Origin of the sequence: Natronospira elongata (genome assembly GCF_034931365.1) — a bacterium.
Lineage (GTDB): Bacteria > Pseudomonadota > Gammaproteobacteria > Natronospirales > Natronospiraceae > Natronospira > Natronospira elongata.
Genome location: NZ_JAYGII010000009.1, coordinates 1 through 57,671 on the forward strand (window position 1 = coordinate 1; position 57,671 = coordinate 57,671).

Below are 57,671 nucleotides of genomic sequence, written 5' to 3' on the forward strand. Positions count from 1 at the left end.
CCTGAGCAAGGCCACCGGAACCTGGGCCGGAACGCACCCCCGTCACCGACTTCGAAGGGCACTATCCCAACCCACTACTCTCATCCAACCCCAAAGCCAGATTCATGTTCTGCACCGCCTGCCCGGCCATCCCCTTGATGAGATTATCCAGCGCCGCCATCACCACCACCTGACCATCCCTCACCGCCAGGCCCAGATCACAGGCATTGGTGCCGATCACCGAATGTACTCGCGGCAAGTCGTCAACTAGTCGGATAAAGCGCCGTCCCTCATAGCTGGCCTGGTAATGCCGGCGCAGGCTTTCCTCGTCCATACCCGGTAGATAGGCCTGCACGGTAATGAAGATACCCCGCACCATCGGTGCCGAATGAGGCACAAAGCCCAGCTTAAGAGCATGGCCACCCTGGGCGGCCAGGGCACGGCGGATCTCGGCCTCGTGCTGGTGTTGCAAGGGCTTGTAGGCACGGAAATCATCGGCCCGTTCCGGGTGATGGGTGGTGGCGCTGGGATGGACCCCCGAGCCGCTGGAGCCGGTCACACCCGTGATGGCCAGCCAATCGGGGCTGGCCAGTTCCAGCAGGGGCTTCAAGGCCAGCTGCACGGCGGTGGCAAAACAACCGGGGTTGGCAATGCGCCGGGCACCGCGCAGGGCCTCGGCCTGATGCTCGCTCAAACCATATACCCATTGGCCCAGTGCCTCCGGTACCGGATGGGGCTGGCCGTAAGCCACCTGGTAGGCCTGGGCATCACCGAGGCGAAAGTCACCGGACAGATCAACGACGGTCGTCCGCGACAGCAGTTCACGATCGGCCAATGCCGCCGAGAAGGCGGACCAATCGCGCGCCAGAGAACCATTGGGCTGGGCCGAGAAGATGACCGGATAGTCGCTCGCGGCCAGGGTGTCGAGATCGGGCTTGGCGAGAAACTCGCCCTCGACAAAGCCCCGCAGCCGGGGGTGGGCGGCATGCCAGGGCTGGCCGGCATGGGAGCGGGAGACCGCCTGGACCTCGCCGACCGCGGGATGGGCATGCAGAATACGCAACAGTTCCCCACCACCGTAGCCGGCCGCACCCAGGATCAGGGCCGTAATCGGCCTGTTCGCCTGCCCCGCCATCAGGCCACCTGCCGCTCAGCGGCCCGCTCGCGAAGGCGGGCGAGGATATGATCCACCAGGCCCGCGCCATCCTGGCGGGCATTGTGGGCGGCAAGCCCCAGGTGATCGTGGATGAAACGCAGGCCGACGGCATTGTCGGTGGCCGGCCCTGTCACCACATCGGTCTCGATGCCGAAAGTGGTTCGCAGGTAATCCACCCCGCCGGCGACCCCCACCGGGTCATTGGCGCAGAAGACAAAGGCCGCGGCGAGTGCGCGTAATTCCGGGTCGGCCAGAATGGATTGCACCCCGTATTCGCCCATCACGCCATCGCCGGTCTCGGCCACGATCACATCGGGCCGATATTCGCCCAGGGCCGAGAACACCCGGTGGCTCAAGTCCGCGGCATTGCCCGGATCGGTGCCGACCGCGCCGGCATCGGTGAAATCCATCACCCAGGCGGCACCATAATCCCGCATCTCGAGAATGTCGCGCAGGGCCGAGATGCCGGTGAGCTTGCAGCCGGCCACCTTCAGCCCGGTCTGGCGCAGGCCCTTGATCAGGCGGGTAGCGGCAGCGGTCTTGCCGGAGTTCATGCAGGTCCCGGCCACATAGACCACCGGGCAGTCGGGTAGCCCGCCATCGCCGCCGACCCCGTGGGCGGCGACCCGGGCCGGTACCCCGCGCCGGGACTGGAAGTCCGGATAGACCATGACCTGGCCGAGCACCTCGAGCTCGAAGGGCGGACCCACTTCCGGGTTGTGGGAAATGCAGTCGCCGATCACCCCGCCCAGGTTGAGCAGTTGCAGGTGATCGCCGGCCATGACCTGCGTCGGCATGCGGCCTTCATAGCCATGCAGGGCATTGCGATGCCCCAGGGCACCGACGATGAGGTCACCGGCGTTGACCTGGTTGAGCCGGCCGAAGACATCTTCGAGCACGTTGTAGCTGTTCTTGTCATTGAGCACCCGCGCGGCAATCACCGAGCCGGGCTCCACCACGATCTCCCGCGACAGGGTCAGGGCACGGTCCAGGCCCAGGTTGCGGGTGACGGAGGCGATCTTGTCCACTTGAATACGCATGTTGCTGACTCTGGTTGGTCTCGCGCAAAGGCGCAAAGACGCAAAGGAAAACCAATTTGGGCTTGGGACGGGGCGGCGACATGGCTCACCCCTGACCCCTCACTCCTTACCCCTAACCACACTTCAGCCCTCGCAGCGGAGACTGTGCCTCCTGTGCCTCCTGGGCCGCCTGCCCCGCCAGGCGCTGGCCCACCCCATACACCCGCGCAAAGCCGCGGGCATCGTCACCGCTCCAGAGGTGATTGGCCTCGCCGTAGGCTGCCGTGTTGGCGTCCATGAGCGAGTAGGGTGAACGCTGACCAAGCACGGTCACCGCGCGCGGATGCAGGCGCAGGCGGACCTCGCCGCTGACCCGGGCCTGGCTGTGTTCAAGAAAGGCTTCCAGATCCCCCAGCAGGGGGTCGTAGGCCTGGCCTTCATGAATGAGGCTGCCGTAGAGGTCGCCGAGCTGGGATTTCCAGAACAGCTGCTTGCCCGACAGCACCAGTTTCTCCAGCTCCCGGTGGGCGGTGATCAGCAACAGCGCGGCACCGGCCTCGAATCCCACCCGGCCCTTGATGCCGAGAATCGTGTCGCCCAGGTGCACGCCGCGACCGATGCCAAAATGCTCGGCCATGACCGCCAGCTCATCGATCAGGGCCACCGGCGCCAGGGCTTCGCCATCAAGGCTCACCGGCACGCCTTGCTCGAAGGCGATGATCAACTCCCGGCTCTCGTCCGCCCGCGCCGCGGGCGCGCCCCCCGGCCAGGCGGATTCAGGCAGTTCCGGCCAGCTGTCCAGGGTCTCGGCACCGCCCACGGTGGTGCCCCAGAGCCCGGCATTGACCGAGTAGGTCCCGGTGGCCGGCGGGACCTCGATGCCGTGGGCGGTGAGGTAATCCACCTCCTGCTGGCGAGACAGGCCCTGGTCGCGGATGGGGGTGATGATGGGCAAGTCCGGTGCCAGGGACTGGAAGGCCACATCAAAACGAATCTGGTCATTGCCGGCCCCGGTGGAGCCATGGGCCAGGGCATCGGCACCGATGGCCAGGGCATGCTCGGCCACGGCCTCGGCCTGACAGACCCGCTCGGCGGACACGCACAGGGGATAGCTGTGCCCCCGCAGCACATTGCCGTAAATGAGAAAGCGCAGGAAGCGATGGAAGAGGGCCTCGCGGGCATCAATCACCCGATGCCCGGCCACGCCGGCGCGTTTGGCCGAGGCTTCGATGGCCGCCAGTTCCTCGCGGTCGAAACCGCCGGTGTCCACGGTCACGGTATGCACCGCCCAGCCCTGCTCACGCAGCCACAGGGCGCAATAACTGGTATCCAGGCCGCCGGAGAAGGCGAGTACGATCTTGCCCTTGTTCATGAATCATCACTCCACAATGCTTGAATGGATTGCTGCTGACGCCGGCGCAGGCAGGCCAGCCACTCCCGCCGACCGGCGATTTCGACCTCGCAGGCGCTGATGCCCGGGCGGGCCACGCCGCCGGTGTGGCTGCCGCTCAGGGCGTCGCGGTCGGGCTGGAAACGCTCGGCGAGAATCTCGCCGGCGACCTCCCCGTAGGCATCCCGGAAGGCCATGCCGGCTGCCGCCCGGCGGCAGGCCTCGTGGGCGGCATAAAGACCGTCGTCGCAGGCCTCGGCCAGCGCCTGCGGATTCACGCGCAGGCCCGAGACCAGCCGGGTGAGGACCGGGAGCAGCGACCGGGCCCGGCTTACCGCCCGCAACAGAGGGGCCTTCATCAGCTGGCTGTCACGGTGATAGCTGGAAGGCAGCCCCCCGGCCAGGTGTTCCAGCTGGGCGGCCGCCCCACGCAGTTCCCGGCAGCGGCCCCGGGCCAGTTCCACCACGTCCGGATTGCGTTTCTGGGGCATGATGGAGGACCCGGTGGTAAAGGCATCCGGCAGCTGAAAGAAGCCGTATTCCTCGGTGCTGAACAGGGCCAGATCCCACAGCCCCTTCTCCAGCACCCCGGCCACCGAGCCCAGCCAGTGCAGCACTGCCAGTTCGTGGCGGCCACGACTGTTGTTGACATCAATGGGGTTACGCTGGACCTTGCGAAAGCCCAGCAGCCGGGCGGTGTATTCACGATCGATGGCCAGGGGCACTCCGAAACCGGCCGCCGCCCCCAGGGGGCAGCGATCCAGTCGTTTCCACAACCCTTCCAGGGCTTCCAGCTCCTCCACCAAGCCCTCGGCAAAGGCCAGTGACCACTGCCCCACGCTGGAGGGCATGGCCCGGCGCATATGGGTATAGCCCGGCATGGGCGTGTCCAGGTGGCGCCCGGCGAGCTCGGCAAAGGCCCCGGCCAGGGCCACCAGGGATTCCCCCATGCCGAGCAGGGCATCGCGCAGATAGAGCCGCAGCGCCAGGATCACCTGGTCATTGCGGGAACGGGCCAGATGCACCCGCCGCCCGGCTTGCCCGGCCCGCTCCACCAGGGCCTGCTCCAAGGCAGTGTGGCCGTCTTCCTGGCTGGCATGGATCGGCAGCTCCCCGGCCAGGGCCTGACCATGCAGCAACCTGAGGGCATCCAGCAGACTCCCGGCATCCTCCGCCGAGAGCAGATCCACATGGGCCAGCATGCGCACATGGGCGGCACTGCCGATCACGTCCCAGGGCAGGATCAGGGGATCGAGAACGGGATCCTCGTCCACGGTGAAATCATGAATCACCCGGTCCAGGGGCAGGCCCTTGGCCCACAACAGATCGGCGCTTTCACTTTTTTCCGGCGCTTCGCTGGTGGCGAAGGCGCCGGCCTGTTCAGCCGACATGGGCCACCTCCCCGGGGGGTACCTGGCCGGCCCCGTCGTCGGCTGCCTCGGTTTCCGTCCCGGCATCCCGGTGGATCATGGTGCCGCTGCCCTCGTTGGTGAACACCTCTTCGAGCAGGGCATCGGCGCTCAGGCCGGAGACCAGGTGGACCCGGCCGACACCGTCCGCCAGGGCCTGGAGGATGGACTCGGCCTTGGGCCGCATGCCGTCACGGATGCGGCCGTCGGCGATCATGGCCTCAAGGCCCATGGGTCCGATCTCGGTCACCAGGCTGGCCGGGTCCTGACGGTCGCGCAGCAGCCCCGGCTGCTCCAGCAGATAGAAGAGTTTTTCCGCACCCAGGGCCACCGCCAGGGCCGCGGCCAGGCTGTCGGCATTGGTGTTGAACACCTGGCCCTGCTCATCGCCGGTGAGCGAGGCCACCACGGGCAAATGACCGGCGGCCAGCAGTTCCCGCAGCAGCGCGGGATTGACCGCCTCGATGTCACCCACTTCGCCGAAATCCACCCTCTCGCCGTCAACCGTCACCGGCGGACGGCGCCGGGCCCTGACCAGGCCGGCATCGACGCCCGACAGCCCCACCGGCGACAGGCCCGCGGCCCGCAGCTCGGCGAGCAGATCGGTCTGCAAGCGGCCAAGAAAACTCATCTTGGCCGCATCCAGCACCGCCGGCGAGGTCAGGCGGCGACCGCCCCTTTTCTCCACCGCCACCCCCATGGCGCGGCACAGTCCATCCAGATCACGGCCACCGCCATGGACCACGACCAGGGGAATGGAGAAACGCCAGAGGACCGCCAGCTGCTCGGCGATGCGACGGCGATGGGCGGGACGGGCGAGCAATACCCCGCCCAGCTTGATGACAAAGACCTGGTCCCGGAACTGATCGACATAGCGGGCCGCCGAGCGCAGGACCCGCCAGGGATTGAGATGGGGATTCATGCCGCACTCCTCTCCGTCAACGCGCTTTGCCCCAGGGCCATGTCCAGCAGCACGCGCTGGACATGGAAACGGTTCTCGGCCTGATCCACCACCGCGCTGGCGGGACTGTCCAGCAGCGTGGCGGCCACTTCCACGTTCCGGCGCACGGGCAGGCAGTGGAGCAGGCTGGCATCGGTCTCGGCGCGGGCCATCTGCGCCGGGCCGACCTGCCAGTCGGGATGGGCCTGCATCATGGCGGCCGCATCGCCGGCTGCCGGCAGCACCGGGCCCCAGGCCTTGGCATAGACTGCCCGGGAGCCCGCCAGCGCGGCGGCCTGGTCATGGCCGAGCTCGACCGAACCGCCGCTTTCCGCGGCCAGGGCCTCGGCCTGGGCCATTACCGGGCCGGGCAGCTCGAAGCCCGGCGGGTGGGCGATGCGGACCTGGCAGCCGGCCGCGGCCGCGGTGAGCAGAAAGGAATTGGGCACCGCCTTGGGCAGGGGCTTGATATGCGGCGCCCAGCTCAGGGTCACCGGCAGGCCCTTCAGGCTGCCGTAGCGCTCCCGCAGGGTGAGCACATCGGCCAGGCCCTGGCAGAGATGCTCGCGGGCCGACTCCATGCTAATCACCGGTACCGTGGCATGGGCCCGAAAGGCCCGTATCAGGGCATCGCCCTCGTCGACCTGATCATCCTGCAACTGGGCAAAGGCGCGCACCGCGAGCAGGTCCACATAGCGGGAAAGGACCGGGGCGGCCTCGCGCACATGCTCGGGCCGGTCGCCGTCCATGGCGATCCCCTCGCGGTGCTCCATGGCCCAGGCACCCTTGCCGGCCTCCAGTATCAGGGCCGACCCGCCACCGCGGGCCATCACCGCCTCGAAGGAGGCACGGGTGCGCAGGGAGGGATTGAAGAACAACATGCCCAGCAGCACATCACGCAGATGGGCGCCGGGCCCGTCCGCCTTCCAGGCCAAGGCCTGCTCAATCACCCGGGGCACGCCGGCAGTCCCCAGGTCTTCCAAATGGGTCAGATGTGGCATGACCGGCTTGCCTCCTTTGCCGGCTCAAACGGGACCGCATCCTGCCGAGCATCCGCACTGAAGGCGTGCACAGCGGTAATCAGGGTGGCCACCGCCCGGGGGCTTAGAGTCAGCGGCGGCATCAGACGCAGCACGCCGGGGTCGGCGGAGCCGCCCACCAGGATGTTCCGGGACTGCAGCCAGTCCTTGAGAGAGGCGGCCTGGGTGCCGGCCACCAGTCCGAGTAGTAGCCCGTGCCCCCGCACCGCGCTGACCACACTGCCCTTGAGGCCCCGCCGAATGGCCTGCTCGGCCTGAGCCGCACTGCACATGAGATGCTCTTCGCGGATGATCTTGAGCGTGGCAAGCAAGGCGGCACAGGCCAGGGGCCCGCCACCAAAGGTGCTGCCCAGATCCCCCGGCGCGAGCGTCCCGGCCACCGCCGGCTGCATCAGCACCGCGCCCATGGGCAAGCCCGAGGCCATCCCCTTGGCCAGGGTCATGAGATCGGGGCGAATGCCATGCAGGTCGGCGGCGAAGGGGGTGCCCAGCCGGCCCATGCCGGTCTGGATTTCATCGAAGATCAAAAGACAGCCATTGGCCCGGCACTTGGCCTCGAGCGCCCGCAACCAGGCGGTGTCGGCAGCGCGGACACCGGCCATGGACTGGATCGGCTCGACAATCACGGCAGCCACATCGGAGAAATCGGCGGCCGCCAGCGCGGCGTGATCGGCAAAGGGCAGCAGGCTGGCCTCGGCCCTCAGCCCCGGGGCCTTGGCGTGCAGCCCGGGCACATCGGAAACCGACAGGGCCAATTGCGTGCGGCCATGAAAGCCGCCCTCGAAGGCGACAAAGCGGTCACGACCGGTGAGCATGGCGGCAATCCGCAAGGCGTTTTCATTGGCCTCCGCCCCGCTGTTGCAGAAAAAGACCTGATCCAGGCCATCGGGGGCAAAATCGCAGAGGGCCTCGGCGGCCTGATCGCGCACCGGCAGCGAGGCGGCCATGGAATAGAAAGCCAGCCGGGCTACCTGCTCGCTGACCGCGGCCACCACGCGGGGGTGGCCGTGGCCGGTGAGGGCCACGCAATGGCCGCCGTAAAGATCCAGCCAGGCCTCGCCATCGGCGCCGAAGACCTGCTCATCCCGGCCGGCCACCAGCGGGAAGGGAAAGCCCGAATAGGTGGCCAGCAGGGCCGTGTGGTCCGCCAGTGGCGACATGATCTACCTCGTTGCATTGCAGGCGACCCGGGACGGGCCACACTTCTGAGTGGATACCATGCAACGATAAATGCATATATGCAAGACGGATCTGGAATTAATTGGGGAAAATACGGAAAAGATCTGATATTATTCGCATATTCACCTGAATATGCGGATTACATGCAATGGACACCGACCAGCAGATCCTGGCCATCATCGAAGCCGAGCCCATCCGCGACCAGGCCAGCCTGCTGGCGCGCCTGGCCGAACAGGGCATCCAACTCACCCAGCCAACCCTCTCCCGCCACCTGCACAAGCTGTCCATCCGCAAGCAGGACGGCCGCTACCGGGTGAGCCGGGAACCGGTCACCGTGCTGCCCCGCATGGACATCAGCCTGGTCCCACCCAATCTGGTGATCCTGAAAACCGATCCCGGCCATGCCCAGATGCTGGGCCTGCACCTGGACAAGCGACAGCCCGAGGGCATGGCCGGGACCGTGGCCGGTGACGACACCATTTTCATCGCCGCCGAAGCGGGAACGTCACTTGAAGATCTGCGTGAACGGGTATTGGATGTGTTCGGGCGGGATGGCTAGGACAGTTCAAGAGCAATGAGAAAATTTCAATCGGACACGACAATCCGATTACGGCCCTGGTCCTTGGCCTGATAAAGGCGTTGGTCGGCGCGGCGAAACAGAGCCTGCAGATCCATGTCCTCATCAAGGACCGCAACACCACCGCTGATGCTGAGGGACAGACCTGCTTGAAGCCGTTCCCAGGGATGGGACTGGACCGCTTCACGACATCGCTCGATGACCTGCCGGGCGCCATCCTCGTCCGCGTTGGGCAGGGCAATCACGAATTCCTCGCCGCCATAGCGGGAAACCAGATCGGTGCTTCGGGCCTCGTGCTGCAGTATCTCGGCAACGGTCATCAAGACCTTGTCACCCAGCTGATGAGAATAACGGTCGTTGACTTCCTTGAAGTGATCAATATCCATCAAGGCAATGGCAAGCGTGCCGCCATAACGTTGTAGCCGCTCTTTCTCCTGCCGGAGAAACTCATCCATGTGACGGCGATTGCACAGACCGGTCAGCTCGTCCTCGCGGCTGAGTCGTTCCAGCTTCTCCACCAGTTCCTGCTGCCTGACCCGCGCCATTTCCAGACGCTGATTCTGCGCCTCGATCTCGGCGGTGCGCTGCTGAACCTTCTCCTCCAGTCGCTGACGGCTGTCACTCAAACGCTTCACTGTGAACATCAATGCCATCAGCACGAAGAGATAGGAGAGGGTCAGCACCCGATCAGTGTTGATGGCAATCATCACCGTCAGCAGGCCAATCAGGGCCGCCGCCGGCTCCAGGGTATTGGCAAACCAGTCCACGGGAATGCGAATACGTCCATCGGTCAGGGCTACCCGGATGCGAACAAACAAGCCGTTGACCAGCTGCATGCTGACGATGGTAGCCGCCACCGGCAGAATCAGTGCCGGCGTCAAGGCACTCACCGGGGCACTGCCCCCGGCAAGACGAAAAGCCAGGCCACCGGCCAGGATGGTAAGAATGATCATGCCCGCATTATGGAGCGCCCGCAGCAAGGCCTGAGCCCGGCTATTCCCGGTCTGAGCGCGGATATGGAAGGGAAAAATCAACGACGCCACGGCATTGAATACCGCCGAGGCCGCCGGTCCCAGCAGCCAGATCAGACCGGCCTGAGTGATGCGGTCAAAACTGACATAGCCCAGGCGGGACGAGGGAAACCCCAGCAGAAGTATTGCCGGGCAGAGTGCGAACAGGACAACGATGTCCACCAGCGCCAGGGCGACAAAGGTCTCCCGGAGCAAGGCGGAGTCTCGGGAGAGGAGCGAGACCGCCAGGAGAAACAGACCCACGGCATAGAATGGATAAACGGACTTGCCATAGATCCTGAGCCAGGCTTGTAGTCGGGACGACAATGGCAAACCGGCCTCCTTGGCCTCAACGGCGGCAGTGTCCGAGTCCCGGATTGTTACCCTTCAGCGCCTGAAAGCCAAGTCCGCCCCCTCCAAGGGCCGACACACGGTGCCGGCCACTGCCTCGGACGGGGCCCCTGGCCAGCAACGGCCAGGGGCATTTCACTCAGCGACATTCCTCGGACACCAGCTCACCGGCGATAAAGACCTTGCACACCCGGCTCACGTACTCGAAGGGCTCACCGTCAAACAGCACCAGATCCGCCTGTTTTCCGACTTCGATACTGCCCAGGTCCTCATCCAGCCCCAGAATTCGGGCCGGGTTGAGGGTAATCGCAGCCAGGGCATGATCCACCCCCAGGCCATTGGCTGCGGCGATCGCCGCCTCGAACAGTACCACTCGGGCCTTGGGCACATAGGCCTCGTAACCCCCCTGAATGGCAAAGGGAATACCCGCCTCCTGCAACTTGGCGGCGGTATCAAAGGCGGCATTCATGCTCTCGCCACCGGTGCGGGTCATGGTGGGGTGAAGCAATACCGGCACGCCGGCCTCCCGAATCCTGTCCAGCACCAGATAGGCATCCGCCGCGCCTTCCAGCACCAGATCCAGGTCAAACTCCTCCGCCAGGCGCAGGGCGGTCATGATGTCCACGGCGGTGTTGGCATGCACCAGGGCCGGCAGCTCCCCCTCCAGAACCTTGAGCAGGGCCTGATTGCCCAGATCGGAGGGACGCTCGTCTGGGTCCTGACGACCATAGGCGCGGGCATCCTCGAAAGCCTGGCGAATCATGGCCACGCTCTTTGATCGAGTGCCGGGGGACTCGAAATGACGGGAGACACCGGCGCCAAGCGTGAAACTGACACCAGCCAGGGGGCGGATGACGGCATCATCCACGGTGTCTCCGCGGGTATAAACCAGCATGGTCTGCCCCGATACCAGGGCACCGGGCGCCGGCCCGGTGTGCAGGGTCGTAACCCCCAGGGAGCGCAACCATTCCACCAGCCCCTCGGAGGGGTTGTAGGCATCCAGGGCCCGCAATCCGGGCTGGATGGGCGCTGAGGTATCAAGCTGATCCTGATCGTCCGGCACGTTATACATGCCGGCCAGGCCGACCACGCTGCGGGCGTCAATCAGGCCCGGCGTCACAACCGCTGTCTCATGCACGGCATAGTCCGCCGGAATGTCGATCTCCTCCGCCGTTCCCACGGCCTGAATACGATCCCCATCCACCAGGACGATACCGTTCGGAATCACCTCGCCGGAGACCGTATGGACCTGCTCGGCCTTGATGGCGATACCGGCATGCAGGCTGGTACCGGCGAGGCCGGCAATGAGAATCAATGCGCTAATGGCTATCCGTTTCATTGCCCACCTCCCTGACCATGGCTGTGCAGACTGTCCCCACGGAACACTTCAGGGCCACCCGTGGCCCACTGGCGTTGCTCGGGATCATCGCGATCAAAGACCCGCTGGCCTTCCACCCAGGTTTCCAGGACATGGGTATGCACCGAGAGAGGATCGCCACTGAGAATGATGAAATCCGCATCCTTGCCGGCTTCCAGTGAACCCAGTCGATCATCCAGGCCCAACATGCGGGCGCCGGCCAGCGTCAGGGCTTCGATGGCCGCTTCCCGGGACATACCGGCACGTACGCCAAGACCGGCGGAACGCATGAACAGTCGTGAGTCGGTAATGAAGTCATCGGTATGGAAGGCGGTATCCACCCCCGCCTCTTCCAGGGCCGGTGCGGTCTTCCATAGCAGGTTGACCGCCTCGTGCTTACCACCCGGCGAATCGATCATGATGATGGAGGCGGGCGCATCGGCTTCGGCAATGCGCTCGGGCACTTTCCAGCCCTCGCTGACATGGTGCAGCACCGGGGTAAAACCAAATTCATCACCCAACCGCAGGGCGGTGATGATGTCATCGTGCCTGTGAGTATGGAAATGCACCGTCCGCTCACCATCCAGAATCTGCAGCAACGCCTCCATGCCAAGGTCCACATCCGGCTGACGGTCGGGATCATCACCCGCCCGTTCCTGGCGCCGACGGTAATCCCGGGCCTGACTGAACAGAGCCCGGACCATCTCGGCGGAACGGGCCCGGGTCCCGGGGAAAGGCCCACCCTGATCCCGAATGGGATTGGTGCCATTGGCCATCTTCATGCCGCCGCAGACACCGAAGGTGGCATCCTCGCAGAAGAGCCAGTCATCCACGGTCAGCGGATTGGCGCGCAGCTTGAGGTACAAGGTCTGCCCGCTCATCAAATGACCGGAACCGGGCATGACATTCATGGTGGTGATGCCGCCGGCCAGGGCACGGCGAAAACTGTGGTCGCGTACATTGACCGAATCCAGGGCGCGCACACCCGGGTGCAGGGCACCGGAACGATCGCCACCGGCGGGCCCGCCCACATGGGAGTGGGTATCCACCAGGCCTGGAAGAATCACCTTGCCGGAGACATCGCTCACCTGGGCATTGTCGGGAATCCGTACTTGGTCTGCGCTACCAACGGCGACGATCCGGTCTCCGTCGATCAGCAGGACACCATCCTCGATCACCGGTCCCGACACCGGATAAATGGTGGCACCGGTAAAGGCATGGGGTTCTGCATGGGCACTGCAGGCCGAAACCAGCACCCCCAGCAACAACAACAGGACTCTCTGCATTGCTCTTCTCCTTGGGCAGGGTCCGAGGGAAAAGGAAGGCCTGACAATAGCAGAAGTCCGAGTTCGGACAAATTCTGGACGGCGAGCGGCGAGCGGCGAGCGGCGAGCGGCGAGCGGCGAGCGGCGAGCGGCGAGCGAGAAGATGGTAGATTAAGGCGTATCCGGAGCAAACGGGCAATGAATATGAGCAAGCGATGTCACGCCATGCCTTTCTGGCTGGTCCTGTTATTACCCCTATGGCTGCTCAGTGGCTGCGCCCGGGCGCAAGTCCAGATGCCCGGGCCGGGGGAAGTGGAACCGGAGCTGGGCGAAGACCACTTCATTGCCGCCGATGCCTACGCCATGCCGCTGACACGCTGGCTCCCGGAGGGGGAAATAAAGCAGGTGGTACTTGCCCTGCATGGTTTCAATGACTTTCGCCAATCGCACCTGCCACTGGCCCGGAAACTCAGTGCCCGGGGCAGCGCTATCTATGCCTATGACCAGCGTGGCTTCGGCGCCACTGCCCAACGAGGCATCTGGCCGGGACAGGAGCGCCTGGTGGAAGATGCCCGCACGGCCCTTGCCCTGTTGTCGCAACGATACCCGGACAAGCCCCTGTATCTGCTTGGCGAAAGCATGGGTGCGGCAGTCAGTATTCTGACAACCACCGAGACAGAGGCTGCGCTTTCAGCCGATGCCCTCACACTGGATGGCATGATCCTGATGGCGCCGGCTGTCTGGGCCCGGGAAGAACAGCCCTGGTATCAGCGGCTGGGACTCTGGCTGGGCATTCGGGTGGCGCCGGGCATGAAGGTCGACAGTGACTGGGTGGCGGTGGAGCCCACGGATGATCCGGACTGGGCCGAGTACTGGGATGAACACCCCCTGGTGCTGCAACGCAGTCGCATTGACGCCCTTGAAGGCATTTCACTGCTCATGAGTGATGCCCTGGCAGCAAGTGAGAAGCTGAACATCAATAGTCTGGTGCTGTACGGCGGGAAAGATGAAGTGGTCCCCAAGGAGGCTATCTGCGCCCTGGTGAAACGCCTGCCCGAACCTGACGACGTCCCCTGGCGCATGGCCTACTACCCGGAAGGATGGCATTTCCTGGCTCGGGACAGCCGGGCTGATGAAACCCTGGAAGATATCACCGCCTGGCTGGAAGACCACGACGGGGCACTTCCCTCTGAACGAATGATCGCTCCGGCAGACTGGCGTCAGGCGCATTGCGAGTGAGGGCCTGATTTTGGGGAAGGTGCTTTGTAGCTGAATTGGCTTCGATTGGGGTGGTGCCTTTATGTTGTCGGTGACTTGGGCCGTCCTCGCGGCGAGTTTGGTTCAGTCTCATGCCTTGCTGCCATCTGAAGGCTTTTAATCGCGGCTAAAGCCGCTCCTACGGTGCCAATAGCAGCTGCCGAAGCCGCCGTGGGAGCGGCTTTAGCCGCGAATACATCGGCCGAATAGAAGACACTTTTCTCAGAAATCAGCATACACCTTCAGTAGGCACGGCCCAGGTGACCCCACCCAAAGGTAGGCTTCGGTCCTAAGCCTTCCGCCCCCGCCCGAAAAGCCCGCGAGGCGTGCCCCGCCGGATAATGAGGCGATTACGACCCTGGTGCTTGGCCTCATAAAGAGCCGCATCCGCCCGCAGCAGACAATCCAGGGCAGAGTCACCGGAGCCGGGCACCGCAGACCACAGGCCAATGCTCACTGTCAGGAAGGTACTTTGGCCCTCGAACGCCACCGGCTCGGAAGCCACCATGAGTCGAAAACGCTCCAGCTGCGCAATGAACTGCTCGGCATGATTCTCCTCGCAGAGCACAACGAACTCCTCACCCCCATAGCGAGCCACCGTCTCCGTGGCACGCTGGAAATACTCCCGCAACAGATCGGAAACCCGTCGCAGGCATTGGTCACCGAAAGCATGGCCAAGACTGTCATTGATCTGCTTGAAGTGATCAAGATCCAGCATGGCCACCGACAGCAATGACCGGTTGCGGCGACAATGGGCCAGGGCATGGGATAGGCGCACATCCAGATAGGCCCGATTGTAGAGCCCGGTCAGACTGTCCTTTCGGGTCAGCTCAGTCAGTTTGCGATTTGCCTGCTCCAGCCCCAGATTGACCGTGCGCAGACGATAGCCCCAGAAAAGACCAGCCAGAAAGATAAGCACCATGACCGCCAGCGCCCCGGCAAACAAGGTGTAATTGCGTCCTTCCTCAAACTGCACCTGATACCAGGCATTGATGATTTCCTGCCGATCACGGGGGGACAGGCTCGCTACAGCGGCCTCAAAGACCTCCGCCAGCATTGGCTCATCCTTGCGAGTCGCCACGGAGAGACGGGAATCCCCGTCGATACGGCCACTGATTTTCACATTCGGCGCCCGCATCTGCTGAATGGCATAACCGATGCTGGCCATATTGCCGAGCATGCCAAACAGCTGCCCACTCTGGACACCCGCTACGCCATCCTCGTAGCTATCCACCTCCACCAGATTGATCCCCGGGTATTGCTCACGATAGATCTCGACAAAACTGAAATCGCGCATGATCCCCAGAGGAAGATGACTGACCTTCGAGAGATCACTGATGTGACCGCGGCTATCCAGGGTGGCAATGACCGAGGGGGTTTCCAGATAGGGTTCGGTGAAATTCAGGAACTCGGCACGGCCACTGGTTTCCATGGCCAGCGGCAGCACATCGCAATCCCCCTGCCGAGCCCGCTGCAACGTCTCGGGCCAATCTTCCGTCTCCAGCAATTCCGTCTCGATGCCGGCCCGAGCGGTCATCAGATCCATGAAGTCCGCCCCCATGCCCACATGGCGGCCACGCCGGTCAATGGCTTCGAAAGGGAGCCAGTCGGGGTCCACACAGAGCCGCAAGGGCTGGTTCTCCTCCAGCCAACGGCGTTGCTCTGCCGTCAGCGGTACCCGATCGGCTGCAGGGATCTCACCCTCTCCCCCAGATGCCGGGGAGGCCAGGGTCATCGCAGTGGCGAGGCCCGCAAGGAGACAAATTGGTCGGAGATCCATTCCGCCCTCCTCTAGCACTCTGCATGATCGTGCTACCACCCGTGTCAGCAGGGATTGAAGCGGCCCAGGCTGAACAAGGTTGATCCAGGATCGAATCAGGAATTGCCCAGTTTGTGCTTTGAGTGTAGTTGAGAAACTGTCAAAGTAAGAGGGTAATCGATATTCCCTTCCAGCCCACTGAACGGAACGCACGATGGATCATAGCCGCGTGAAGGACGACCCACTGATTGCCGGACTGCTGTTTCAGGGCGGGCTGGTCATACTGGCCCTGATATTGGCCTGGCTGTTGAGCATCAACCTTGCCGAGCATCTTGATTTCTCGACCCAGGCCCTGCTGCTGGCGATACCGGCCACTCTGGTGATTTTCCTGGCCTTCGGCCTGCTCATCCCCTTTCGCTTCCAATGGGCCCGGGAGCTGGAAGAACAGGTACTCAAATTACTGCATGGACTGTTCCGGGGACATAGCCACGGCTGGGCCCTGCCTCTGGCCCTGCTGGCCGGCGTTGGAGAGGAACTGTTGTTTCGGGGCGTGGCCCAGACCTGGCTGCAGGAACACACCGCACCCTGGCTGGCAATCCTGATTCCAGCCGTGGTCTTCGGCCTACTTCATTTCTTGAGTACCGCTTACTTCATCCTGGCCACCCTGATGGGGATCTACATGGGCCTGCTTTATTACTGGAGCGGCAATCTCCTTCTGCCCATCCTGGTCCATTTCCTTTATGACTGGGTTGCCATCAGCTACTACCTTCGAAAACCACCACCGACGGATGAAAGCCCGGATGAGCAAGAGGCAGGCGGTGAGTAAGGAAGCTGAAAAAGCGTCGGGCCTGATCCTTGATGCCTTCGAGGACTATAACGCCCGTTTTTCGGATATCACCCGTCGCGCGGCCCGGCGATTTCAGCGAGGCGATCATGCGGGCATGCAGGCAGACACGGTGGAACGTATTGCCCTTTATGACCAGTGCATCCGTGAAACCCATGACCGCCTGGAACACAAGCTGGGCGGTCGTCTGTTATCCCGACGACTGTGGCAAGCAATCCGCGGCCGTTATGCCGAGGCGATCCATTCCCAGCTTGACGCCGAGCTTTACAAGACATTCTTCAACACCCTGAGTCGGCGCCTGTTTCATACCCGGGGTGTGGCGCCTGATATCGAGTTCGTGGCCCTGGATATTGAACCCACGGATCAGATAAGTCATCCGGTGGCCAGGGACCATTTCGCAGTTTCCACCTCTCTGGAGGAGGCCTGGCAAAGGGTTCTTCTCAGCGGACCATTCCGCCTCCCCCATTGGGACAGGGATGAAGATGCCCGCCTCCTTTCAGACAGGTTGATGGAAAGGATGAAGGCCCTGGGGGAGGAGCGGGTGGTGGCCATTGAACTGCTGCAAACGGTCTTCTACCGGGATGGTCGTGCCTACCGGGTGGGGCGGATATTCGGGGAAGAACGCTATCTGCCCTGTGCCCTGGTGATGGTCAACCGACAAGGTCGTCTGCAGGTTGATGCATTACTTACCGGGCATCAGGAACTGAGCATCCTGTTCGGCTACACCCACAATTACTTCCTCGCCGATCTGCCTACCGTGGGCGATGCGGTGGTATTCCTGCGCACCATTCTGCCCCACAAGCCGCTGGATGAACTCTACACCGTTCTCGGCCGCATCAAGCAGGGCAAGACAGAACGATATCGCCACTTCTTTCGTCACCTGCAGGCAACACCCGAGGAAAAACTGGTTACCGCCGCCGGCACTGCCGGCATGGTCATGCTGGTATTCACCCTCCCTTCCTATCCCCTGGTCTTCAAGGTCATTCGTGATCACTTCGGCCCCGCCAAACCCTTTGGACGGGCTCGAGTGATTGAGCGATACCGCATGGTCTTTCGTCATGAACGGGGCGGCCGCCTGGTGGATGCCCAGAGTTATCGACACTTGCGCTTTCCTCGCGAGCGCTTCGACCCGGACTTTCTGGACCAGTTGCTTTCCGCCTGCGGGCAATCAGTCACTGAGGATAATGGGGACCTGATAATCAGCCACTGCTATGTGGAGCGCCGGGTCACGCCGCTGAACCTGTATCTGCCCGGCGCCGACCAACAGGAGCAGAAAAGGATCATCCATGATTACGGCCAGGCCCTGGTGGACCTGGCCCATGCCGACATCTTCCCCGGCGACCTGCTACTGAAAAACTTTGGTGTGACTCGCAATGGTCGGGTGATCTTTTATGACTACGATGAGATCCGGCGTATCAGTGAGTGCCGCTTTCGGCCTATCCCCAGAGCCAGGGACGAAGTGGAAGAACTGAGTGATGAAACCTGGTACACGGTCAGCGAGGGGGATGTCTTTCCGGAACAGTTCCCAAGCTTCATGGGGCTGACGGCGGAACAACTGTCATGGCTACAGGAAAGCCATCCCAGCCTGTTTGATTATCGTTGGTGGCAGACCCTGCGCGAGCAGCTCCACCAGGGATTGCCCAGGGAGTATCCGGCCTACCCCGAGCAGTCTCGCCTGTGCCGCTGAGCACACACTTTCACCAGTCATAACGCATGTTGATCCAGGCCCGGTTGCGGAAACGCAGGGGATCACCCTGGATGCGTGCCAATCCAAACTCGAGACGTGCATTACGAATTTCAGGCAGTGCCATCAAACCGGAAGGCATGCCGAAAGAGAATTCCAGACCAGTGATCTCCAGCCAGTCTCCTTCACTGGCGCTACTTTCACCAAGACGGTGCCTGCGATGAAACAGGCGCCGGGTATCCCGCCGGTCACGAAACTGCAGGGTCTGGCCCTGATATTCCCGGCCATTCGACAAGCCCAGGGGCAAGGCCGGTTCGAAAATACGCAGGGGCAAACTACGGGGTTGATGGCTTGTACTCACCAGGCCGCCTAGCTGCAGGGACTCCACTTCAGCCGAAAGGCTGCGCCGCTGCCATGCCAGCTCCAGCAAGCCTTCGGCCTGGCCTACTGCCAGAGAGGCATGCAGGCCGGAGAGGTCCCAGTCCTGCCCGTCGCTGCTACCTTCGTAATAGCTGCCGTTAACACGAAGATCCATACGCCAGTTTTCCCGCCGCGGATACCAGCGGCCACCTGCCGTAAGCCAGGCCCAGTCACGATCAAAACGGTCGCCATCCTGTTTCGCCCGGGTCATCGCCAGACCGGCTTCCGCGGACCCGGCCAGACTCTGTCCGCCCCGACCCAATCGGCTGCTGAGCAGAAAACCGGTCTGCTCCTGGGCCTGGACCAGCTCGGCCTGTTGATAGCGAATCTCGCGCAGCGCGGCCGGATCATCGGCCTGATGGAACAGGGCGCCGCGCAGGGTTGCCGGCCACCCCGCATAATGAGCGGCCAACACCGCTCCTTCCCGACTGCCCCGAGTGGAGGCGGACAGGGCGGCCAGCCAGTCGACCCGCCCCACCAGATCACCGCCCTTCACGCCCAGGTCAAAACCGGTGTCGTTACGGTCCCAGCGCAGATTGAGCATTGCGCTGGCAAACTGCGGGCCCAGGCCATAGTCACGGGACTCCACCGCTTCCACAGCCGGCGGGGCGCGCCGCTGGAGGGATTGCGGTGTCAGTGTTACCGGCGCATGCAGAGCCAGTTCAGGCAATGGCGGCGGCGCCTCGCTGTCCAGCCAGCGCAGCTTGGGCTCATGGGCATCCACTTCCAGATAGAGCAGTGCCTCACGGCCAGGTACCGGCAAAGGTGAGGTGGCGACTTTGGCGCCCAGGCGCCGCCATTGCCGCTCATCGCTGTCGATGGCAAGGCGCTCAATGCCAATCAGGCCCCGGTAACCACGAGCGTAATAAAGGTACTCACCATCTGGCGTAAAGGCGGGGCGGGAGAGATAACCGCCGGCCTCGGCCTGAAGCAGTTCCCGACTCTCTCCCCCGGGCATCATCCGCTCCATCAGCGTCCAACGGCCCTGCTGGTGGCGCAGGTAGACCAGACGGCTGCCATCCGGCGACAGCCGCGGAAAATCATGGACCTGGTCCAGCCGCGCCTCTCCCAGGGGCGATATGTCCCCGCTATCCAACGCCACCCGCACCAACTGGGAGTGGCCATTTCGCAAACGAACCGCAACGGCCCAGTCACCACTCGGCGCGGGCTCCGGCCGACGCAGATGAGCCTGCCGGGTCAATTGCTCCACCTCTCCGGTAGACAGATGCCAGCGATACAGCTCATGAATCAGGCGGCCCTGACCATCGGGTGTGGCCGCCGTGAACAGCAAACCTTCGCCATCAGGCAGCCAGCGGGGATCCCGGGGGCGGAGATTATTGGGCAGGACCAGGCGATGTTTGCTCTCACGGGGCAGGGATTCCGGCTCTACCGCGGCGACATCATCAGGGTCCCGTTCCAGTTGTTCTTCCTGCCGTCGCTGCCAATCCTCGAAGGCCGATTCATTGTCGTCCAGGGCATAGACATGCAGGGCGGGTTTGCCATTGCTCTTACTGCGCACCAGGGCCAGATAATCACCCTCCGGTGATACCGCCGGGTGCCCGAGGGAACCCGAGAAGCGCTGCCAGAGCGCATCCTCCGCCGCCGGCAGTTGTTCCTCCACTTCCAGGGCCCGGCGAGTGACCTCGGCGGTAAAGCGATGATAAAGGCGAGCGGGGGATTCACCGAAGACGCCACGAAAGTTCTCGCTGAAACTGCGGCGATTACTGGATGTCATCCGCGCCCAGAGATCACGAAAGGCCTGCTCACCCTCACGGTCTTCCAGCCATTGAAAGAAGGCAGCACCCACCAGATAGACCTGATTGCTGTCATTCCAGCCCGCCACGGGACGGCGGCTCAGGGCCCCGTAGCCGGGCAGTTCACCGGCCAGGGCCCAGGCCCGGATCCGGCTTGCGCTCCAGTCGCTATTGGGACGCCCGGTCCCGGTGAGCTGGCCCTCCAGATAAGTGGCATAACCCTCTATCACCCAGAGCGGTACTTCGGCAAGATGGGCGGTATCGAAAGGCAGCCACCAGCGGTTCATCCTCTCGCCGGCGGTGGTCCGCAGGGGCCGGGACAGATGGGCCAGATGAACATGCTCATGGATGATGAGAAGCTCGGGCCAGTCGGAATAGTGGCCCAGTAACTCATCCGACAGGGGCGGGGTCGTGAACAGGACCATGCGGCTACGGCCGGTGAGTGGAATGGCCATGCCGGCCGCGCTGTTCAGGGGATCAGCAATGAGCACATCCACCGGCCCTGCCGGCGCATGGCCCACTCGCTCATGGACCTCATCGGCAACGGCTTCCAGGCGAGCGGCAGCCCGCCTAGCCCAGGGCTCGGCCTCGGCCTCGAAATGCAGGCGAAAGCCGTCGGTTTCCAGGCTGCGCCAATCCCCCTCCGGCGTCGCCGCCAACAGCGGGCCGGAGAGGCCAAACAGGGACAGTGCAAGCGCGGCGAGCGGGCCGCTGGGGTGACTCACTGCTGCCTCAGAAGGTATAGGAGCTGGACATGAATATGGTCAGGTTCTCCGCTGTGACATCCTGAGGATCTCCGCCCGGCAAAACCCGGCCCTGACCACTGCCATGGGCATAGCCCAGCCCCAGGTCCAGGGAAGAGTTACGGGTAAAGCGGGCAATACTGGCGCTGATCCCATAAAGATTGACGTGATCATGTTCCACCACATTGGCCGGGGTATTGGCACGATTGGAGAATATGCCACCGCGCAGGGCCCAGGTATTGCTCAGGTAGTACTCGGTGCCAATGGCAAAGTTCCAGACCTCCTCCACATCCCGCCCTCCTCGGGCTGAATCCCGGAAGCTGCTGTGATAACTGACGTCTGCACTGATCATCCAGCGAGGGCTGTGAAACCAGGCAGCCCCAAGCCGCAGTTCCCAGGGATGGTCCCGGGTTTCGCTGTCGCGAAAGATACGATAGTCCACGGCGCCCTCCGGACAAAGATCCAGATCCGACTGGGAACTGCCGATACAGCTAAAACCCAGGAAATTGGAGGCAGACAAGACATGGGTATGGCGCAGGCTCGCGCCCAGGGACAGGCGCCCTTCCGGTTCCCACATGATGCCGATTACCGGTTTGACGCCCCACTCGTCATTCTGATTCTGTCGGTACCGCCATTCCAGGTCCGCATCCGGATCACCAGGCCCCGTACCTTCATCCAGCACCACGATCTGGTTAACCACTTCTTCCTGGTCACGAAAATGGAAATAGAAACTGGCGCCGATGGACCAGTCATCATTCAGTCTGATGGCGTAGCTGGGGCCCAGCTTGTAGACCCACTGGGTGTCATTAAGGTTAATGATGAAGCGATCAAGATTGGTCCCCACATCGGAAAAGACCTGGTCCTGATCTTCCTGGATGGCGTCGGTCACCACGAAGGAGAAGCCAAACACCCCGGGGCCCATTGGCTGGGTAATACCGAAAAAGTTGGGAATCAGCGTGCCGGATTCCCGCACCCAGTCCCGACCCTCGCCAAAGACATCCTTGTACGTGGTGTGCGTGCTGTGCCAGGCATTGACGCTGCCGGAGAGATTCAACTGATCGGCGTGGATAATGCCGGCGGGATTGTAATATAGCCCGGAGGGATCGTCGGACACGGCCGTGTAGGCACCCCCCATGGCGGCCGCTCGGGTACCAACCAACACATCGCGGTAGTGAAACTCATCTGCCATTGCCCCACCGGCCAGCACCATGCCCAGAAACCCGGCGATGGCCCCGGTGGCGAAAGACCCCCGCTCAGGGGCGATGTTGCTCAAACCGTGCTTGGAATCGATTCTGCTCAGGCCCACGTAGCCCCTCCTCTTGCAGTAAAACCCGAATCCGTTCAAGCCGTTCACCGGCGGCGGGATGGGTATCGCTCAACTCATCCGCGGCCCGCGCCCCCTCCAACTCACTCAAACGAGACAGAAAGCGACTGAAACCTTCCGCATCATAGCCCGTCCGGGCAGCCGTGCGCACACCAAAGCGGTCGGCCTCGAACTCGTCCTCGCGCTGAAGCCCATCCTCGAACAGCAATTCCACCACTCGGTCCACGGCCTGGGAGAAGAACACCTGGGTCGCCTCGGTGGCGCCACCAAAGAAACGGGTGAGGCCGGCCATGGGGGAGGCTTCCGGCGCCCGAATATTCAAGGCCTCCACGATATGCCGCCGGTCCACATGGGCGACTTCGTGGGCCAGCACCCCGGCCAGTTCGGCCTCGTCTTCCATTAGGGCCAGTGCCGCCGAGGTCACAAAAATGTAACCGCCCGGTGCGGCATAGGCATTTACCTGCTCACTGTCGATAACACCGAAGTAGAAATCGAGATCGGGCCGATCGCCGTGGAGGGCGACTGCCCGCCCCACCAGATTGACATAGCGCTGCAGGGCGGGATCATCCACCAGCTTGTGCCTGGCCAGAATTCGGGCGGCCACTTCACGACCCACGCGGATCTCCGCCCGCTCATTGGCTTCCGCCGCTTCCACCGGCTGAATCTGGTGCAGCCGCGCCCGGGGCGGATGTTCGGCCAGCACCGGGGCCAGAGGCATGAGGATCAAACTCAGCGCGAGCAACGGGGACAGACACCGCCAGGTCCTGCGACCCGGTTCGGCTCCGGAATCCTCCGCTTTGATCGCTGAATACTTCACTCCTCAACATCCTCCTCGGCGGCCATCAAAAACTGGATGGCATCGTCCGCGCTGACACCCATCTCTTCCAGGGCACGCAACTGCTCAATGTCCAGGTCGGGGTCATCCAGCAGACGCTCTTCCTCCTCCACCCCGCGGATGGCCCCCGCCGTGGTCACGGCAGACGCCCGTCGCCGCGGACTGGCCTCCAGCTCGGCTGCCTCATCCGCCCGGCTCTGCCGACGGCTGGGCGGGGTATCCCGCAGGACCAGATTGGGCATCCAGCCCTCAAGGTCTTCCTGCTGGACACGATACCAGCGTTCGGTGCTTTCCAGCACTTGTACTTGATCACCTTGCGCCAGCCGGCTGAGCGGATCGCCACCCAGGCCAGGCTCCTCGAACACCGCGGCATTATGCGTTTGCACATACATCAGCTTAGCGGCTTGCTCCGCAGATCCCTCGTCATCGGCCAGGGCCAGGCCGGCCCACAGTAGCAGCAGGCCCAGTCCCCATCGTTTCATATTCATTTGCAATTCCTCCCTCACGACTTCGCGATTATTTGCTGTCCAGGCGATAAACCCCATCCCAGTCGGCAGCCACACCCTCATCCTGATAACGCCGACAGCGGGCGACGAACAGCGAGCGCAACGGGTCTCCCTCCGGCAGACGTTCCCAGGCGGCGATCGCCGCCGACCAGTCCCGTTCCCGGTAGGTCTCCCAGGCCAATTGGCTGCAATGGCGCACTTCCAGGGCCTGCTCCCGCTGGGCATTGTCGGCATCGGGGCCGACCAGCGGGCGCCAGATACCAATCGCCTGCTGGCGTCCTTTCACCCGCACCCGGTCCACCAGGGCGCAGACAAAGCCCTCTCCCAGGTCGCCGGCGGTGTCCTCCGAGATCAGTACCGGGCAGCCGTAATGACTGGTAAGCCCTTCCAGTCGCGAGGCCAGGTTCACATTGTCCCCAATGACAGTGTAGTCGAGCTTGCGCTCGGAACCGATATTGCCAAGGATGACCGAACCGGTGTGCAGGCCCACGCCGGTGCGCAACGCGGGCAGCCCTTCCGAAAGCAACGCCTGATTCAGTATCTCTAGCCGCTCTTGCATGGCCAGGGCCGCCGACACCGCCCGCTCGGCATGATCCGGGACGCGAATGGGTGCTCCCCAGAAGGCCATGATGGCGTCGCCAATGAACTTGTCCAGGGTTCCCTCGTGGAAAAAAATGGCCTCGCTCAACTCCGACAGATAGCGGTTAAGCATTTCCACCACCTGCTCCGGCGAAAAGCCTTCCGAAATGGTGGTAAAACCGCGAATGTCGGAGAACAGAATGGTCATCCGCTCTTCGGTGCCCACTTCGGCCCGGACATGCTCGTCATAGCGGTCCACTACCTCGGCCAGCACCGCGGGTGATACATACTGGGACAACATGCGGCGGACCCGGCGCCGGTCCCGCCCTTCGGTGGCCGACACATAGGCCATGCAAGCCAGGCCGGTGAGCAACAAGGCGCTGCTGGGCGCCACCAGGTCCACCAAATGGTGGTATTGGAAGGCGATCATCACCAGCGCCAGGTGAGCAGCCAGCAGCAACAGGGGTGGCGTCAATTGTCGCCACACCCGACCCTGGGCAAAACTGGCCGCGGTCACCCCGGCAAAGAGGACCACCAATAGCGGAGTCAGCCATGCCGGCGAGGGACGCAGATAGTCCCCCATGAGCAGATTGCTGGCCGCCGCCATGTGAATCTCCACCCCCGGCGTGCGGCTGGATAGCGGTGTGTGCTTGATATCGTGCAGGCCCACGGCTGAACCGCCGATAAAGACGATCCGGTCTTCGAATGCATCCGGTGGCACCAGCATGGCTTCGGGCTCGCCACGCCTCAGGCTGCCCAGACTGCGAAATATCCCACCGAAGGACCAGGCGGGAATGTCACCGTAGAAATTTACCCGCATCCGGCCACTGTCATCCAGGGGGACATGGCGATCCGGCAGCAGCAGGTCGCGGCCCTGGAAACGGGCTTCGCCGAGACCGACTTGCTGCTTCAAGGCGGTGGTGGAAAGCGCCGGGAAAATCTCGTCCTGATAGGTAAACAGCGGTCTCACCCGCCGGAAAACCCCATCGGCATCGGCATCCAGACCCACGGCGCCGAGACCGGCGGAAAAGGCGCCCAGGGGTTCGAAGGGCAGCATGTAGCTGTTTCGGCCCTCGTCTTCCAGACCGGTAACACCGTTGAGGGCATGCTGCTGGCGAATCTCATCCGGCAGCGGCTGATCCAGGGCATCCTCGTCCACTTCATCCGGGCGCTCATGGATCAATTGCAGGGAATGATGGACATTGCCGGCCGCGGCGGTGGCCATCAGCAGGGCCTCGTCCTCCTCGCTGAGCTGATCACGATCCTGGCCATGCAGCCACTGGTTCTCGGTAAACAGAACATCAAAGACCACGGCCCGGGGATTGCCCTCGGCGAGAAACTCCAGCAGGTCGGCATAGACCGAGCGTGGCCAGGGGAATCGACCCAACACCGGATTGAGCAGGCTCAGGGAAGCCTCGTCGATGAGAATCAGGGCGAGATCAGGATGAATCTCCGCCTCATGGCGAAACTGGGCGCTGCGAAAGTCCTCGGTCATCCACTCCAGGCGCTGGAAACCGTCCCGGCCATCCACCACCAGGATCACCAGGGCTGCCCCGACAGCAATGACGGACAACCAGACCGCCTTTTTCCAGACACGAGAACGCTTCATGACAAACAGTCTAGTATTGGAGCAAGGGGCAAGGGCACCCCCTTGGCGGGGCATTGACAGGGTCCCCCCGTATGGGGGAGCTTGGACCCTGGCGAATGCCAAGAGATGAGGCGCAAAACAGGGGGACAGGACATGACTGAACGTATCCCAGGCCAACGATTTGAGGCCGGCACGGTCATCTTCGAACGAGGCGAGCAGGGCGACAAGGCCTATCTCATCCGGGACGGACGGGTGGAAATTTCCACTGACCAGGGCGGCAAGAAAGTGGTCATTGCCAATCTGGGCCCCGGCGAGGTGTTTGGCGAACTGGCCTTGATAAGCCACCAGGCAAGGACCGCCACCGCCACCGCGGCCACCGATACCGAGACCCTGGTGATCTCCACCGAACGGCTGCAGGCCGCCATCGATGCCGCCGACCCACTGCTGCAGACCCTGCTGCGCGGCAATCTGGGCCGATTCATCTGGACCCAGCGCTTCATGCTCCAGCACGCGGCCCCGAAAACCGCCGAGACCTCACTGGAGCATCAGGCAGAACACGACATGGCGGTGGAGGCGGACATCCAGCGAGCCATGAAGAGCCGCGAATTCGAACTCTTCTACCAACCCATTATTGATCTAAGAGACGGCCGAATCGGAGGCTTCGAGGCACTGATGCGCTGGCGTCACCCGGACCGGGGAACAGTCTCACCGGGGGAGTTCATCGGCGTGGCCGAAGCCACCGGGCAGATCGTCGCCATGGGGGCCTGGGCACTGGAAGAGGCCCTGGATGCCCTCAAGCGGTTCCAGGCCATTGTCGATGGCCCTGGCCGTCCGCCACTGTTCATGAGCGTGAATGTTTCCGGTCGCCAGCTCCTGGAGTTGGAGGAAATCGACCGTCTGGGGGCCGTACTGGCCCGTTCCGGCGTGGACCCGGAGCAGATCAAGCTGGAAATCACCGAGAGTCTGCTGGTGGATGACCCCATGCATGCCGCCGTGGCCCTGCAACAACTGCGCGAGAAAGGGGTGCGACTGGCCATTGACGACTTTGGCACCGGCTACTCCAGCCTCAGCTATCTTCACCTCTTCCCGCTGGACACTCTCAAGATCGACCGCTCCTTCGTCTCCGACATGGTCCACGATCCCCGCCGGGAACGAATCGTCCGCGCCATCTCCGGCCTGGCCCGGGACCTGGACCTCAACATCATTGCCGAAGGGGTGGAAAACGACGAGGAAATGCAGAGCCTGGATCGCTTCGAGTGCGACTACGTCCAGGGCTTCCTTCTCGCCAAACCCCAGACCGCCGGCGACATCGAAGCCCTGCTCAAACAGGACCCCCACTACGACACCCACCTAGGCAGTTAGCCAACACCGGGCAATCCCATGGAACCCCAGGAACCTCTGATTGCCCCATTCCCGCGCTCAGTTGGCCCTGAGAGCGTCTGATTCAAGGCGCATTGCGCAGCACAGTAGCAGCGCTACGGGCAAGCAATGCCACGCAGAAGCAGGCGTTCTCAGGGCCAACTGTGGGCGGGAATGGGGCAATCAGAGGTTCCCATCACCACCGAACCTGTTTCTGTTGGAGCAGGCGGCGGGCCTCGCGGAAGGAAGCGGGGCGGGACATGAGATAGCCCTGCCCGGCATCACAGCCGATTTCCCGCAGGGCGGCAAGCTGGTTATTGCGCTCAATACCCTCGGCGATGGTCTCCATGCCCAGCTCCTCGGCCAGTCCGACAATGGCACGAACGATGCGATAGCTCTTGGGATCACGGCCCATGGTGGAGACAAAACGCTGGTCGATCTTGAGGGTGTCCATGGGGAACTGATGGAGATAGCTGAGGCTGGAATAGCCGGTGCCGAAATCATCCAGGGCAATGCGCATGCCGTACTCCCGCAGCAGCTGGATGGCCGCCTGGGCATGGACCGGGTCGTCCACCAGCAGACTCTCAGTGATCTCCAGCTTGACCTGCTTGGGATCCACCCCTGAGGCCATCACCGCATCACCGATGGCGTCGATCTCCTGCAACTCGAACAACTGCCGAGCAGAGATGTTGATGCTCATGAACAGCGGCGTCCGGGAGCGAGGCGCGGGTTCAGGCGCAGCCTCGGCCAGGGCCGTCAACGGCGGTCTCGGCCCGGATCCCCGGCCCACCAGCATCTGAAAGGCCTTTAGGGCATTGAGGGCTTCACCCAATACCCAGCGGCCAATGGCCACGATCTGCCCGGTGCGCTCGGCGAGGGGAATGAACTCGGTCGGATAGACCAGCCCCCGGCGAGGATGGCGCCAGCGCAACAAGGCCTCGAAACCGATGGTCTGGCCGCCCCGCATGGAAATGATCGGCTGGTAGTGCAACTCGAACTGCTGTTCCTCGATGGCCTGCTGAATTTCCTTCTCCGTGGCCAGGTCACGGCGGGCCTTCTGTTCCAGCGGCTGGCGGGCATCAACGGTATCGGCGTGCTGCAGCATGAACTGCTGGGTCCACTGAAAGCGGCCCAGATTGACCTGAAGGAGCTTGCGCAGGAGAGGGTTGGCGGTCTTGATGGCCGCATCCAGCTGCTCGGCATTGATGCTGACCACCTCGGTGTCTTCCACCGCCACGGCCGTCGCGGAACGGGTCTGCTGATTGATCAGTGCCAGCTCGCCGAACAATTCGCCGCTGCCAAGCCGGGCGAGGACCACCTTGCGCCCGGCCTTGTCGGTGGAAATCTCCACTGCCCCCCGATCGATGAAATAGGCCCGGTCTCCCCGGTCCCCCTGGGCAAAGATCTCCTGCCCGGCGGCAAAATGCTGTCTGGGCAGTTTCTGCGCCATGCCTTTTCTCCCCTGAATGATCATTGACACCCTTCGGTGCCATTCCCCTTGAGCTTAGCAGGCCGGCGGCCGCTGGCGGGAACGCTGACCGACCCTAGCCCCCCAGGTCCACCCGAATGGCCTTGCGGGCCCGGTCGGCACGCGCAACGGCCTCTTCCACGTTTTCCCCCAGGGCCAGGGTCACACCCATGCGGCGCGCCCCCCGGACTTCCGGTTTGCCGAACAGGCGGAGATCGGTGTCCGGCTCCGCCAGGGCCCGGTCCAGGCCCGAAAAGCTGACCCGATTGGACTCGCCGCGCACCACCAGGGCGGCCGACGCGGATGGCCCGCGCTGACGAATCGCCGGAATGGGCAGACCGAGGATGGCTCGGGCATGAAGCTCGAATTCGGACAGATCCTGGGAGATCAGGGTCACCAACCCGGTGTCATGGGGGCGTGGAGAGACTTCACTGAACCAGACCTGATCACCCTTGACGAACAGTTCAACACCAAATACGCCGTAGCCACCCAGAGCGGCGGTCACCGCTTCGGCAATCTCTTGTGACCGGGCCAGGGCGGCCTCGGACATGGCCTGGGGCTGCCAGGACTCGCGATAATCCCCATCCTCCTGGCGATGACCAATGGGCGCACAAAAGCGGGTGCCATCCCGGTGACGAACGGTCAGCAGAGTGATTTCATAATCGAAATCCACAAAGCCTTCCACGATCACTCTTCCGGCACCGGCTCGGCCACCCGACTGGGCATACTCCCAGGCAGACTGAATATCCGATTCTCGCCGCACCAGACTCTGTCCCTTGCCGGACGACGACATGATCGGCTTGACCACACAGGGCAGGCCCACGGCCATGACGGCCTCGCGATAACTGTCTTCACTGTCGGCAAAACGATAGGGGGAGGTAGGAAGCCCCAGCTCCTCGGCCGCCAGCCGACGGATGCCTTCACGGTTCATGGTCAATTGGGTGGCCCGCGCGGTTGGCACCACATTGAAACCCTGGCTCTCCAGCTCCACCAGGGCCTCGGTGGCAATTGCTTCGACCTCCGGCACCACCAGATGGGGCAGTTCCTTCTGCACCAGACCACTCAAGGCATCTGCATCCAGCATATCGATGACATGATGGCGATGCGCCACCTGCATGGCCGGTGCGTCCGCATAGCGATCCACGGCAATCACCTCACAACCCAGTCGCTGCAAGGCAATCACCACTTCCTTGCCCAGCTCACCGCTGCCGAGCAGCATGACCCGCCGTGCCCCGGCCGAGCCTGGAGTACCAATCTCCGTCATGTCCACCTCGATGGATATCCACAGGGAAAGTTCTGGCACAGTATAACCATGCCGGCGCCGACCCGTGGAAATCCGCCGCCGGTAAGGCTATCCTGCGCGGGAACGAGCCGTCTTAATTCATCACGAGGACCAAGACCATGAACAAGCACATCATCGCCGGCCTGGTATTGGCCGGCAGCGTTGCCGCCGCCCCGGCCGCCAAGGCCCTGCCCCTGATCGACATCGGCGTGGGTGCCGGTGTGCTCACCATGGAGGACGACTCCGATGGCGCCGCAGCGGTCAGCGCTCTGGTGGGAGTGAACATCCCCGCCACCCCCTTTGGCGTGGAAGGCACCTTCACCCAGACCATCAGCGATGGCAGCTTCGACTTCAATGGCGGCAGCCTCGACTACAGCGGTAACCAGCTGGGCGCCTTCGTCACCGCCAACACCCCGACGCCGGGCATCAAGGTCAAGGGCAAGCTGGGCATGGTCCGTTCCGACTTCGACTTCGACGGCATGGGCAGTGCCTCCAGCACCGACTTCGCCTTTGGCGCGGCAGTCATCTTCACCAGTTGGCAACTGGAGTGGACCCGCACCAAGGTCGATGATGGCGGTGTTGATCAGGACATCGACTACATCAGCATCAGTTACGTCTGGTAAGCCGGGCGGCAACCCCTTCCACTACCCCGACCCGCCGACTCTGTCGGCGGGTTTTTTTTGCCCCCTCAACCTGACTCCGCCAGGGCTCGGCCAACGATTTCGGCCACATCGCGACTGAGATCAGCCTGCTTGATGCGGCTGAGCTCTCCATGCATGGCCTCGCGGCGCACCGCTTCCATGCGACGCCAGGGATTGAAGACGCTGACCAGGCGGGCGGCAATGGCCGGGTTGATACGATCCAGCTTCAGAACCACATCCGCGATCAGTCGATAGCCGCTGCCATCGGCGGCGTGAAAGGCACGCCGATTGCCATTGGCGAAAGCGCCGTAAAGGGCCCGAACCTTGTTGGGATTGGTCAGCTTGAAGGCCGGATGTTCTGCCAATTCACGGACACGCGCCACGGGATCGCCGTCACTGCGCTGGGCCTGGAGGGAGAACCACTTGTCCACCACCAGGGGCTGGGCCTGCCACTGCTGGTAGAAATCCGCCAGTACCGTTTCCGCCGCCGGATGCCCTTCCAGCACCATGGCCCGAAGGGCCGCCATCTGGTCGGTCATGTTATCCGCGCGACGATATTGATTCAGTGCCAGTTCCTGCATGGCCGTGTCATCCAGCACTGCCAGATAGGAAAGGGCCAGATTGCGCAGTCGGCGACGAAGGATATCCGCGGGCCGGACCTGGTAGGGCCCGCTGTCCGCCAGTGACTCGTAAAGGCTCTGCCATTGACTGGAGAAGGCCTCGGCCAACTGCCGACGCAGGGCCTGGCGGGCATCGGCAATGGCCACCGGATTGACCACCGCTACCTGCTCGGCCAGCCAAGTTTCCGCCGGCAGGGTCAGGGCCTCGACCCTCAGGCCCGGGTCCGCGTCATCGTCTGCCAGCAGGGCGGCCACGGCGGCCTGAATACTCTCCGGGAACCGGGCTGGTTCACCATCGGCGATGGATTGCTGGGCCTCGATCAAGGCCCCGGAATACAGTCGCTGGGACGCCTCCCAACGGTTGAAGGCATCCTGGTCATGGGCCATGAGCAACGACAGCGCCTCATCGCTCTGCTGGTGCTCGAGTTTGACCGGCGCGGAAAAGCCACGAAGCAGTGAAAGGACCGGGGCTTCGGCAATGGATTCAAAGACGAAGGTCTTCTCGGCCTGATCCAGGATCAGCACCGTCTCCTCTCCCCGTGCCTGCGCCTCACCCTCAAGCTTGAGTGGCAGCGCCCGGCCCTGGCTATCGAGCAGCCCGAGGGCCACCGGAATCAGGGTTGCCTGCTTGCCCTTTTGCCCCGGGGTATCGGGAATGGACTGGCGCAAGGTCAGATGCAAACGCGCGCTTTCCGGCTCATGCCGGCTCTCCACGCTGACCACCGGGGTACCGGCCTGGTCATACCAGCGCTGCATCAATGACAGATCCTGTCCATTGGCATCGGCCATGGCGGCGAGGAAGTCCTCGGTGGTTACCGCCTGCCCGTCATGGCGCTGGAAGTAGAGACGCATGCCCTTCTGTAACCCTTCCTCGCCCAGCAGACTGTGATACAGGCGCACCACCTCCGCGCCCTTGATGTAGACCGTGGCGGTGTAGAAATTGTTGATTTCCTGATACTCCGGCGGTCTCACCGGATGGGCCATGGGACCGGCATCCTCCGGAAACTGTCCCGCCCGCAGGGTCTTCACGTCCTCGATTCGCTTCACCGCCCGCGAATTGCGGTCAGCGGAAAACTCCTGATCCCGAAACACGGTCAACCCTTCCTTGAGACTGAGCTGGAACCAGTCACGGCAGGTCACCCGATTACCGGTCCAGTTATGGAAGTACTCGTGACCGATCACCGATTCGATACCCAGATAATCCTGATCGGTGGCGGTATCGGGCCGGGCCAGCACGAAGCAGGAATTGAAGATGTTCAGGCCCTTGTTTTCCATCGCCCCCATATTGAAGTCATCGGTGGCGACGATGTTGTAGACATCCAGGTCATAGCTCAGGCCGAAGCGTTCCTCGTCCCAGCGCATGGCATTGACCAGCGACTCCATGGCGAAATCGCACTGGTCCATATTGCGATGCTCGGCATAGACCCTGAGCGTCACCTTGCGGCCTTCAGCGGTGGTGAAATCACGCTCTATATGCCCAAGGTCACCCGCCACCAGGGCGAAGAGATAACTGGGCTTGGGATGGGGGTCATGCCATTCCGCAAAATGACGACCGCCTTCCAGTTCGCCGCTGTCCACGGGATTGCCGTTGGAGAGCAGCACCGGATAACGCTCCCGGTCCGCTTCCAGGCGGACCCGGAACTCGGCCATCACATCGGGACGGTCGGGGTAATAGCTGATCCGCCGAAAACCCTCGGCCTCACATTGGGTGAGCAGAAAATCGGCGGATTGGTACAGCCCTTCAAGGGCGGTATTCTTCGCGGGCTCAATACGATTGACCACGGTCACTTCCGCCTGGTCCCCGTTGATGTTCAGCGTCAGCCCTTCATCATCCAGTTCATAATCCGATGCACTGAGCTTGCACCCATCCAGATGAATGCTTTCCAGCTTCAGCTGCTCCCCGTCCAGCCGCAGCGGACCCTCTGCCACACGCCGCAGTTGCATATGGTTGTGCACCCGAGTGTCATCGGCGTCCAGCTCAAATCGCAGGGACACTGACTCTACCTGCCAGGCCGGGGGCTGGTACTCGGAAAGCCGAATGGTTCTTGCCTGTTGCTCACGCATGGGAATTCACCGAAAAAGGTTTGAGCCGGCACAGCAGGGCCGGCAACAGGAACAGGTTGCTCACCAGGGCAAAGGCCATGGCCACACCGGTCAGCAAGCCGAAATAGATCGTAGGCATGAAGTTTGACAGGGCCAGAATGGAGAAGCCCGCGATAATGATTACCGTGGTATATACCATGGCCCGACCCACCTGCACATGACTTTCCAGCATCGCCCCGTAATACTCGGCACCACCCCGGATTTCATCGCGGAAACGATGGGTGTAATGGATGGTGTCGTGGATGCCGATGCCAATGGTAATGGCGGCAATGGTCATGGTCATGATATCCAGGGGCAGGCCCACCCAGCCCATTAGGCCCATGACACCGAGCGAGGCCACCAGCGTCGGCAGGGGCCCGATCACCGCCATTCTCAGAGACCGGAACAGCAGGCCGAACATCAGCATCATGGCGGAAAAGACCACCAACAGGGTAATGAACTGGGAGCGCTGCAGGCTCTGCATGACATTGTTATAAAGCACCAGCATACCGCTGAGATTGACCTGCTCCGGCCCCAGCTCGAACTTCTCCTGGAGTTCTCCCTCAATCTGCTTCAACAGGCGATCCCGCTCCAGGTTGGGATCGGAATCAATCACTCGGATGTCATAGCGGATCTGATGACCATCCTCACTCATGAAGGGGTGCAATAGAATCTCGGCCAGGTCCTCGGGCAGACGCTCGAACAAAATGCCCAATTCAAAGGCATTGAGCTGACGCCCCTGATTCAGGTGCCGGACCACCTTGAGGGTCGTGGCCACCGACAGGACCTTACCGGTTTCCGGTCGCTCTTCCAGATAGTCATGGATGGCTTCCACGACTTCCAGCTGGTATTCATTGAACCAGTAACCACCGATGGGACCGGGCTCGTCGTCCGCGTCCATATCATCCCAGTCACCTCCCCATTCATCATCGCCCCAATCGTCATCGCCCCAATCGTCATCGCCCCACTCATCGTTCACCGCCTCGCCGGTTTCGGGGCGTTCAACATCCGCCTCGCCGGGGGCTTCGCCATTGTCTTCCAGGAAACGGGCACTGGGGTCCAGGACCACGTCCAGGGGGGTGGTCCCGCCCAGTTCCTGATCGATCAGCGCCATGCCCTGATAGATCTCGGTATCGGTCTTGAAGTAATCAATGAAACGGTTCTCAACCGTGATCCGGCTGATGCCGATCACCGAAACCACCACCAGCAGCAGAAAGACCGCAATCACCGGCCATTCCCGGCCTTGCACCAGGCCGGCGATACCGCGATTCATTCGTGCGGTCACGTCCCGGCGCAGGACCGGCACCTTGCCCGGTGCCAGCTTCGCCAAAGCCGCGGGAAAGAGGGTGAAGGTCAGCAGGAAGGCAAAGGCCACCGCACAGGCCATCATCAGACCGAAATCGATCACCGGCCGGATCTCTGCAAAGCTCATGGCACCAAAAGCGATCACGGTGGTCAGGGCGGTATAAAGTGACGGCATGAACTTGCTGCGGATGGTTTCCGCCATCAGCCAGCGGCCGTCCGCCTCCGGTCTGCCCATATACAGTTCCCGATGGCGCACGATCAGATGCACCATCAGGGACAGGGTAAGAATCAGAATCAGGGAAATGAAATTGGAGGAGACCACAGTCACCGGCCAGCTCATGAAACCGAGAAAGCCGACCATGATCAGAACCACGCCACCGCAGACCACACTGGGAACCAGGACCCAGCGTAGACGCTGGAAGGTAAAGGCCAGCAACAGCAGAATGAACAGGGCCACACCCAGGCCAAAGGTGGCAATGTCGTTGCGGACAAAATCAATCATGTCCACCGCGATCATCGGCACCCCACCCAGATGAATCCGGGCCCCGTCCCGGTGGCGGTCGAGAATCTCGCGCACCTGGGCGATGGTCTTTTCAAGCTCGGCCTGGGCCGCAGTGCTCATCGGCCCGAGTCGTTCATTGAGAGACTCAAGCTCCCCGCGCTCATCGCCATCAAGCCCGTCACGGGCACGCTGGATACGCAGCTCGTCCCGGCGCTGCAGGAGGCTCCGCAATTCCTCGTCCTGAGTCATGGTCAACAACAGCGCCGTGGTATCGGCGTCCTGATTCATGATCAGATCACGATAGATCGGGCTGGAGCGAAACTCCTCCCGCGCCAGATCCCGGTCCACACCGCCGTCTTCCAGGGTTCGCGGCCCGGCTTCGAGCTCGGCCAGGCTGACCCGCGGGCTGTCCAGCAGAGGGACATCCAGCAGACTCATCACCGAGTCCACGGCTTCCAGTTCAGCCAGTTCATCCCGCAGGGCGGCAATGCGACCCAGCGATTCATCACTGAACAACTCCGCGTCCGGGGTGAAGGTAACGATGAGAAAATCATCGGAACCGTAGCGGGCCCGGATCTCCCGGTAGTAGTACATGGACTCGTCGCCCTCGATCATCAGCGACTCGGCCGAGGCGTCCAGATGGAAGCGGTGGACCTGAGTGCCGGCAGCGGCAAACACGGCCAGCACGATCAGGATGACCAGCCAGGGGCTATCCAGAACCAGTCTGAAATAATGGCGGCTTAGAGCCTCAAACATGCGGGGTCACTCCCATGAGTCCGACTGTTTCATCGCCCCGAGGGCGGTCAGCAAACGCTCGATCTTATCTTCCCGGCAGGTCTCGCCCATCAGACCGATCCGCCAGACCTTGCCGGCCAGGGGCCCCAGCCCGGCACCGATTTCGATGCCATGATCCTCAAGGAGCTTTCCGCGCACGGCGCCATCATCAACGCCTTCGGGAATGCGCACGGCATTAAGCTGCGGCAGGCGCTCATCGGCCGGCACCAGCAGCGACAGGCCCAGGGCTTCAAGACCGGCGACCAGTTTCTCATGGATCCGCCGATGACGCTCCCAGGACGCGGACAGGCCCTCTTCTTTCAGCACCAGAAGCGATTCATGCAGGCTGTATAGGGCATTGACCGGGGCGGTGTGATGATAGGCCCGTTGCCCGCCACTGCCCCAGTAGTTCATCACCAGACTGAAATCCATGAACCAGCTCTGCACCGGCACCTGCCGGTCGCGGATACGCTCGGCGGCCCGCTCACTCAAGGTGACCGGTGACAGCCCCGGCGGGCAGGACAGGCATTTCTGGGTCCCGGCATAGGCCGCATCCACGCCCCAGGCGTCCACTTCCACGGGAATCCCGCCCAGGGCGGTGACGCAATCCATGATGCTGAGACAATCATGCTCACGGGCGAGTGCGGCCAGGGCCTGGCCGTCGGAGCGGGCACCGGTGGAGGTCTCGGCCTGAACAAAGGCAAGCACCCGGGCATCCGGGTTGGCCTTCAGAGCGGCCTCGACCTGAGCCACATCCACGGCACGGCCCCATTCCTGGTCCACGGTGACCACCTCGGCCCCAATGCGCTCACTCATCTCCAGCATGCGCTGACCGAAGGCGCCATTGCGACAGACGACGATCTTGTCACCCGGCTCCAGCAGATTGGCGAAGCAGGCCTCCATGCCGGCGGTGCCCGGTCCCGAAACCGGCAGGGTCAGGGCATTCTCGGTACGAAAGACCCACTGCAACAGGCCCTTTAGCTCATCCATGAAGGCGATGAAGGCCGGGTCCAGATGACCAATGGTGGGCCGCGCCGCGGCCTCACGCACCCGCCGGGAAACATCCGAGGGCCCTGGGCCCATGAGTAGCCGCTCCGGCGGCTGGAATGACTGCTGCTTCATGCTGTACTTCTCCCATGCAATGGATTGGGCGACTTCGATTTCCTGTTTTGCGGCTTCGAGGCCGGTGACTCCGTCAGTTGCAGTTCCTGAGCCAATTCGTCATATCCATCCCAGATCTGATGGTGCCCACAAAGAGCCACGTCAACCGGCACGGCGGTAGGTGGCGTAGCAGGGGCTGGGGACCCTTTTCCAGGATTGTGGGCGACAGGGGTGAGGCAAGACCGATGGTCCGGTGGACCATCGCAGCTTGCCGAACGACCGCACAGGGATGTGCGGGCTGGACCGGAAGACGGAGCAGGAAAGCGCAGTCTTTCGGTCGCCCCCAAAGCCTACAGGGATGTATCTACGGCGTTCCTGGAAAAGGGTCCCCAGCCCCTGCGGGAGCCACCGGGAAGCAGCCACAGAGCCCCGGTCAAACCAACCACTGTCCCAGCAACTCCCGCGCCTGATCAGGCTTCTCGCAGGCGAGCGCCACAATATTCTCGGATTCATCCCGATGGACCATCGTGATGGCACGGATGTCGATATCCGCCTCCGCCAATTGTTGCGAGATCGTTGCCAATGCCCCCGGCCGGTCGGCGACCCGCAAAAGGACCACATCCTCGGCCACCACCGTCATCCCCTTGCGATTCAAGGTATCCAGGGCCGCATCCAGCTGGTCCACCTCCAGGCGCAAACAGGCCTTGTCAGCCACCTCCACCGCCTCCACGCTGGCGATATTGATCCCGGCCTCGGCCAGGGCAGTGCTGACATCGGCCATCAGGCCGGTGCGGGTATCGGCGATCACGGTCAAATGCTGAATCATTGTTCGGCGTCCTCTCTCATGGACGAAACCAGGGCCTGAATCATGTCCCGCGTCACCCCGGGCACACAGATGAGATGGCTCCATTGTCCCTCGCTCGCCAGCTGAAAGCGCTCAACAATGGTATCGGCCGGACGGGGAAATACCAGGGTAAAGGCCTGCTCGTTTCGCCAGACCGGGATGCCCGCCTCGCGCAGATGCTGTTCCGTCCAATCGGCCACCCCAAGGGCCTGCTCAACCCGCTGCCTCATCCCCTCCCGGCCCAGAGTCTTGAGCCGATACCAGAGTAACAGGGGTGTAAGCCCATTGCGGGAGCCGCTGATGGTGGTATCCAGGCTGCCGATATAGGCAATGGAACGGGCAATGCGATCAACGTAGTGCTTGCGGGCCAGAACAATGCCGCAGGGGATGGGGCAACCGATGAACTTGTGACCGCTGATGGAAATACTGTCCGCGCCATCCTCGAAATCACAGGCCGGCCGGGGCTCGATAAAGGGGGCCGCCAGACCAATGAAGGCGGCATCGGCATGGATATAGCGCTGGCTGACGGCCAGCTCGTCGAGAATGGCCCGGATGCGCGTCAGGTCATCCCGCGCCTCGGTCATGGTGGTGCCGATATTGGCGAAGATGATCACCGGCTTGTCGCGGTTGATGCGAATGGATTCGCGCAAGTCTTCGTAATCCATCTCGCCATGCTCATCGGCCCGGATCATGATATGACGCATGTTCAGCAGATGCAGATTCTTGCTGACGCTGTAATGGGTCGCCTGGGAGAAATACGCCACCGCGTCGGGAAACAGCTCCCGGGCCAGATACAGGCCATAGAGATTGCCTTCGCTGCCACCATTGCAGACATAGCCCCACCACTCTCCGGTCGGGGCCCGCATCCATCCCGCCGCCAGCTCCAGGACTTCTCGCTCCAGCTCCCGAGTGGCCATCTGCCAGGTACTGTCACTGAAGGGGTCGCCCAGATTATTGAGGGGCACGTCCAGAAAATCCGCCAACTCTGAAAATGAAAAGTCCCGGGCCACCGGATAGCCCAGATAGCTATCCCGCCGCTCTTCGAGCTCGGCAAGACAGGTCTGCAAACGCTGATGCAATGACTCCACGGCTCCCCCGATGTTAGGCGCTCAACAAGGCAGGGGTATTCTCTCAGGATCGGGCGTCCGCTTCACCCGGTGACGGTATCAACGGCATCCGGACGAGCGGCTCAAACCACGGGGGCAGCGGCGCCGGAGGCAGCCTCTGCTTTTCGTCATCTGGCATTCAAGGAGGTGATGATCCAGCGGTGGGTACCCCGTTTGGAGGGGGGCGGCGATCGGGAAAATGGAATAAATTCATGCGACCTGCGCCGCCGCTCGCCTCCTCAGCCCCTCCTGAGGGACAGGGTGATGGGGCCGGTGACAGGGGGGAGCTGGCCGGGTGCCGGCAAAGGGGCAGACAATTCGGAGAAAGGGACCCATGAAACCATCCTTCTACCGCCTTGCCGGCGGCGTTTTTCTGGCGGCAATCCTTCAGGGCTGTGCAGTAAAATCTGAGATCGATCCCGACTGGAGTCACGCTGCCGATGTCAGCGAACTCTCAGCCACCGGAGTGAGCAGCGACGGCTCTTATGTGGTCATCGGCGACGACCGGGACGTTCGCATCATCGACGGTGACAGCGGCCGGATCATCACCACCCTGGGTGACGATTTCTGGCAACGACTGGCGCGGCATTCCCGCATTGCCGGTGTTTCACTGAGCGAGTTCATGGCAGACAGCTATCGCATGACCATCCTCGATGAGGCTCGCGTGATGCTGCTGTTCGACTATCGACTCGATGATGAAATCGTGACGGCCATCGACCTGGACAGTGGCCGTGAACTGTGGCGCAACGACCAGCTCGCCTTCAGCCTGGAGAAATACGGAATTGCCATCCGCGCCGCCGGTCGTGCGGCGGGTCAGGCCCTGGGGCGCCTGCTGGGTGCCGACCATCAGGAGGAAACCCGGGAAGACCGGCTCCATCGCCAGCATGAGTATTTCAGCCGACTGGTGATTGCCGACCCCAATGGCGAGGACTTCCTGTTCAAAACTTACCATGGCCTCTTTGCCATCAACGCCCGCAGCGGCCAAATGCGCTGGCACCTCCCTGAGTTCAGTGGCGCGGGCCTGGGGGATGTCATTGAGCTCCCGGATGGTGACCGCCTGATCATGGGTGGCGGCAGCAACCTGATGGCGGTCAATGTGGCCAGCAATCACCATATCGCCCGGGTGAGCCCATCCGGCGATGTACGCTGGATGAGCGAATACAGCGGCAGCCGGGTTGCCGGCATGCAGGTCGCTGAGCAGCGAGTGATCGTGGACGCCTCACCACTGGAAGTCTTCGATCTGGAATCGGGCCGCAAACTCTGGGAAGTGGAGATTGAACGCAGCCCGGTGGAGCGACCCGCCCCCATCGTCGCGGATGGCCATCTCTACCATGCCACCACCAGCATTCGTGAGGGCAGTCGCCTGATCCAGACCCGGGTCCCCTTCCGGATCAGCAAATACGAACTGGATTCCGGACGCAAGATCTGGCGGACCGACAACAGCGACACCACATTCACCCACATCAAGCTTGCCGGGGACCGCATTCTGGCCTCGGGTTTCGGTGACCTGTTCGACGGCAATGGCGGTCTCGCCGCCTTCACTCGCGCCGACGGCCGCCTGGACTGGAGCTCACCGGAGTTCGGTCGCCGCGGCATGCTCTCCACCGGCTTGCACGCGACTGCACCACGGCTCTCGGGCGAACGGGTCTTCATTGCCGGCCCCGAGCACCTCTATGCCTTCCAGCTTGAGGATGGCCGCTTGCTGTTCGCCGGCAACCTGGACGACGCCGATGTGGGCGGCATCCACAACCTGATCCTCCATGGCGACACGGCAGTCGTCGTCGGACGGGGTGGCGCCGCCGGCTTCAGTCAGCGGGATGGACGGCTGCTGTTCGCCGGCAATCCCCTGACCGTGCACGAGCATCATCACCACGGTTCCTCGCTGGTGCTGGAACAGAAGGGACGCACCGGTGGTGCGGTGCTGCTTGACCTGGATGCCGGAGAGTTCGGGCCCATCATGCGCTATCGCCGTTTCACCGACCGCCTGTTCGGCGACTTCGATGGCCGCATATTCGTCTCCCGTGATGGCCGCCAGGTCATGACCATCAATGGCAACGGGGATGTTTCCCGCTACACCCTCTAAGCGATCACAGTGGCGAAGCCCACACCGGCCGGTGTGGGCTTCGCCATTCCAGATTCAGCCCTAGCCCCCACACCCTTCGGGACGCCATGCCCTTGAAAGGATACCGTTCGCTTCTCGTGCTATCTTCAGAAATCCGTGATCCAATAATCGGCAGCCCATGAACGAGCAGGCAGATCAGGACAAGTACTGGGAAGCACGCTACCGCGACGCCCTGGAACGCCTTGAAGCCCAGGGCCGGGAAGTGCAGTCACTGGAACGGCGCATGCGTCAGGCCAGCGCCCGATTGGCGGTCGCGGGCCTGGGCGGCGATGCGGAACTTAGCCAGCATCTCGAGTCAATCCGCACTGCGGCACGCGCCCAGGCATCCATGGACGAACTGTTCGGGCGGGTGAATCAGATGGGAGAGTACCTGCGGCGCCGCAGCCGCCAGGAACTCCGGGTGCCGGAAGCCACCAGCCGTCCCGAGTCCGTCCTGCGCCGATTACTCCTCCAGATTCTGATCCACCTGCGCGAAGAAGCCGGCAAGGACGAAGAACTGGACGCCCTGGCACTGCGCCTGCCGGATGCCGATCGCCACGAACTTGCCCGCGGCGCCGGGGTGTTGGAGCGTCACCTTGCCAGGCGCTTCAACCAGGAAGAAGGGCGTGGGCGAAAAGGCCTCGGGCTGTTCCAACTGCCCGGCAAAAGCCGGGATCCGGGGCCGCCGGCACTCTCCCTGCTGCTCACCGGCCTGCGGGACCGCCTGGATAACGAACGCCTGAATAACCTTCAACAGCGCCTCGACCAGGGTGGTGGCAAGGCCCTGATGGAGGTCTGTCGGGACCTGGTAGGGCTGCTGGAGGCAGCCCTGGACGGCGAACGTCCTGAACCGGTTTCGACGCCGGCATCAGAGGACAAGGATGAAAACGAATCGCAGACGGTGGTCGAGAAGGCCCAGCCCGGCACCGGCGATTCAGACCAGGCATTGAAATCCAAGCCGACGGACGATGCCCCGGAGGCGGGCGAGTCCGGGTTCCGACTGGGCGACGGTGGCCGCCGACTGATCCACGCCCTCAGTGTGCCCGAGCCATTTGTCGCCGAGGCCAGGTCGCTGCTGGAAAACGCCAACGAGGCACTGACAGAGGAAAAAAGCGCCCTCGCCTGGATGGAAGCCCTGTCCGAGCTGATCCAGCGCTACCGGGCCGCGATTGATCGGGAACGCGATGCCCTGCGCCAGTTTCTGCAGACGGTCCTCAGCCGTCTTTCGGAACTGGAGAAACATGTGGGTGAGGAACGCCGGTCCCGGGCCAGGCAGGCCACGGACGGACGAAAGCTGGACGAGGCAGTCGCAAGGGATCTTCGGGGCATCCAGGAAACGGTTCGCCAAAGCCGGGACCTGGGCAGCATCGGCAAGGCCATCAACCAACGCCTCAACAGTCTCGACAGGCACCTTTCAAGCCGCCGTCGACTCGACCAGCGAGAACAGACGGCGGCGGAGAAACGGCTGGAGGCCATGGCAAGCCGGCTCAAGGAAATGGAGAGCGAAGCCGACCGTCTGCGGGAACAACTGCAGCGCGCGGAGAAGCGGTCCACAATTGATCCGCTGACCAAGTTGCCCAATCGACGCGGCTACGAGGCACGGCTTCGCTACGAATTCGAACGGCACCGCCGCCACGATCGTCCCCTGGTACTGGCGGTCTGTGATCTTGATGACTTCAAGCTGGTCAATGACCAGCTTGGTCATGCCGGCGGGGATGATGCCCTGTCCCAGGTGGCCGAGGTCCTTCGTCAGGTATTGCGGGAAACCGATTTTGTCGCACGCTTTGGTGGCGAGGAGTTCGTGCTGCTGCTGCCGGAAACCGAACTGGAGGCAGCCGTGGCGCTGGCGGATCGCCTGCGCGAGAAGATCCGCAACCACGGTTTCGAGCATGACGGGGTCAAGTACGGCTTGAGCGCCTCTTTCGGCGTGGCCGCCTTCAGTCCGGGAGAGAGTGCCCAGTCGGTCTTTCGGCGGGCGGACGAGGCCGTCTATCGTGCCAAGCAGAACGGCCGCAACCAGGTGGCCGCGGCCGCTCCGCCAGACAGCGTCTCGACACCTCAGTAAGCGTTCACCACCCCGCAGGCAATGCGGGCACCGGCACCGCCAATGGGCTGGGAGTAGTGATCGTCCGCGCCCTCGTGAATCACCAGGGCCGTACCGTCACCGTAAAGCAGTCCGGCTTTCTCACCGTGCAGGTCAACACCCGGCGCATAGATCTCCGCCTTTGTGCTGCCATCACCATGGGTCCAGATATTGGGCAGATCGCCCCGCTCAGGCCCTTCCGGGTTCATCAGGCCATGTTCCCGACCATCCGGGTCCAGATGCCCGCCAGAGGCCACGAACCCGTCGTGGTGATCCTCGCAGGTACCCTTCTCATGGATATGGATGGCTTTCCATCCTTCCGGCAGGCCATTCAGGTGCAGCCGGATGACCACGCCTTTCGGGCCTTGCCGGATCACCGCCTTGCCAATCACCTCGCCGTCATTATCCCGCATCTCGGCAACCGCCCGCTCCGCCTTCGCTTTCTCGCCCTTGTCCTTGTCCTTGTCGTGATCATGAGCAACAAGCGCGGAGGCAAACAGCAAGCCGCCGGCGGTGAGTGCTGTCAGTAGCAGTTTCTTCATGCGTCACCTCTTTCAGTTCAAGCAGTCAGTCGGATTCATGACCCAGTGTAGCGCCCTTCTCCAGGGCCGGAATGCCCGACTCCAGCCAGCGTGGCGCCGGCTCGTCCTTGAGGTAATGGTCAAAGAACTGCTGCAGACGGATCTGCCAGTCCTCCCGGTTGGCGAAGGTGGTGGGCCAATGGGGCTCATCGTTGTAGTTGATCAGCCAGGCAGGACGACTGAGACGGCGCAGGGCGACGAATAACTCAATCCCCTGCTCCCAGGGCACCGCCCCGTCCTGATCGTTGTGCATCATCAGCAGGGGGGTATTGATCTGGTCGGCCATGAAGATGGGCGAGTTGTGCAGATAAAGGGACTTGTCCTCCCACAGGGTCTTGCCCAGGCGGCTCTGGGTTCGCTCATACTGGAACATGCGGCTCATGCCGGTGCGCCAGCGGATGCCACCATAGGCACTGACCATGTTGGAGACCGGTGCGCCCCCGGCAGCGGCCCGGAAGAAATCCGTCTGGGTCACCATGTAGGAAATCTTGTAACCGGCCCAGCTATGTCCCTGGATACCGACACGGTCGGCATCCACCCAGTCCTCTTCAGCCAGTGCCCGGGTCTTGGGCATGATCGACTCCATGGCCGAATCCCCCGGATAACCTTCCCGGTACCAGACATCCGGCACGAAGACGATGTAGTCATTGCTGGTATAGAAAGTGGGTATGATCACCGAACGATGGGCCTGGGGCGGGCGATGGGAATGCAAGCCCTCGGAAGCCCGCTCGTAGAAATACACGATCATGGGGTATTCCCGCTCGGGATCGAAATCCTCGGGCTTGAACAGCAGACCGTCATGGGGCTTGCCGGTCTTGCTGTCCCAATGGACCAGCTCCACCTGGCCCCAGCGATAATCCGCCTGCTGGGGATTGACCTCGCTGAGGCGACGGGTATCGGCGAAGCTGGCATCCATGGCCACCCGCAGGTCCGGAAACTCCTGGAAGTTCTCGCGGGTAAAGAGCAGTGCCTCGCCGTCCTCCGCCCGCACCGGGCGGCCATAACGATGGGCGGTCATCAGCCGCTCCACCGGCGCCTTGTCCGCATCCACGAAGGCATGATGAAAGCCATGGTCCCGACTCGCCTCATCAAAGGCAGTCAGCAACAGCGGGGCGTCCGGATCAATGGCCGCCTCATCCGGGTCCAGGTCCACGAAACGATAGCGCCATCCCCGCTCCCGGCCTTTTTCATGACTCAGACTGCGGGCATTGCCGTTGGCCGGGTCCACCAGCCACAGATCATGGCGGTCATAAAGAATGAAGCCGGCGTCATCGGCCAGCCATCCGGCCCGGCCCTGGGGATTATCGGCGAAGGGGCGGTCATTGGTGTGATCGCCCAGGGGATGGTCGATTTCCGCCCCAAGGTCGACGACATCTCGACTCTCCAGATCCATGGCAAACCAGCTCTGCTGCTCCCGGTCCCACCAATTGACATAGCCGGCCGCCGGCGAGATTTCCGGGCGAGCCTGGACGGTCTTGAGAATCAGCTCGGCCTTGCCGGTCTCGACATCAATCAGCCAGCCGTCGAAATAACGGGGCCAGTCCCAGGAAATCTCCTTGCGGTAGGGCAGGTTGGAAACGCCCAGAAAGACCGGGGCATCACCTTCCATGGCCATTTCCACCTCCGGGATCTGCTCCCGGCCAAGCTGCACCAGGCGGCCGTCATCATTCAGATGGGCCACCGCCAAATAGGTACGCTTGCGCTCCTCCTCCAGTTGTTCCAGTTGCATGGGCTGGAGCAGATCGTCCTGCCAGTGCCAGACATCGACGGTGACTTTCTCCTCCTCCAGCACATCATCGTCGTCCGGCATTTCCACCGGCGCCGGCGCGGTGCCGAAGAAAAGCCGCTCGCCGGATTCGGAGAAATGAGGCGCCCGATGCTTGCTCACATGCCAGTCGTCGGCAAGAAAGCGAGATTCCTCATCGACGATTCGCGAGGCGTCGTCTTCACCGGCCGCCCAGTGATAGAGGGCAAAGGCGGCATCGGGGCGCTCATCGTCCTCGCGCTGATCACGAAACAGGAATGCCAGGCGATCGGCATCGTCACTGAAAGTCAGGGCGCGGTATTCCCCTTCGCCCGAGCGCAGCCTACGGGATTCCTCGCCGCGGGTATCAAAAAGCTTCAGGCCGTCATCCTCGCCGTCCGGAGTGGTCACCGCCATGGCCAGATAACGGCCATCGGCGGAGAAAGCGAACTCGCTCACATGATCAAATGTTCGCCGCTCACCATCGGCAAGGCGCTTCAGCACCAGTTCGGTGCCCGGATCACGGCCATCGTCCCGTTCCTTGTCGTTATCGTTATCGTTGTCGTTGTCGTTGTCGTTGTCGGCACTGTCCTCGTCTTCATCCGGGGCCGGCGGGGCATGAAGCCAGGCCAGCCAATCTCCGGACTCGGCCGGGAAGCCAAACTCGGCGACTCGGTCGATCTCCGTCAGTTCATCCGTTTCAAGGTCCAGCAGGCCCAGGCCGGGCTGAGGGCGCTGCTCGGCAGGCACCTCCTCCAGGCGGGCTTCGCGGATTGCCTCGCGCTCGGGCTGAATGTTCAGTGCCAGAAAACGGCTGTCATGGGAGAAACGCGGGGAATCCCCCCGCGGCACTTCATGGCGGGCATCGCCATCCACGGCGCGCAGCACCAGCGTGGCATCGGATTCCTCCGGAGCCATGGACCAGACCACCCAGCGTCCGTCGCGGCTGATGGCCTGCTCCTGAATACGCTGCCATTCGGTATAGACTGAATGATCCAGTGGCTGCTTGGCCGCCAGGGGGCCGGCCAGCATCAACAACAGGGAAAGGGTGAGGAAAGCTGTGACAAGTCTCTTCATTCCGGTTCCTTTGGCTTCCAATATCACTCCGCTGTCTGACGGGTTCAGGCCCCAGGGGTTCATTCCACGGTGGCCTCCAGCACCAGAAACTCCGGTTCCAGGCGCCGGCTGACCGCGGCATCCATGGCCTCAACGATTTCGGGATCCGGCACGCCCCGCTCCATGGCCAGAAAGTACTGCTCCCGACTCGGCCAGGCGGTCCAGGCCATCCAGACCTGTTCCTCGCCCCGGTGCAGACGCGCCGCCTCGGCGCCATAGAGCTGGCAGTACTGCTGACTGAGCGCTTCCCAGCTCTGACGAAACTGACTTTCCTTGCCGGGGCGTATCTCCCAGCGATATACAATGACAAACCCCATTCGCTGAATAACCCCCTAACCAGTTGCGAACCAATATCGCTACCAGTATAAAGCCCCTCCGAATCAAGATATGCTCGGAATTGAACGGTTGTTGCCTTTTGGGCGTCTACAGTGCCATCACCCACCCGGCAGGAGTAAGACCAAGCAGTGATGAACAGGATGTTGAACGCGGGCCTGATTGCGATGGGCCTATATCTGGCCGCCCCCCAGGGCGCCCAGGCCGAGGTGGAGCAGGCTGACTTTGCCGCCTGCATCGATCGTATCGCCCACCAGGCCCAGGCCGAAGGAATCTCCACCCGCATTGTCGACCAGAAACTGCGCCCGGCCCGGCATATCGACCGGGTGATCGAGCTGGATCGTCGCCAGCCCGAGTTCACGACGCCCTTTCATGACTACCTCAATCGCCGTGTCAACGAGCAACGGATCCGTCAGGGCCGGCAATTGCTGGAGGAGCACGGTGAACTGTTGCAGAGCGTGGCCCGGCAGTATGGCGTCCCGGCCCAATACCTGGTGGCCTTCTGGGGGCTGGAGACCAACTACGGCAGCTTCTTCGGCCGCATGCCGGTGATTGATTCCCTCGCCACCCTGGCCTGCGATCTGCGGCGCAGCGATTATTTCACCGGCGAGCTACTCGCCGCCCTGCGAATCCTCGACGAAGGCGCCATCGACCTCGAGCGCATGGAGGGCTCCTGGGCCGGCGCCATGGGGCATGTCCAGTTCATGCCCTCGGTCTTCCTTCGCTACGCGGTTGACCACGATGGCAGCGGCCGTCGGGACCTGTGGGGCAGCATTCCCGACGCCATGGCATCGGCTGCCAATTTCCTCAGCCATATCGGCTGGGAGACCGGCTACCGCTGGGGCCGGGAAGTAAGCTTGCCGGAGGATTTCGACTTCCAGTTGGCCGGCGGCGACCGACGCAAGTCCCTGGCTGAATGGTCTCGTCTTGGGGTGCGGCGAGGTGATGGCGCACCCCTGCCCCCGGTGGACATCGAAGCCGCGCTGCTACTGCCGGCGGGCCACCGCGGTCCCGCCTTTCTGGTCTATGACAATTTCAATGTCATCATGCGCTGGAACCGTTCCGAGTATTACGCCCTCTCCGTCGGCATACTCGCCGACCGGATTGCCGGCGCCAGCGGCCTGCACAATCCACCGCCCGAGGACGTCCCGCGCCTGAGCCGGGACCAGGTCCAGGATCTCCAGGCCCGCCTGCGTGAGGAGGGCCATGACCCCGGCCCCGTGGACGGCATCCTCGGCCCCGCCACCCGGCGTGCCATTCGCAGCTTCCAGAGCGAACAGGGCCTGGTCGCCGATGGCTTCCCCGACCCGGCCGTCCTCGACGCCCTCGACGTCTCCACCAGTAGCTAGTCCCTCTACCAGGGCCACAGATCCCAGGCGAGGCCGAAGCTGGCCAGGCCGATGACCCCCAGGGCAGTCAGGCTGAGGCCGGTCATGCCGGCACGGCTGTGGCGGTGATGGTTGCGGACCATCTGCACCAGGCCGGCCACGGCCAGGACCAGCGACAGAGGCGCCAACCAGGCAATCCAGCCGGCCCAGGGCAGAAAGCCGGCCAGGAACAGGGCCTCGGTCAGCTCACTGGTCCGCCAGGCCACAATCCCCATACCCACCAGCCAGGCAATGATGGCCGTCGCCGCCAGGAAGATCAGCAGACGGGCACCGCTGGTCCGGGGTATGGGCGCACGATTGATGCGGCCACCGACAAAGCCCACCGTCAGGGCGAGAAAACCGCCCCCGGCCAGCAGCAGGGACAGCCCGGCCCAAAGCCCATGCCGCCCCATGGCCTCGGGCTCGGTTTCCATCAGCAAGATGCCCTTGATCGGTGCCCGGGTCTGAAAGACCCGTCCCAGATACTCGGCGGCCTCCTCACCGGACTCCACGCATTCCTCGTCCAGGGGCGCGGAGGGGTCATCAAAGAAATCGTTCATGAAATCCCCGGCACAATCCACCGAGCGGGTGGGCCCGTGACCGGCATGGGGGAATTCCACATAGCGACCATTCTCCAGACCATCCATGATGTAGCGGGCCAGCGGCGGCGGGGTGATGGGGTCCCAGGCCCCATTGGCGACCACAATGGGGATATCCGTGCGCGGCTGTTCGTATTGCTCCCGTGGCCGCGGTGTCAGCCCGACCTCGCGACAGATCTGAGGCCCCATCGCCACCACCTCGGGGTGACCGAAGGCCTGGGCCAGGGTGGGATAGCGTTCCAGGTCACCGGGATAGAGCCGGGCCTGTTCGTCGATGTAGTGATCCAGACAGCGCACCGCCAGGCCCATGCCCATGCTTGAGCCCATGCCGCCACTGGTGTCGGCCAGTGCCAAGGCCCGGAAGAAATCCTCGTCCCGATCCTCAACCGCACGGGCCAGGCGATCCATGATGGCGGGAATGGCCGGGTGATAGGCCTGTTCATAAAGCAGGCTGAAGGGCAGCCCGGCGATCAGGTCCTGAAACATCCAGGCCTTGCCCTCGGGATGACGCACGCTCTCCGGCACGGATACCTCGACGGGGTTTTCCCGCATGGCATCGATGGCATCGAGATAACGCTCTTCCAGATCGGCATGGGCACGGGCACAGCGCCGCTGGTCGGCACAGGCCGCATGCAGCATTTCCAGGTCACGGGCATACCAGTGGGAAATGCGCATCATATTATCCAGATCCAGCGGCACGATGGCATCCAGCACCATGGCTGCAATGCCGTCAGGGTCCTCCTTGATCAGGGCCTGACCCAGCACCGAACCGTAGGAAATACCCCAGACATTCCATTGTTCATAACCCAGGGCCATGCGCAGTGCACGCACATCACGGGCATTCTCAAAGGTGTTGTAGCCGCGAAGGTCCACCCCGCGGGCGCTGGCCTTCTCGAAGCAGCGGCGGGCACTGTCCATGAAGGCTTCCTGGGCACCGCGGAAGCTGTCACGGGCCCGCTCGCCCGGCATGCGGTCGGTGAAGAACGGGCAGAAATCCCCGGAATGACCGATACCCCGTTGCTCCAGGATGTAGAGATCCCGGCGTTCGAGGATGCCATGGTTCCGAAGGCGGTCCACATAACCTTCCACCGTCACCCCGGGCCCGCCGGTGAGATAGATGGCCGGATCCTCTCGGACCTCATCTTCCTTGCCTTCCGGCGGCTGGGCCGCAATCCGCACATAATGAAGCTCAATACTGCGACTGCCGCTGACCTCGCGGTTTTCCGGCACCTCCACCAGACCGCATTCGATGTCACCGTGATCGAAGTCGATTCGATCCCGGAAGGGGCAATCCAGCGCTTGCGCCTGCTCCGCGCGCAGGAACTCCATCTCGGCGGGATCCACCACCGCCTCGGCGGCGATCACGGACCCGGCCCACAACATCGGCAACACGATCAAGGCACGCAGCATGGGAACCCCCCTTCCTTGCGACACAAAGCCTCAAAGATAGCCCATTAGGCACGGCTCTGCGACACGCTTTGCCTGAGCCCATTCAATTGCAAGCGGCCTGGCTGCTTTCCATGGTCTGGAAGCGTTCGCACACAGTCTTCACCAAGCCAATTCGGGGCAAGCCGGATGGGAGGACTGAGCCGACCGCTCCCTGCTGTCCCTGCGCTTTCCGGAACGTCAGAAAAACAAAAACCCCGCCAGCCGGAGCTGACGGGGTTTGGCTGAGGACAGCGCGAATATCAGCAGTCGCCTATACGCTCGCCCTCGCTGATGACCTTCATGCTCATCTCGCCCATGGGGGTAACCAGCTTGCCGTGCATCTCACCGCTCATGGTGGTGCCGTGGAAGCTCATGTTGGCATCCATTTCCACGGACATGCCGGACTCGTGCTCACAGGACATGGAATAGCTCATGCCCGAGGAAGACACGTTCTGGTCGGTGATGGTGCACTCCTCCACGCCATCCAGCTCGGCGAAGAAATCCCGATCATCGATCTCTTCCTGGGTGATGCACTCCTGTTCGGTGCTGGTTTCTTCCTGCTCACCCATGGGCCCCCCCTCGAAAGTGGTCACATTGGTGTGTTCCCACATGCCGGGTTCGATATTGGGCGTGTCTGCCTGGGCCTGGGAACAGGCCAGCGCCAGCAGCGCGGCAATGGCAATCAAGATATTACGCATGTCTCTCTCCTGCTCGTAAGAATTTGCCTGGTCATTGTAGTGTATTCGTAGCAGTCGGCGCTGGCTGCCCCCCATCTGGGGGGGTCAGACAATGCGGGGCTCGGGCTCCAGGCGCAGGCCGAATTCGGCCTCCACACGGGCCATGGCTTCCTGGGCGGCCGCCCACAGCTCGGCACCAGTGGCGCCACCATGGTTGACCAGAACCAGGGCATGTTGTTCGGCAAAGCCCGCGGCGCCCCGCCGCCAGCCCTTCAGGCCGCATTGCTCCAGCAACCAGGCAGCGGACAGCTTGCAGCCGCCATCCGGGAGCGGAAACACCGGCAGAGCGGCATGGTCCGCCTGCAGGGCTGCCGCCCTGGCCGCACTGACCACCGGATTCTTGAAGAAACTGCCCGCATTGCTCAGCCGGGCGGGGTCGGGCAATTTGCGGCGGCGGATGGCCTCCACCGCCCGGGCCACCGCTCGCGGCTCGGGACGGTCGATGCCCATGGCAGCCAGTTCTTCACGCACACCGGCATATTCCAGTGCCGGCTCACCGCTGCACGGCAGGTGGAAATTCACGTGGGTGACAACGAAGGCATCCCGTTCCCGCTTGAAACGGGAATCGCGATAATCGAAAGCGCATTCCGGGTGGGAAAATTCACGGAATTGCCGGGCCCGCCGGTCCCAGACCGTGACGCTGCGGATGAACCGTTCCACTTCCACCCCGTAGGCGCCGATGTTCTGGATGGGCGCCGCGCCCACGGAACCGGGAATCAGAATCAGGTTTTCCAGGCCATGATAGCCCTGCTCCAGGGACCAGCGCACAAAGGCATCCCAGTTCTCACCGGCGGCCACACGGATCAGGTCACCGTTCTCTTCACGGGATACCCCCTCGATGCCGCGATTGACCATCAGCCAGATACTGCCCGGGAAATCCGCCCTGAACAGCACATTACTGCCTCCCCCCAGGACCAGATCGCCGTCCCGCGGTGGCTGTGCTTCGAACAGCCTGGGGTCGCTGACACGCAGCAGGCGAGTGGCACGTACCGGCACCGCCAGGGTATTCAGGGCTGACAGCTCAGCATCCCGGCAAACCTCGAGCCCCGTCCCCTTGTCCCCGTCCTGTGTCTGCCGCGAAACCATGCAATCGCCTCTCATCGGCCACTCCCGGCCTTGATTCCCCGCCTCGAACGGGCATGATACCGAAGCCGTGCCAACGATACCCGCCGGTCCCAAGCAGCGGAGCAATGCCCATGGAATCCCGTCTGACCCATCTGGAAGAAAAACTGGCCCACCAGGAAGCGGCATTGACCGCCCTGAGTGACACGGTCTACGCCCAACAACGGGAACTGGAAGCCCTCAAGGCCCGCTGCCAGCATCTGTCTGACCGGGTGCAGACCCTGCAAGAACAAAGCGGCGGCTCATCCCCCCAGGGGCATGAGCCGCCGCCACACTACTAGCCGGCAGATCTCAGTCTTCCGGCTCCCGCGGCATGGGCTTGCGAGGCAGAGACTCGTCCCGCATGGCGGCATGATAGAGGAAGGACGCCAGCACCACCGCGGACTGAATCAGGTCATCCCGCTCCACATGGTCCCGGGTGTCCAAGTGGGAATGGTGGGTGTGGGCGAAATAATCCAGGCGATCCTGAATGAACTGAAAACCGGGAATACCCACCGCGTCAAAGGCCACGTGGTCGGTGGAACCGGTATTGCGGCTGCTCACGGTGGTCGCCCCCAGATCGTGGAAGGGCTCCAGCCAATTCTCGAAGATCGGCATTGCCGCCACATTCTCCTGAGCGTGGATGCCTCGAATTCGGCCACTGCCATTGTCGAAGTTGAAATAGGCCACATGCCGGTCATGCCCGCGCAGGGGCTCGATGGGCCAGGTCGCATCACGCAGGCGGGCCGGTAGGGCCAGTTGCTCTTCGTCCTCGTGCTCGGGGCGAGTGGCGATGTAATCATCCACATAGGCTCGCGAACCCAGCAGACCCTGCTCTTCACCGGACCAGAGGCCGACGCGAATGGTCCGCCGGGGCTGAACGCCGATGGCCTGCAGAATGCGCACGGCCTCCATCACCACCGCCACGCCCGCGGCATTATCGGTGGCACCCGTGCCCGGATGCCAGGAATCCAGATGGGCACCGGCCATGACAATCTCGGGATTGCGCCCCCGACCCGGAATCTCGGCCAGGGTGTTGTAGGCCTGAAGATCGTCATCATGGAAACGGGCCTTCACATCGAGACCGATTTCCACTGCCTTGTCCCGCTGCAGCAAGCGCGCCAGCAGATTGTAGTGTTCGCTGGCCATCTGCACGGCGGGGACACCCGCCTCGGCATCGGCATCATGGGCCGCACCGGCGCCCGTGCGCACAATGCCGTAATCCCGTGAGCTGATATGGACAGTCGCCAACACGCCCTCTTCGGCGAGGAAGGCATTGCGCTTTTCACGGAAGTGGTGCATCTGCACCCGCCGCTGACGCCAGTCCGGCCCGGCCTCGCCCGGAATCGGAAAACGCTCCATGTTCTCCAGGGAGTCATCATCATGGCGGTGGAAAGGTGAGCGCTCCTGCTTCTCGATCTCTCGGGGCTCGTCCAGCAACAGGATCTTGCCTTCCAGCTTGCCCGCGTACTTTTCGAGATCAGATTCATCCTCGAGCTTGACCCGCTTCGCAGGGCCCTGCACCGGGCCGTCGGTGCCGGGCGTCCAGGCACGAGGATAGATGATCAGAGGGGCCTTGCGGGGAGATGCCAACCAGGCGTGGCTGTGATCAAAGGACCACCCCTGCCCGAAGTCAAAACCATGCAAGCGGGCATTTTCCAGTCCCCAGGACTCGAGCTGCTCCCGCGTCCATTCATTGGCCTTGTTCATGCCCGGCGAACCGGTCAGGCGCGGCCCGATGACATCGGTGAGATAGTCCAGGGTATCCATCACCTGAGAGTGATGCAGACCCTCGTGACGAATCTCGTTGACCACGTCCAGATCGACTTCCGCCTGGGCCGGGGCCATCCAGGTACTCACACCTAGAATCAAACCAGCACTCAAGCCACTTGCCCAATGCTTAACCATTTCCCGAATCTCCTTGTGCAACGGAATGGGGATAGTAGCAACTAAACGAAATCGGTCGTAGAAATGGCGTTCTTTTGGCGCAACATTCCCGAATGATCACCGCTCAAACCACCCCTACTCTTCGTACGAACGACTTCTATTTTAGCGCTCGAATCAGTTAATTAGATTTTTTTTCGATTTATTGACTCAAATCAGTTTGCACAAATACCCACCTGTGATATTAAAGCAACAGCACGGATGCTGCCGCGCTCGACCAGGGGTGGCCTCGACCTCAGCAATATTGAGGACCGACACCGGACGAGCGATCCAGTCGGCCGGACAAGAACCGTCCGGTCACCGCTCACTGCCTGACCACGGAAGACAGCAAAGAGTTCGTTGCAAGCCTGAAAAATGCTCACAGCTAGGGAGTAATCCGATATGAAACCCGACAACCCTTTACGCCGCGCGATTCGTCTGGCGTTGTTGTCCGGCATGGCCGCGGCGCTCGCCGCCCCCATGGCCATGGCTCAAAACAACGATAACGACGAGGAAGAAGAACTTCGGGAACTGGACCGTGTCCGCGTGACCGGTACCCGCATTACCCGCGAAGGCATCGACACCCACTATCCCGCCCTCAGCATTTCCAGCCAGGAACTTGAGGACCGGGGCTTTACCAATGTGGCCGATGCCCTGAATGAACTGCCCAGCTTCGGTGCACCGCCCATCACCCCCGATGGCACCCAGAACACCTTCAACCTGGGCCAGAACTTCGTTGACTTCCTGGGCCTGGGCTCCCAGCGGACCCTGACCCTGGTCAACGGCCGCCGCTTCGTGTCCCAGAATACTCCCAGCATCTTCGCCGCCTCCGGTGGCCTGCAGGTCGACTTCAACGTCATCCCCGTGGCCATGGTGGATCGCATTGAAGTCATCGGCATCGGTGGTGCGCCGATCTATGGCTCCGACGCCATTGCCGGCACCATCAACGTCATCCTCAAGGATGACTACGAAGGCGTTGACTTCAGTCTCCAACGCGGAATCACCGCCGAAAGTGACGCCCAGACCGACATGTTCTCCTATGTGGCCGGGGCCAACATGTTCGACGGTCGCGGCAATGTGACCTTCTCCGTGGAGTGGTTCAATCAGGAAGGCCTGGAAGGCACTGCCCGCCCGGACCTGCTTGCTTCCGAGAACAACTGGTTCTGGGGTGTTGACCCCGACGGGGTTCGTCGCCTCTACAACGACTCCCGCATGAACCTGTTCGCCTTCGGTGGCCTGGTCAGCCCTGGCTTCCAGACCGTTCCCAGCTTTGGCATCGGCGCCATGCCGAATGACGGCGTGTTCTACCAGTTCGACGAAAACTCGGACCTGGTCCCCTTCCAGCCGGGCACCCCACACCCCAACAGCGCCTTCTTTGCCATTGGGGGTGATGGCGCGGACTTCTTCCGGGAAGTGGAACAGCTTCGCTCCCCGCTGGAGCGTAAGGTCATCACCAGCTCCATGAACTATGACCTGACCGATGACGTGCGCTTCTCCTCGGATTTCCTGTTCTCCGAGTCCAGCGCTACCGAGCTCACCAGTCAGGGTGGTTTCCAGACCTGGGCCTTTGGCGGAACCAGTGGCCCGCTGTTCTTTGAATCCGACCATCCATTCCTGTCCGATCAGGCTCAACAACTGCTGGCGGACAACGGCCTACCCGGCTTCTGGTTGCACCGCTTCAATAACGACATCATCGACCCCTCCAGCTCCCGGGAACAGAACGTGTGGCGCTGGACCGCGGGCCTGGACGGTGAGATCTTTGCCGGCAATCGCCGCTTTGACTGGGATGTCTCGGTTGTGGCCGGTGAAAGCAAGGCCGAGACACGAGACGAGGGCATCATTGACGGTCGCTTCATCAATGCACTCGACGTCCGCGTACTGACCCAGGATGATCTGGATGCGGTGGATCCCAACGATCTGCTGGCCATCTCAGGCACCGATACCGCGGACGTGGGCGACATGATCTGTGAGTCGGTTTATCAGGCCGCTCTCGGAAACGTGACCGGTGTCAGCGGCTCTGGTATCACGGCCGAGAACATTCCCTTCGTTGACGGCTGTATTCCGCTCAACCTCTTTGGCGAGGGTGTGCGAGATCCGGCGGCCCGCGACTGGGTAACCGGCGATCGCATGACGCAAACGCGGATTGGCCAGGCCATCTATACCGCCAACTTCGGTGGCGATCTCTTCGAACTGCCCGGTGGCATGTCCGCCTTCAACGTGGGTTATGAAACCCGCCGCGAAGACGCTCGCTTCATCCCCGGATTGGGCACCGAAGTACCGCTGACGCGTTCGGCACCCTTCGCGGAAACCGGCGGCAGCTACAAGACCGACGAGTTCTACGGTGAGCTGTTCTTCCCGGTCTTCGGCCCGGGTAACCAGGTACCACTGGCACATCGCCTCGAGTTCAACGCCGCTGTGCGTGAAATCGAAAACAATCTGGCCGGTGATGCCACCGTGTGGTCCCTGGGCGGTGTCTGGGCTCCGGTCCGTGACGTTGCCATCCGTGGTAACTACACCGAGTCCATTCGCGCACCGTCCCTGGTGGAGCTGTTCGCACCCCAGACCCAGGTGTTCAGCTTCGCCAATGACCCCTGTGACTTCCGCTTTGTGGACTCCGGTCCCGATCCGGACACTCGCCGGGAGAACTGTGAGCAGGACCTGGGTGAGGATCCGGATGGCTTCACCTCCGAGATCGTCAACGCCACCGGCGTGGGCCGTTCCGGCGGTAACCCCGACCTCGAGAATGAGTTCGCCGAATCCTATGCCCTGGGCGTGACCTTCGAGCCTCGCTGGGTGGACAACCTGGTCCTGACCACGGACTACTACCACATCGAGATCGAGGACGCGATCACCAGTCTGAGCCTGACAGACCTGATGGAGGCCTGTTACGACTCACCTGACTTCCCCATCCCGGCCTGTAACTCCTTCACCCGTGATGAGGACGGCCAGGTGGCGGACTTCCTGACCGGTCAGACCAACGCCCAGGAGTTCCGTCTTACTCAGCTAAACGTGGGTCTGCAGTACCGCTTTGACGTGTCCGACTTCTTCGGTCTTTTCTCCGAAGGCATGGGCGCACGTGACATGGGTACTCTGGGGCTCAACACCCGTTTCTCGCAGACTCGTGACCGCACCACCTCGGTGGCCGGTGACGAGGCCCCGCGCCAGGTGGGTGGCTTTGGCCAGCCCAAGAACCGGGCCATTGTCGATACCACCTGGACCCGCGGCGACTGGCGCGTGTTCTGGCGGACCGACTGGACCCGTCGCCCGCGCATCGATCCGCGTCTCGACAACATCTATCACGATGAGGACGGCCGCGGTGTGATCCGGACCCGTTCACGGCATATCCACAATGCCTCCGTGTCCTACAACTTCGGCCGCTGGGCCGACTGGGCACCGCAAAGCACTGTGATTCAGTTCACCGTGAACAACCTTTTCGATCGCGAGCCCAACAGGATCGAAAATGCGTCCGGTCATTTCGGCATGGATGAAATCCTGGGCCGCCGTTATCA

The 57,671-nt window shown here is 62.7% G+C and carries 41 protein-coding genes (1 of these 41 running past the window's edge); 11 read left to right on the forward strand and 30 right to left on the reverse strand.

The window, feature by feature from the left end; all coding sequences use genetic code 11:
• Window positions 1-61: 61 nt before the first annotated feature.
• The 7 genes from argC to VCB98_RS05950 all read right to left on the reverse strand — a co-directional run bounded on the left by argC (window position 62) and on the right by VCB98_RS05950 (window position 8,093).
• Entirely contained in the window at window positions 62-1,114 is a 1,053-nt protein-coding gene (gene argC, locus VCB98_RS05920) for an N-acetyl-gamma-glutamyl-phosphate reductase (protein ID WP_346050979.1), read from the reverse strand.
• Window positions 1,114-2,175 (reverse strand): hypothetical protein, encoded by a 1,062-nt coding sequence (locus VCB98_RS05925; RefSeq protein ID WP_346050980.1) that lies wholly within the window; start codon window positions 2,173-2,175, stop codon window positions 1,114-1,116. Before VCB98_RS05925 ends, argC begins: the two co-directional genes overlap by 1 nt.
• A 112-nt stretch (window positions 2,176-2,287) precedes the next feature.
• Window positions 2,288-3,526 carry an argininosuccinate synthase gene (gene argG / locus VCB98_RS05930; protein ID WP_346050981.1) on the reverse strand — a complete coding sequence of 413 codons (1,239 nt, stop codon included), beginning with the start codon at window positions 3,524-3,526 and terminating at the stop codon, window positions 2,288-2,290.
• Window positions 3,523-4,935, reverse strand: a complete 1,413-nt coding sequence (gene argH / locus VCB98_RS05935; protein WP_346050982.1) for an argininosuccinate lyase — start codon at window positions 4,933-4,935, stop codon at window positions 3,523-3,525. Before argH ends, argG begins: the two co-directional genes overlap by 4 nt.
• Entirely contained in the window at window positions 4,925-5,875 is a 951-nt protein-coding gene (gene argB, locus VCB98_RS05940; protein ID WP_346050983.1) for an acetylglutamate kinase, read from the reverse strand. The genes argH and argB overlap by 11 nt, the downstream gene beginning before the upstream one ends.
• A complete protein-coding gene (locus VCB98_RS05945) occupies window positions 5,872-6,894 on the reverse strand; it encodes an N-acetylornithine carbamoyltransferase (protein ID WP_346050984.1) in 1,023 nt (340 codons plus the stop codon). The genes argB and VCB98_RS05945 overlap by 4 nt, the downstream gene beginning before the upstream one ends.
• Window positions 6,882-8,093 (reverse strand): aspartate aminotransferase family protein, encoded by a 1,212-nt coding sequence (locus VCB98_RS05950; protein ID WP_346050985.1) that lies wholly within the window; start codon window positions 8,091-8,093, stop codon window positions 6,882-6,884. Before VCB98_RS05950 ends, VCB98_RS05945 begins: the two co-directional genes overlap by 13 nt.
• Before the next feature lie 167 nt (window positions 8,094-8,260).
• Here VCB98_RS05950 and VCB98_RS05955 point away from each other — a divergent pair, with 167 nt between their 5' ends.
• The gene (locus tag VCB98_RS05955) at window positions 8,261-8,671 is read left to right on the forward strand and encodes an arginine repressor (protein WP_346050986.1); all 411 of its coding nucleotides are present in this window, start codon (window positions 8,261-8,263) and stop codon (window positions 8,669-8,671) included.
• Between the two features lie 26 nt (window positions 8,672-8,697).
• On the opposite strand, the gene VCB98_RS05960 is transcribed toward VCB98_RS05955, so the two are convergent.
• The 3 genes from VCB98_RS05960 to VCB98_RS05970 all read right to left on the reverse strand — a co-directional run bounded on the left by VCB98_RS05960 (window position 8,698) and on the right by VCB98_RS05970 (window position 12,693).
• Window positions 8,698-10,032 carry a GGDEF domain-containing protein gene (locus tag VCB98_RS05960; protein WP_346050987.1) on the reverse strand — a complete coding sequence of 445 codons (1,335 nt, stop codon included), beginning with the start codon at window positions 10,030-10,032 and terminating at the stop codon, window positions 8,698-8,700.
• 157 nt (window positions 10,033-10,189) lie between these two features.
• Window positions 10,190-11,389: an amidohydrolase family protein gene (locus VCB98_RS05965; RefSeq protein ID WP_346050988.1), complete on the reverse strand. Its 1,200-nt coding sequence runs from the start codon at window positions 11,387-11,389 to the stop codon at window positions 10,190-10,192.
• Window positions 11,386-12,693 (reverse strand): amidohydrolase family protein, encoded by a 1,308-nt coding sequence (locus tag VCB98_RS05970; protein ID WP_346050989.1) that lies wholly within the window; start codon window positions 12,691-12,693, stop codon window positions 11,386-11,388. The genes VCB98_RS05965 and VCB98_RS05970 overlap by 4 nt, the downstream gene beginning before the upstream one ends.
• 177 nt (window positions 12,694-12,870) lie before the next feature.
• Here VCB98_RS05970 and VCB98_RS05975 point away from each other — a divergent pair, with 177 nt between their 5' ends.
• On the forward strand, window positions 12,871-13,911 hold the full coding sequence (locus VCB98_RS05975; RefSeq protein WP_346050990.1) for an alpha/beta fold hydrolase: 1,041 nt from the start codon (window positions 12,871-12,873) through the stop codon (window positions 13,909-13,911).
• Window positions 13,912-14,218: 307 nt separating this feature from the next.
• Here VCB98_RS05975 and VCB98_RS05980 read toward each other — a convergent pair whose 3' ends face one another.
• Complete coding sequence (locus VCB98_RS05980) at window positions 14,219-15,709, reverse strand: diguanylate cyclase (RefSeq protein WP_346050991.1); 1,491 nt, start codon at window positions 15,707-15,709, stop codon at window positions 14,219-14,221.
• 193 nt (window positions 15,710-15,902) lie between these two features.
• Here VCB98_RS05980 and VCB98_RS05985 point away from each other — a divergent pair, with 193 nt between their 5' ends.
• A complete protein-coding gene (locus VCB98_RS05985) occupies window positions 15,903-16,514 on the forward strand; it encodes a CPBP family intramembrane glutamic endopeptidase (RefSeq protein WP_346050992.1) in 612 nt (203 codons plus the stop codon).
• On the forward strand, window positions 16,489-18,219 hold the full coding sequence (gene aceK, locus VCB98_RS05990) for a bifunctional isocitrate dehydrogenase kinase/phosphatase (protein ID WP_406672228.1): 1,731 nt from the start codon (window positions 16,489-16,491) through the stop codon (window positions 18,217-18,219). Before VCB98_RS05985 ends, aceK begins: the two co-directional genes overlap by 26 nt.
• Window positions 18,220-18,229: 10 nt before the next feature.
• Here the strand turns inward: aceK and VCB98_RS05995 are convergent, their stop codons facing one another.
• From VCB98_RS05995 to VCB98_RS06015, 5 genes are all read right to left on the reverse strand, one after another.
• Window positions 18,230-21,115 carry a TolB family protein gene (locus VCB98_RS05995; protein ID WP_346050994.1) on the reverse strand — a complete coding sequence of 962 codons (2,886 nt, stop codon included), beginning with the start codon at window positions 21,113-21,115 and terminating at the stop codon, window positions 18,230-18,232.
• 7 nt (window positions 21,116-21,122) lie between these two features.
• Window positions 21,123-22,439: an OmpP1/FadL family transporter gene (locus tag VCB98_RS06000; protein WP_346050995.1), complete on the reverse strand. Its 1,317-nt coding sequence runs from the start codon at window positions 22,437-22,439 to the stop codon at window positions 21,123-21,125.
• Window positions 22,387-23,175 (reverse strand): M48 family metalloprotease, encoded by a 789-nt coding sequence (locus VCB98_RS06005; protein WP_346050996.1) that lies wholly within the window; start codon window positions 23,173-23,175, stop codon window positions 22,387-22,389. Before VCB98_RS06005 ends, VCB98_RS06000 begins: the two co-directional genes overlap by 53 nt.
• A gap of 95 nt (window positions 23,176-23,270) precedes the next feature.
• Window positions 23,271-23,780 (reverse strand): SH3 domain-containing protein, encoded by a 510-nt coding sequence (locus VCB98_RS06010; protein WP_346050997.1) that lies wholly within the window; start codon window positions 23,778-23,780, stop codon window positions 23,271-23,273.
• Window positions 23,781-23,808: 28 nt separating this feature from the next.
• Window positions 23,809-25,986: a CHASE2 domain-containing protein gene (locus VCB98_RS06015; protein WP_346050998.1), complete on the reverse strand. Its 2,178-nt coding sequence runs from the start codon at window positions 25,984-25,986 to the stop codon at window positions 23,809-23,811.
• A 132-nt stretch (window positions 25,987-26,118) separates the two neighbouring features.
• On the opposite strand from VCB98_RS06015, the gene VCB98_RS06020 reads away from it, so the two are divergent.
• Window positions 26,119-27,327, forward strand: a complete 1,209-nt coding sequence (locus tag VCB98_RS06020; RefSeq protein ID WP_346050999.1) for an EAL domain-containing protein — start codon at window positions 26,119-26,121, stop codon at window positions 27,325-27,327.
• Between the two features lie 193 nt (window positions 27,328-27,520).
• On the opposite strand, the gene VCB98_RS06025 is transcribed toward VCB98_RS06020, so the two are convergent.
• Window positions 27,521-28,774 (reverse strand): EAL domain-containing protein, encoded by a 1,254-nt coding sequence (locus VCB98_RS06025; RefSeq protein ID WP_346051000.1) that lies wholly within the window; start codon window positions 28,772-28,774, stop codon window positions 27,521-27,523.
• Between the two features lie 94 nt (window positions 28,775-28,868).
• Window positions 28,869-30,056: a formate-dependent phosphoribosylglycinamide formyltransferase gene (gene purT / locus VCB98_RS06030; protein ID WP_346051039.1), complete on the reverse strand. Its 1,188-nt coding sequence runs from the start codon at window positions 30,054-30,056 to the stop codon at window positions 28,869-28,871.
• Between the two features lie 137 nt (window positions 30,057-30,193).
• Here purT and VCB98_RS06035 point away from each other — a divergent pair, with 137 nt between their 5' ends.
• Window positions 30,194-30,697 (forward strand): outer membrane beta-barrel protein, encoded by a 504-nt coding sequence (locus VCB98_RS06035; RefSeq protein ID WP_346051001.1) that lies wholly within the window; start codon window positions 30,194-30,196, stop codon window positions 30,695-30,697.
• Between the two features lie 65 nt (window positions 30,698-30,762).
• Here the strand turns inward: VCB98_RS06035 and pepN are convergent, their stop codons facing one another.
• The 5 genes from pepN to VCB98_RS06060 all read right to left on the reverse strand — a co-directional run bounded on the left by pepN (window position 30,763) and on the right by VCB98_RS06060 (window position 39,031).
• Window positions 30,763-33,399 (reverse strand): aminopeptidase N, encoded by a 2,637-nt coding sequence (pepN, locus tag VCB98_RS06040; protein WP_346051002.1) that lies wholly within the window; start codon window positions 33,397-33,399, stop codon window positions 30,763-30,765.
• Complete coding sequence (locus VCB98_RS06045) at window positions 33,392-35,980, reverse strand: efflux RND transporter permease subunit (protein ID WP_346051003.1); 2,589 nt, start codon at window positions 35,978-35,980, stop codon at window positions 33,392-33,394. Before VCB98_RS06045 ends, pepN begins: the two co-directional genes overlap by 8 nt.
• Before the next feature lie 6 nt (window positions 35,981-35,986).
• Window positions 35,987-37,120, reverse strand: coding sequence for a pyridoxal-phosphate-dependent aminotransferase family protein (locus VCB98_RS06050; RefSeq protein WP_346051004.1), 1,134 nt, complete (start codon window positions 37,118-37,120; stop codon window positions 35,987-35,989).
• Window positions 37,121-37,532: 412 nt separating this feature from the next.
• Window positions 37,533-37,925 carry an ACT domain-containing protein gene (locus tag VCB98_RS06055; RefSeq protein ID WP_346051005.1) on the reverse strand — a complete coding sequence of 131 codons (393 nt, stop codon included), beginning with the start codon at window positions 37,923-37,925 and terminating at the stop codon, window positions 37,533-37,535.
• On the reverse strand, window positions 37,922-39,031 hold the full coding sequence (locus tag VCB98_RS06060; RefSeq protein WP_445353994.1) for a histidine decarboxylase: 1,110 nt from the start codon (window positions 39,029-39,031) through the stop codon (window positions 37,922-37,924). Before VCB98_RS06060 ends, VCB98_RS06055 begins: the two co-directional genes overlap by 4 nt.
• Before the next feature lie 352 nt (window positions 39,032-39,383).
• Here VCB98_RS06060 and VCB98_RS06065 point away from each other — a divergent pair, with 352 nt between their 5' ends.
• Together VCB98_RS06065 and VCB98_RS06070 are read left to right on the forward strand one after the other, a co-directional pair.
• Window positions 39,384-41,132 carry an outer membrane protein assembly factor BamB family protein gene (locus VCB98_RS06065; RefSeq protein ID WP_346051007.1) on the forward strand — a complete coding sequence of 583 codons (1,749 nt, stop codon included), beginning with the start codon at window positions 39,384-39,386 and terminating at the stop codon, window positions 41,130-41,132.
• A gap of 157 nt (window positions 41,133-41,289) precedes the next feature.
• On the forward strand, window positions 41,290-43,215 hold the full coding sequence (locus VCB98_RS06070; protein ID WP_346051008.1) for a diguanylate cyclase: 1,926 nt from the start codon (window positions 41,290-41,292) through the stop codon (window positions 43,213-43,215).
• Here the strand turns inward: VCB98_RS06070 and VCB98_RS06075 are convergent.
• From VCB98_RS06075 to VCB98_RS06085, 3 genes are read right to left on the reverse strand one after another with little or no spacing between them, the layout of a single operon-like run.
• Window positions 43,209-43,775 carry a superoxide dismutase family protein gene (locus VCB98_RS06075; protein WP_346051009.1) on the reverse strand — a complete coding sequence of 189 codons (567 nt, stop codon included), beginning with the start codon at window positions 43,773-43,775 and terminating at the stop codon, window positions 43,209-43,211. The two genes, VCB98_RS06070 and VCB98_RS06075, sit on opposite strands and share 7 nt — an antisense overlap.
• Window positions 43,776-43,800: 25 nt before the next feature.
• Window positions 43,801-46,635, reverse strand: coding sequence for a S9 family peptidase (locus VCB98_RS06080; RefSeq protein WP_346051010.1), 2,835 nt, complete (start codon window positions 46,633-46,635; stop codon window positions 43,801-43,803).
• Window positions 46,636-46,694: 59 nt separating this feature from the next.
• Window positions 46,695-46,991, reverse strand: a complete 297-nt coding sequence (locus VCB98_RS06085) for a hypothetical protein (RefSeq protein ID WP_346051011.1) — start codon at window positions 46,989-46,991, stop codon at window positions 46,695-46,697.
• Window positions 46,992-47,141: 150 nt separating this feature from the next.
• Here VCB98_RS06085 and VCB98_RS06090 point away from each other — a divergent pair, with 150 nt between their 5' ends.
• Window positions 47,142-48,356, forward strand: a complete 1,215-nt coding sequence (locus VCB98_RS06090) for a lytic murein transglycosylase (protein WP_346051012.1) — start codon at window positions 47,142-47,144, stop codon at window positions 48,354-48,356.
• 5 nt (window positions 48,357-48,361) lie between these two features.
• Here VCB98_RS06090 and VCB98_RS06095 read toward each other — a convergent pair whose 3' ends face one another.
• From VCB98_RS06095 to murB, 3 genes are all read right to left on the reverse strand, one after another.
• The gene (locus VCB98_RS06095; protein ID WP_346051013.1) at window positions 48,362-50,383 is read right to left on the reverse strand and encodes an alpha/beta fold hydrolase; all 2,022 of its coding nucleotides are present in this window, start codon (window positions 50,381-50,383) and stop codon (window positions 48,362-48,364) included.
• A 278-nt stretch (window positions 50,384-50,661) separates the two neighbouring features.
• Entirely contained in the window at window positions 50,662-51,099 is a 438-nt protein-coding gene (locus VCB98_RS06100; protein ID WP_346051014.1) for a DUF3617 domain-containing protein, read from the reverse strand.
• Window positions 51,100-51,183: 84 nt separating this feature from the next.
• Window positions 51,184-52,239, reverse strand: a complete 1,056-nt coding sequence (murB, locus tag VCB98_RS06105) for a UDP-N-acetylmuramate dehydrogenase (RefSeq protein ID WP_346051015.1) — start codon at window positions 52,237-52,239, stop codon at window positions 51,184-51,186.
• 95 nt (window positions 52,240-52,334) lie between these two features.
• Between murB and VCB98_RS06110 the strand changes: the two genes are divergently transcribed.
• The gene (locus tag VCB98_RS06110; RefSeq protein ID WP_346051016.1) at window positions 52,335-52,541 is read left to right on the forward strand and encodes a SlyX family protein; all 207 of its coding nucleotides are present in this window, start codon (window positions 52,335-52,337) and stop codon (window positions 52,539-52,541) included.
• Window positions 52,542-52,551: 10 nt separating this feature from the next.
• Here VCB98_RS06110 and VCB98_RS06115 read toward each other — a convergent pair whose 3' ends face one another.
• Window positions 52,552-54,147 carry a M20/M25/M40 family metallo-hydrolase gene (locus tag VCB98_RS06115; protein ID WP_346051017.1) on the reverse strand — a complete coding sequence of 532 codons (1,596 nt, stop codon included), beginning with the start codon at window positions 54,145-54,147 and terminating at the stop codon, window positions 52,552-52,554.
• 417 nt (window positions 54,148-54,564) lie between these two features.
• Here VCB98_RS06115 and VCB98_RS06120 point away from each other — a divergent pair, with 417 nt between their 5' ends.
• A protein-coding gene (locus VCB98_RS06120) for a TonB-dependent receptor domain-containing protein (RefSeq protein ID WP_346051018.1) crosses the window boundary here: on the forward strand, window positions 54,565-57,671 show its 5' portion. Its footprint extends 25 nt past the window's final position; 3,107 of the gene's 3,132 nt are visible here — the first part of the coding sequence; its start codon is at window positions 54,565-54,567; its stop codon lies beyond the right edge, outside the window.

Coding starts and splice junctions, on each gene's coding strand:
- argC (WP_346050979.1), bottom strand. CDS start 1,114: ATGGCGGGGCAGGCGAACAGGCCGATTACGGCCCTGATCCTGGGTGCG.
- VCB98_RS05925 (WP_346050980.1), bottom strand. CDS start 2,175: ATGCGTATTCAAGTGGACAAGATCGCCTCCGTCACCCGCAACCTGGGC.
- argG (WP_346050981.1), bottom strand. CDS start 3,526: ATGAACAAGGGCAAGATCGTACTCGCCTTCTCCGGCGGCCTGGATACC.
- argH (WP_346050982.1), bottom strand. CDS start 4,935: ATGTCGGCTGAACAGGCCGGCGCCTTCGCCACCAGCGAAGCGCCGGAA.
- argB (WP_346050983.1), bottom strand. CDS start 5,875: ATGAATCCCCATCTCAATCCCTGGCGGGTCCTGCGCTCGGCGGCCCGC.
- VCB98_RS05945 (WP_346050984.1), bottom strand. CDS start 6,894: ATGCCACATCTGACCCATTTGGAAGACCTGGGGACTGCCGGCGTGCCC.
- VCB98_RS05950 (WP_346050985.1), bottom strand. CDS start 8,093: ATGTCGCCACTGGCGGACCACACGGCCCTGCTGGCCACCTATTCGGGC.
- VCB98_RS05955 (WP_346050986.1), top strand. CDS start 8,261: ATGGACACCGACCAGCAGATCCTGGCCATCATCGAAGCCGAGCCCATC.
- VCB98_RS05965 (WP_346050988.1), bottom strand. CDS start 11,389: ATGAAACGGATAGCCATTAGCGCATTGATTCTCATTGCCGGCCTCGCC.
- VCB98_RS05970 (WP_346050989.1), bottom strand. CDS start 12,693: ATGCAGAGAGTCCTGTTGTTGTTGCTGGGGGTGCTGGTTTCGGCCTGC.
- VCB98_RS05975 (WP_346050990.1), top strand. CDS start 12,871: ATGAATATGAGCAAGCGATGTCACGCCATGCCTTTCTGGCTGGTCCTG.
- VCB98_RS05980 (WP_346050991.1), bottom strand. CDS start 15,709: ATGGATCTCCGACCAATTTGTCTCCTTGCGGGCCTCGCCACTGCGATG.
- VCB98_RS05985 (WP_346050992.1), top strand. CDS start 15,903: ATGGATCATAGCCGCGTGAAGGACGACCCACTGATTGCCGGACTGCTG.
- aceK (WP_406672228.1), top strand. CDS start 16,489: ATGAGCAAGAGGCAGGCGGTGAGTAAGGAAGCTGAAAAAGCGTCGGGC.
- VCB98_RS06005 (WP_346050996.1), bottom strand. CDS start 23,175: ATGCCTCTGGCCCCGGTGCTGGCCGAACATCCGCCCCGGGCGCGGCTG.
- VCB98_RS06010 (WP_346050997.1), bottom strand. CDS start 23,780: ATGAATATGAAACGATGGGGACTGGGCCTGCTGCTACTGTGGGCCGGC.
- VCB98_RS06015 (WP_346050998.1), bottom strand. CDS start 25,986: ATGAAGCGTTCTCGTGTCTGGAAAAAGGCGGTCTGGTTGTCCGTCATT.
- VCB98_RS06020 (WP_346050999.1), top strand. CDS start 26,119: ATGACTGAACGTATCCCAGGCCAACGATTTGAGGCCGGCACGGTCATC.
- VCB98_RS06025 (WP_346051000.1), bottom strand. CDS start 28,774: ATGGCGCAGAAACTGCCCAGACAGCATTTTGCCGCCGGGCAGGAGATC.
- purT (WP_346051039.1), bottom strand. CDS start 30,056: ATGACGGAGATTGGTACTCCAGGCTCGGCCGGGGCACGGCGGGTCATG.
- VCB98_RS06035 (WP_346051001.1), top strand. CDS start 30,194: ATGAACAAGCACATCATCGCCGGCCTGGTATTGGCCGGCAGCGTTGCC.
- pepN (WP_346051002.1), bottom strand. CDS start 33,399: ATGCGTGAGCAACAGGCAAGAACCATTCGGCTTTCCGAGTACCAGCCC.
- VCB98_RS06045 (WP_346051003.1), bottom strand. CDS start 35,980: ATGTTTGAGGCTCTAAGCCGCCATTATTTCAGACTGGTTCTGGATAGC.
- VCB98_RS06050 (WP_346051004.1), bottom strand. CDS start 37,120: ATGAAGCAGCAGTCATTCCAGCCGCCGGAGCGGCTACTCATGGGCCCA.
- VCB98_RS06055 (WP_346051005.1), bottom strand. CDS start 37,925: ATGATTCAGCATTTGACCGTGATCGCCGATACCCGCACCGGCCTGATG.
- VCB98_RS06065 (WP_346051007.1), top strand. CDS start 39,384: ATGAAACCATCCTTCTACCGCCTTGCCGGCGGCGTTTTTCTGGCGGCA.
- VCB98_RS06070 (WP_346051008.1), top strand. CDS start 41,290: ATGAACGAGCAGGCAGATCAGGACAAGTACTGGGAAGCACGCTACCGC.
- VCB98_RS06075 (WP_346051009.1), bottom strand. CDS start 43,775: ATGAAGAAACTGCTACTGACAGCACTCACCGCCGGCGGCTTGCTGTTT.
- VCB98_RS06080 (WP_346051010.1), bottom strand. CDS start 46,635: ATGAAGAGACTTGTCACAGCTTTCCTCACCCTTTCCCTGTTGTTGATG.
- VCB98_RS06085 (WP_346051011.1), bottom strand. CDS start 46,991: ATGGGGTTTGTCATTGTATATCGCTGGGAGATACGCCCCGGCAAGGAA.
- VCB98_RS06090 (WP_346051012.1), top strand. CDS start 47,142: ATGAACAGGATGTTGAACGCGGGCCTGATTGCGATGGGCCTATATCTG.
- VCB98_RS06095 (WP_346051013.1), bottom strand. CDS start 50,383: ATGCTGCGTGCCTTGATCGTGTTGCCGATGTTGTGGGCCGGGTCCGTG.
- VCB98_RS06100 (WP_346051014.1), bottom strand. CDS start 51,099: ATGCGTAATATCTTGATTGCCATTGCCGCGCTGCTGGCGCTGGCCTGT.
- murB (WP_346051015.1), bottom strand. CDS start 52,239: ATGAGAGGCGATTGCATGGTTTCGCGGCAGACACAGGACGGGGACAAG.
- VCB98_RS06110 (WP_346051016.1), top strand. CDS start 52,335: ATGGAATCCCGTCTGACCCATCTGGAAGAAAAACTGGCCCACCAGGAA.
- VCB98_RS06115 (WP_346051017.1), bottom strand. CDS start 54,147: ATGGTTAAGCATTGGGCAAGTGGCTTGAGTGCTGGTTTGATTCTAGGT.